The sequence below is a fragment of the Streptomyces sp. NPDC016459 genome (genome assembly GCF_040632845.1).
Lineage (GTDB): Bacteria > Actinomycetota > Actinomycetes > Streptomycetales > Streptomycetaceae > Streptomyces.
In genome coordinates, this window is record NZ_JBEYCR010000012.1 from 1 (window position 1) to 55,588 (window position 55,588).

The window sequence follows — 55,588 nt, forward strand, 5'->3', positions numbered from 1 at the left end:
GGAAGCTAAGCCTTTCAGCGCCGATGGTACTGCAGGGGGGACCCTGTGGGAGAGTAGGACGCCGCCGAACAATTTTTAGCCTCAACCCCCGGACTTTGTCCGGGGGTTGAGGCATTTTTGCGTTCTAAGCTGGGCGGCATGCGCTATGACCTGGTCATCTTCGACAACGACGGGGTGCTCGTGGACAGCGAGCCGATTTCCAACACCCTGCTGGCCGGCTATCTGACGGAGCTCGGGCATCCCACCTCGTACGAGGAATCAGTGCGGGACTACATGGGATCCGCCATGCATCGGATTCATGAGCTCGTCGAGGAGCGGAGTGGACAGCGGTTGCCGGTGGAGTTCGACGCGACGTTCCACACGCGTGTGTTCGCTGCCTTCCAGGCCGAGTTGCAAGCCGTGGTTGGGGTTCGGGAGGTGCTGAGGCTGCTTGCCGAGGGTGGGGTTCCGTACTGTGTGGCCTCCTCGGGAAGTCACGAGCGGATCCGGGTGGGGCATCGGAAGACGGGACTCGACGCCTGGTTCCGGGACGAGATGGTGTTCAGTGCCGACGACGTGGGGCGGGGGAAGCCGGCGCCTGATCTGTTTCTGTACGCCGCCGCGCGGATGGGGGTGGCCCCCGAGCGGTGCCTGGTCATCGAGGACAGTCGGCTCGGGGTGCAGGCGGCCCTGGCGGCCGGGATGGACGTCTACGGGTTCACCGCGATGACGCCCGAGGAGAAGCTCGCCGGTGCCGTGGGGTTCTTCCGCGGGATGGAGGAGCTGCCGGCGATATTGGGCCTGTGATCCACCTACCCCGCAGTAGGTTCCGGCCGTACGCTGTGCCGCCATGACGGATGCGCGGTTGCGGCGTGGGCGGGGATCCCTGGCGGTCAGCTTCTTCGTGCAGGGGGTCACGTTCGCTCTGCTCGTGACCCGGATACCGGCGATCCAGGAGCGGTACGGGATCTCGGACGGGTTGCTGCCGGCGTTCCTGGCCGCCGTGCCGATCCTGGCCGGTGTGGCGAGCGTGGCGACCGGGAGGCTCGTCGCCACGGTGGGGCCGGCGGTGGTGTTGCGGTGGTCCCAGCCGCTCGTCCTCCTGTCCTTGCTCGCCGTGGGGGTGGGGAGCGAGGTGTGGCAGGCGGCGGTCGCCCTGGGGCTCTTCGGGCTCGCGGTCGGCGCGCTGGACGCCTCCATGAACATGCTGGGGGTCAGCCTCCAGCGGGCGTACGGGCGGAGCATCATGCTCGGGTTCCACGCCTCGTACAGCCTCGGGGGGATCGTGGGTGCCTCGCTGGCGTGGGTGGGGGCGCGCGGGGACCTGTCGCTGTTCGTGTCGTATCTGCCGGTGGTCCTGGTGCTGTTGCCCGTCGCCCTCGTCGGTAGCCGGTGGTACGCGGCCGGCGGGGACGGGGTGGGGCAGGAAGCGGGGGAGAGTGCGGGAGGCGGGGTCGCCTTCGCGTTGCTGCTGCCGCTCTGCCTCGTCATGACCTTCGCGTACATCGGGGACTCGACCGTCTCCAACTGGAGTGCCAAGTACCTCCAGGACGTGCTGGGCAGCTCGGAGGAGATGGCGACGGTGCCGTACAACGCGTACATGGTGACGACGCTTCTCGGGCGGGGCGTGGGGGACTTCGCGGTGCGGCGGCTGGGGGCGGCGGCGGTCGTGCGGGGTGGGGCCGTGCTCGCCGCGGTGGGGTTCGCGGTGGTGGCGGTGGCGCCGGGGGCCTGGGTGGGGATCGCCGGGTTCACGGTGCTGGGTCTCGGGTTGAGCGTGATCGTGCCGCAGACCTTCGCGGCGGCCGGTCGGCTGGCCTTCACGAGTAACGGTCCCGGGGGGAGCGACGCGGCCGTGGCGCGGCTCAACGTCTTCAACTACGTCGGCTTTCTCATCGGATCGCCCTTGGTGGGGGCGCTCGGGGACGCGTGGAGTTACCGGGGGGCCATGCTGGTGCCGATGGTGCTGGTCCTGGTGACGGTGGCCTACGCCACGTCGTTCGGCTCGCGGGCGGCCCGATACGGTGGCGGGCATGAGCGGCCGCGCACTGTTGATGTGGGATGAAGCTGTCACGCAGTACGACTTCGGGTCCGAGCATCCGATGGATCCGGTACGGCTCGCGCTGACCATGTCGCTGGTGCGGGCGTACGGGCTCGACCGGGCGGTGGACGTCGTGGCGGCCAAGCCGGCCGGGGACTCGACGCTGCGGCTCGTGCACCGCGAGGACTACGTGGCGGCGGTGCGGGCCGCGTCGCTGGATCCGCGGGGAGCCGACCAGGCGTACGGGCTCGGTACGGTCGACGATCCGGCGTTCGCCGGGATGCACGAGGCGTCGGCGCTGATCGCGGGGCAGTCGGTGGGGGCCGCGGAGGCGGTGTGGCGCGGGGAGGCAGCGCACGCGGTGAACTTCGCGGGCGGGCTGCACCACGCGATGCCGGGGTCCGCCTCGGGTTTCTGCGTCTACAACGACGCCTCGCTGGCGATCGCCAGGCTGCTCGAGCTGGGCGCGGAGCGGGTCGCCTACGTGGATGTGGACGTGCACCACGGGGACGGGGTGCAGGCGGCGTTCTGGGAGGACCCCAGAGTGCTGACCGTGTCGCTGCACGAGCATCCTCGGACGCTGTTCCCGCAGACGGGGTGGCCGGAGGAGACGGGCGCGGCCGGTGCCGGTGAGGGCGGGGCGGTGAACGTGGCGCTCCCGGCGGGGACGGGTGACGCGGGGTGGCTGCGGGCCTTCCACGCCGTCGTGCCGGAGCTGATCGCGGACTTCCGGCCGCAGGTCCTCGTCACCCAGCACGGGGCGGACACGCACTTCGAGGATCCGCTCGCGCACCTGGCGGTGTCGCTGGACGCGCAGCGGGCCGTGCAGGAGGCCTGTCACGAGCTGGCGCACGCGTACGCGGACGGGCGCTGGGTGGCCCTGGGCGGTGGCGGGTACGCGGTGGTGGACGTCGTACCGCGGTCGTGGACGCATCTGGTGGGGATCGCGGCGCACGCTCCGGTGGATCCGGAGTCGGTGATCCCGTCGTCGTGGCGGGACGAGGTGTACGCGCGGACCAGGCAGTCGGGGCCGGCGCGGATGACGGACGGGCGGTGGCCGGTGGGCTTCCGGGACTGGGCCGAGGGGTACGACCCGGCGGACCGGCTCGACCAGGCGGTGCTCGCGACCCGTAAGGCCGCTTTTCCGTTGCGGGGGCTGCTCGCCTAGAACGTTCGGGTGGGCGTTACGCCGACGGTGGGGTGTCCGGGGGGTTCGGGCTCCGTCGTGGGGGTGTTCCGGCAGCATCGGGGGGGTGTTGAGTACCGGGGCGCTGCGGGCGCATCTGTTGGCGGCGGGGTTGGCGGGAACGGTGGCGACGTCGCGGGAGGAGAGCCTGCGGAGCTATCGGCTCTTCGCCGCGCGCGATCCGCGGGTGCTGCTGGGGCTCGACCCGGCGTGGGGGTGGGGCGAGGCCGATCTGTTGCGGCTGATGGCCGACAAGTGCGGGGTGTCGGGGGATCCGGCGCATCGGACGGGGCCCGACGTGATCGATCCCGAGCGTACGTTGCGGGGGCTCGACGCCTTCGCGGCGCGGTTGGGCGCGGCGGCCGCGCGGCGGGTCCCGGTGCTCATCGGGACGGGGCATCCGCATCGGCTGCTCGGTTTCTACGTCGCTCTCGCAGACGCTTTGTCGGCGGCGGGATGTCTTGTCCTCACCCCGGCGCAGGGGCGATGTGTCGACATAACGACGCGGTTCGGCGTACGTACGTACCTCATCGACTACGTACGGGGGGTCGCTCTGGTGCGAGAGCCGGGGCCGCCCGGGGGTGGGCGCGAGCGGGGGGCGCACTCCCACTCGCCGCTGCCGGTCAGGGCCGTTCTGGAGAGCGCGGCCGAGTGCGGCGGGCCGCTCCCGGAGCTCGTCGTGGGGGACCACGGATGGGTCTGCGGGGCAGGTCAGCTGGGTATCGAGGCCATCGGTCTCGCCGACACGGACGATCCGGCGCTGTTCGTGGGTGAGGCGGAGGGGCAGGTGTCGGTGGTCGTTCCGCTTGATGACGGCGTGCGCTCCGTCTTCTACCGCCCCCTTACTCGCTATGTACTCAATCGAGCGTGTCTGTCACGGTAAACGGCCGGTGGTAGCTCCTCTTCCCCACTCGTACCACCCGCCCCTAGGCTGGAGCGTGAGCGCTCGGCGACGGAGAGTCATCGGAGGGGAAGCCGGTGGGCGTCGCGGCGGAAGGTACAGGTGGGTCATGGCTGCTGGCGAACGACCTCTCAACGAGGTCAAGTTTCTGACCGTGGCGGAAGTCGCCTCGGTGATGCGCGTGTCCAAGATGACCGTGTACCGCTTGGTGCACAGCGGTCATCTGCCGGCGATCCGGGTGGGCAGGTCCTTCCGGGTGCCGGAACAGGCGGTTCACGAGTACCTGCGGGAGTCCTTCGTGGGGGTGGGGACCGCGTAGCGCGAGCGCGGCGACAACGCCGGGAAAGCTCCGTATGTCCCTCGGATTACAAGCGCGGTGCTCGGGACGGTAGGCTAGGCCGACGTAGGTCGTGTGGGCCCAGACGCCCCGCACCGATTCCCGCCGGGAGGCGGGAATGTTCCGAGAAGTGAGCGAGGGTAGTCGTGGGCTCTGTTATCAAGAAGCGGCGTAAGCGGATGGCCAAGAAGAAGCACCGCAAGCTGCTGAAGCGCACGCGCGTTCAGCGTCGCAACAAGAAGTAGGCGACAGCTGCATCGCAGCGTTTCGTGCGTCAGGCGTGGCCCTTCACCGTTCGCGGTGGAGGGCCACGTCTTATGTGCGCGGAAATCCTGAGGCGCTACGGTGGCGACCAACGGAAGACCGACGGAAGGCGCTGATCTTGGGCAAGGTCGTGCTCGTCACCGGTGCCGCCCGGCATCTCGGGGGCCGCTTCGTGCGGCGGATCCAGCGGGACCCGGAGGTGGAGCGGGTGATCGCGGTGGACGCGGTCGACCCCGCGCACCGGCTCGGCGCCGCCGAGTTCGTACGGACCGACATCCGCAGGCCGGAGATCGCCAAGATTCTGGCCGAGCACGACGTCGACACGGTGGTCCATCTGGACGTCACCGGCACGGCGCTCGGCGGTGGGGGCCGTACGTCGGTCAAGGAGACCAACGTCATCGGCACCATGCAGCTGCTCGGCGCCTGCCAGAAGTCGCCGCGGATCAGCCGGCTCGTGGTCAAGTCCAGTACCAGCGTCTACGGCTCCGCGCCCCGCGACCCCGCCGTCTTCACCGAGACGACGGTCGCGAAGGCGCTGCCCAGCGGGGGCTTCGCCAAGGACGCGGTCGAGGTCGAGGGGTACGTACGGGGCTTCGCCCGGCGCCGCCCGGACGTGGCCGTGTGCGTGCTGCGGTTCGCGAACATCCTGGGGCCCCGGATCGACTCCCCGCTGTCCGAGTACCTGGCGCTGCCCATCCTGCCGACCGTCCTCGGCTACGACCCGAGACTGCAGTTCGTCCACGAGGACGACGTGATCGACGTGCTGCGCCTGGGGGCGCACGAGCCTCGCAGGGCCACGCAGAACAGCGGCACCTTCAACGTGGCCGGGGACGGGGTGCTGTTGCTCTCCCAGTGCGCACGGCGCCTGGGGCGGCCCACGGTGCCGGTGCTGCTGCCCGCGGTCACCTGGGTGGGGACGGCGCTGCGTACGGTCGGGATCACCGACTTCGCGCCCGAGCAGATCCGGCTGCTCACCCACGGCAGGGTCGTCTCGACCGTCCAGACGCGTGAGGTGCTCGGGTTCTCGCCGCGCTACTCCACGGCGGAGACCTTCGCCGACTTCGCGCGCGGCCGGGGGCCCGGACTGCTGCCGCCGGAGAGGCTCGCGGGGGCGGTGGACCGGCTGGCCGGGCGCCTGGCTCCGCCCGCCGTACCTGTTTCACCTGTTCCCCCCGTTCACGACGGCGCCTGAGGAGGCCGGACAGCGATGGCGGACGCCAAGGTCATTCCGTTCGACGACGACCGGTCGCGGGCCCGGCGACGGCCCGGCCGCCCCGACGGCGAGGCGGCGGCCGTACGGGCCCTGCCGGGGCCTCAGAAGGGCCCTGAGGAGCCCGGGGAGGCCCGGGAGGATGTGTTGCTCGGTGACGGTGGCCCTGAGGGCGGTGCCGGCGTGAGCCCCCTCGGTGGGGCCGAGGGGGTCGCCGGGACGAGTGGCTGGGAGCGGCGGCTCGCGGGCGGGCTCGCGTTCCTTCGGCGGCGGATCACCGGCGACTACGAGGTCGACGAGTTCGGCTACGACGAGGAACTCACCGACCAGGTCCTGATGTCGCTGCTGCGCCCGCTGTACGAGAAGTACTTCCGGGTGGAGGTGAAGGGCGTCGAGAACATCCCGGCCGAGGGCGGGGCCCTGATCGTCGCCAACCACTCGGGGACCCTGCCGCTGGACGGGCTGATGATGCAGGTCGCCGTCCACGACCGCCATCCGGCCGGGCGGCACCTGCGGCTGCTCGCGGCCGACCTGGTCTTCGTGCTGCCGGTCGTCAACGAGCTGGCCCGGAAGGCGGGGCACACCCTGGCCTGTGCGGAGGACGCGGAGCGGCTGCTGCGCGCCGGCGAGATCGTCGGGGTGATGCCCGAGGGCTTCAAGGGCATCGGGAAGCCCTTCGGGGAGCGGTACAAGCTCCAGCGGTTCGGGCGGGGCGGCTTCGTCTCGACGGCGCTGCGGGCCGGGGTGCCGATCGTGCCGTGCTCGATCGTCGGGGCGGAGGAGATATACCCGATGATCGGGAACGCGAAGACGCTGGCGCGGGTGCTCGGCGTCCCGTACTTCCCGCTCACCCCGACCTTCCCGTGGCTGGGTCCGCTCGGGGCGCTGCCGCTCCCGACGAAGTGGACGATCCAGTTCGGCGAGCCGATCCCGACGGATTCCTACGCGCCGGAGGCGGCGGAGGACCCGATGCTGATGTTCAACCTGACGGATCAGGTACGGGAGCAGATCCAGCACACGCTGTACAAGCTGCTGGTGCAGCGGCGGTCGGTGTTCTTCTGAGGCAGGGGCTGCCGTGGGGGCCGCCCGACGGACGGAGTCCGGCGCAGTCTTCCGAAGCCCGTGAGGCCCCCGGGCCGAGCGGTGCGAGGGAGACAGGGACGAGGGGCCAAGCTGCTGGTGCAGCGGCGGTCGGTGTTCTTCTGAGGCGGTGTTCTGCCGAGGCGAGTGGTTGTCCGGGCAAGAAGAAGGGGCGCCCCCCGTCCGTGGGGGCGCCCCTTCTTCCTTGCTAGCGAGCGTCTTCGCTGTCGATGCCGAGGCCCGGGAGCAGGCCCGGCAGGATGGGTGGGATGGTCACGTCCGGCATGTCCGGCGGGGCCTGGTCGCCCGTGGGGGGTGTCGGCGTGCCGGTCGGGGAGGGCTTGAGCAGTCCGCCGGTGCTGCCGCCGAGGAGGCCGTCGTCCTGGGGTGAATTGGTGACGCCGTCCGAGCTCGGGCTGCTGCCCGTGCTGGGGCCGGTCGGGCGGGGTGGTGCCGAGTGGCTGCCCGAGGGAGTGGCCTGGTCGGGGGAGGACGGACGCTGGGAGTCCGGCTCCTGGGGGGCCTTCGGGGTGCTGGGAGTGCCGCTGGGGCTCTCCGAGCCGATCCTGCTCTTCTCCGGGGTGCGGGGAAGCACCGACTGGAGCGGCTCGACCTCCTCGTCCATGGCGTCGAAGACGTGGGTCACCTCGCTGCCGACGTCCGCCAGTTGCACGGGGAGCCGGTCGCGCAGGCCGTTCCAGGTGTCCCGGTGGGCCTGGGCGAAGGAGTTGAGCCGGGCCATCGGGGCGATCTCGCCGTCCCGCTCGTACGCCTGGCGGAGCAGGCGGTGGCCTTCGCTCGCGTCGTGCTTCACCCCGCCCAGGACGCGGCGGATCTCGCTGAGCGACTCGTGGTCGAGGTCGCCGGAGCGGCCACGTTCCATGAGCCTGCGGGCCTCGCTGAGGCGGGTGGACGCCTGGTCGAGGTAGATGCCGCCGCGATCCGCGTCGTCGTCCGCCATGCCCAGCTTGATGTCCTCCATGCCTCGCTTGAGCCCGTAGAGCGAGTCGCCGGGAAGCGCGTCGGAGCTGGCCGCGGCCACTCCGCCGAAGGCGCCCGCCGCCACACCGACGGTGAGGCCGCCGGCGGCGAGGCCCTTGGTCCAGCGGGAACGGGGCCGCAGCTTGCGCAGCGGGGACGCCCGGTGGGCTCCCTTGCCGCTTGCGGTGCGCTGCTCCGGCACCGTGGGTGCCGCGGCCGCGCTGCCCTCCATGAGCATCGCTTCCATGGCGGCGACGAGCTGGGCTCGTTGCACCACCTTGACCTCGGGGTCCAACTGTGGCTTCGGCAACTCGCCGAGACCGTTCGCCAAGGCCAACAGCCGTCCCTGCTCGGCCGGTTCGGCCGAGGCATCGGACTGCTCGGCCGCCGCGCCCTCGGACGCCCGGTCCTCCAGGGTCTGGGCGAAGGCGTTCGCCCGCCGGTGGGCCGATACGTTCGCGATCACTGGCGGCACCTCCTCTCGTCATGACGGTCGACTCCCCGGGGGGTCCGGAAGGTTGCACACCTTGAGCGCATCCACACGAAAGAGTGAGTGGATGCGGACATGGAGTGTCCACAGGGAGCCTGCATCCCGCACAACGAGCGGCGCGGCACTTGGGTTACGCGCGAAAGATGATCGGACCAGTGCGTCATCGGGGCGTCACCGACTGTGAGTTGGACGGGGGTCGTGGGGACGTGGGGGGAGGGGTGGGAGGGGGCTCGCGGACCGGGGCGTGGGGGCGCGTGTGGGGGGCGCGGACCGGTCAGCGGGCGTCGTCCGGGAGAAGGCGGGCCAGGGTGCGGACGGCCCGGTACTGAAGGGTCTTGATGGCACCCTCGTTCTTGCCCATGACCCGGGCGGTCTCGGCGACCGACAGGCCCTGGAGGAAGCGCAGGGTCACGCACTCCTGCTGCTGGGGGTTGAGGCGGCGGACCGCGTCGAGGAGTGCGGCGTTGGAGAGGGACTCCAGGACGGAGTCCTCGGGGCTGCGCTCGACCTCGTTGGCGTCGAGCATCTCGCCGGTGGTGACTTCCAGGCGGAAGCGGCTGGACTTGAAGTGGTCGGCGACCAGGTTCCTGGCGATGGTGACGAGCCAGGCGCCGAAGTCGCGGCCCTGCCAGGTGAAGGTGGAGATCCTGCGCAGGGCGCGCAGGAACGTCTCACTGGTGAGGTCCTCCGCCGTCGCCTTTCCGCCGACGCGGTAGTAGATGTAGCGATAGACCGTGTCGCTGTACTGGTCGTACAGGCGGCCGAAGGCTTCGGCCTCGCCCGCCTGGGCGCGCTCGACCAGGTCCATCATGCGGGCGCTGTCGCTGTCGGCGGTGGGGCGGCGGACGGGGGTCGAGCTTCCCGAGCGGGCGCCTCGTCTGCCCACGGCGGCGCTGCCGTCGGCCAGGGCATAGCAAGGGCCGGCGGGTGCCGGGGCGGCGAAGGCGAATGCGGGGACAGGGCCGGCGTACGCGGTGGGGACGAAGCCGCGCAAGAGGTCGAGGACCGTTGCGCGCAGCGTAGCCAGGCCCGAGGTGTCAACCCCGACGTGTGGGTACACGGGACTCCCAGAGGCAGAGCTTCCATCACGTGCAGTGCGGGACCGTTCACTCGTCGTGGCGACGTGAGGGGTCCTTTGTGCGTCTGAGGAGAATAACGCTTCGTACAGGCAGCGCTACACCCAGTTGCTCAAATCACCGGTTACGACGGTTCTGTTACTGCTTGTAGTCGAAACTGCTCGCTATTAGTGATCGATTCTTGATCGGTTTGCTTTCGGGTGTGACTGCGTCGGCGTTGCGTTGTGCTCAAGTGCGGGGCGCGTGAGTCATCGGGCCCGCTGCGGGGTAAGGGGGCCGGAATGCCGGGGAGTCGACCTGTGCGGTGGTGTTCGACCACGGACGGGTGAGGGTGTCTGGTCCGGGGTTGTCGCAGATGATCGCAGCCGAAACGTATCGGCAGGGGAGAGCCGTGTCAGTGACGGCGGCGGTGCAGCGCGACCGCGGCGGCCGTGCCTCCGGCCAGGGCGCCGAGGCCCGCCGCGGCGGGGATCCCGACCTTGGCGGCCTTGCGTCCGGTCCGGTAGTCGCGCAGTCGCCAGTCCCTGGCCTTGGCGTGCCTGCGGAGCTTGGCGTCCGGGTTGATCGCGTACGGGTGCCCGACCAGCGAGAGCATCGGGATGTCGTTGTGCGAGTCGCTGTAGGCGGCGCAGCGGCCCAGGTCGAGTCCCTCGGCGGCGGCGAGCGCCCGTACCGCCTCGGCCTTGGCGGGTCCGTGCAGCGGCTCGCCGACCAGCTTGCCGGTGTAGACGCCGTCGACGGACTCGGCGACCGTGCCGAGCGCGCCCGTCAGACCGAGCCGCCGGGCGATGATCGTGGCCGTCTCCACCGGGGCGGCGGTGACCAGCCAGACCTTCTGGCCGGCGTCCAGGTGCGCCTGGGCCAGGCCGCGGGTGCCGGGCCAGATGCGGTCGGCCATGTACTCGTCGTAGATCTCCTCGCCCATCGACATCAGCTCGGAGACACGGTGACCCTTGACGATGGACAGGGCGCTCTCGCGGGCGTCCTGCATATGCTCGGGATCCTCGACGCCGGCGAGCCGGAACCAGGCCTGCTGCCAGGCGAAGCGGGCGAGTTCGCGGCGCTGGAAGAACTTCCGCTTGTAGAGGCCGCGGCCGAAGTGGAAGATCGCGGCGCCCTGCATCACGGTGTTGTCGAGGTCGAAGAACGCGGCCGCCCGTACGTCGCCGACGACCGGGAACGCGGGCTCGACCGGCGCCTGGGGCGGCGCGGCCGCCGCGGCCGCTTCCCGCTCCCGTTCCAGCTGGAGCGAGGACTTGCGCGCTGCCTCGGCAGCGGCCTCGCCTGCGAGGACGCTGCGCGCGGTGGCGGAGCGCCTACGGGGGGTGAGCCATCCCAGAGCGGCCATGCGGTGAGCATAGCCAGTCTGTTCGGAACTTCCCGAGATGTGACGGTGCCGCGGCGTGAACACTGCGGGGCTCTCCTGTTAATCGGGACAGAATGGGCGTCATGTTCGGACGGACGAAGAAGAAGGACGCCGGGGCGCGCACCGTGACGCTGATCGGCAAGCCGGGGTGCCATCTGTGCGACGACGCGCGCGCGGTGATCGAGGCCGTGTGCGCGGAGACGGGGGCGCGCTGGGAGGAGAAGGACATCACCCGGGACGAGGAGCTCCACCGGGCGTACTGGGAGCAGATTCCCGTGGTCCTGGTCGACGGCGAGCAGCACACCTTCTGGCGCGTCGACGCGGGGCGGCTCCGTCGCGAACTGGGTGCGTGACCGGAACGCGGCTACCATCGTGGACGTTTTGTTGGCTTTCGGGGGCAGCGCCGTGAGGAGAGTGTGCGGTTATGCCCCCTTCGGGCTCTCAACGCGTTGAGGCGCCCCGCGGTTCCGTGACGATGCGAACCAGCCGCGTGACCCCGGTCACTTTGGCCGGACAAAACGGACATCATCTTTGTGCACGCGTTCACAAAGACATAGCCTGCATTCGACGGGGCGGTCCTGGGACATATGGCCGCCTGCAGCCCCGCTCATCCCGCAGGAGCACCGTGGCAACTGGCCGAACTCACCGACCGGCGACCCGTAGCCGAGGAATTCCCGAGGCCACCGTCGCCCGGCTTCCGCTGTATCTGCGCGCCCTCACGGCGCTCTCGGAGCGCTCCGTACCCACGGTCTCCTCCGAAGAGCTCGCGGCCGCGGCGGGGGTCAATTCCGCGAAGCTCCGCAAGGACTTCAGCTACCTCGGCTCCTACGGCACCCGCGGGGTCGGCTACGACGTCGAGTACCTCGTCTACCAGATCTCCCGTGAGCTGGGGCTCACCCAGGACTGGCCGGTCGTCATCGTCGGCATCGGCAACCTCGGTGCCGCCCTCGCCGGCTACGGCGGGTTCGCCTCCCGTGGCTTCCGCGTCGCCGCGCTGATCGACGCCGACCCCGCCATGACCGGCAGGCCGGTCGCCGGGATCCCCGTCCAGCACAGCGACGACCTCGAGAGGATCATCGACGAGGACGGCGTCTCCATCGGCGTCATCGCGACCCCGGCCGGCGTCGCCCAGCAGGTCTGCGACCGGCTCGTGGCCGCCGGAGTCACCTCCATCCTGAACTTCGCCCCCACCGTGCTCTCCGTGCCCGACGGCGTGGACGTCCGCAAGGTCGACCTCTCCATCGAGCTGCAGATCCTCGCCTTCCACGAGCAGCGCAAGGCCGGCGAGGAGTCGAACGCCGAGTCCGGCACGGACACGGGCGCCGACGCGGAGGCCGCCGTGGCCGCCGTACCGCCGGCCCCCCGTGGTGCCACGGGCGCCGGCCGCAAGGGACCCGACGGGGACGTCCCCGCCGTGATGCCGGCATGAGCCTCCTCGTGGTCGGCCTCAGCCACCGCAGCGCCCCGGTCTCCATCCTGGAGCGGGCCGCGCTGTCGGCGGACACCCAGGCCAAGCTCCTCCAGGACACCCTCGCCGCCGAACCGGCCACCGAGGGCACCGTCCTCGCCACCTGCAACCGCATCGAGCTCTACGCCGACGTGGACAAGTTCCACGCGGGCGTCGCCGAGCTGTCCACCCTCCTCGCGCAGCACAGCGGGGTCGGCCTGGACGAGCTCACTCCTTATCTCTACGTGCACTACGAGGACCGGGCCGTCCACCACCTCTTCTCGGTGGCGTGCGGACTCGACTCCATGGTCGTCGGCGAGGGCCAGATCCTCGGCCAGATCAAGGACGCCCTCGCCCTCGGCCAGGAACTCCACACCGCGGGCCGCCTCCTCAACGACCTGTTCCAGCAGGCCCTGCGGGTCGGCAAGCGCGCCCACAGCGAGACCGGGATCGACCGGGCCGGGCAGTCGCTCGTCACCTTCGGGCTCGAGCAGATCGCCGACGGGGCCGACGTCGACACCTGGGCCAAGGGCAAGAAGGCACTCGTCATCGGCGCGGGATCGATGTCCTCGCTCGCCGCCGCCACGCTCGCGCGTGCCGGCGTCTCCGAGATCGTCATCGCCAACCGCACCCTGACCCGCGCCGAGCGGCTCGCGCAGATCCTGAGCGAGCCCGGTGGCACCGGAGTGGCCGCCCACGCGGTCGAAATGGTTGCCGTCGGCGACGAACTGACACGAGCCGACGTCGTCGTCTCCTGCACCGGCGCCACCGGACTCGTCCTCACCGGCGACGGGGTCGAGACCGCCGTACAGGGCCGGCGCACCCCGCTCGCCCTGCTCGACCTCGCCATGCCCCGCGACATCGACGCCGCCGCGCACCGCGTCCCCGGCGTCCGGCTCGTCGACATCGAGTCGCTCGCCGAGGCCTCCGCCGACGCCCCCATGGCCGCCGACGTCGACCTGGTGCGCGGCATCGTCTCCGACGAGGTCGCCGCCTTCGGCGCCGCCCAGCGCGCCGCCCACATCACCCCCACCGTCGTCGCCCTGCGCACCATGGCCGCCGACGTGGTGGCCAACGAGGTCGCCCGGCTCGAGGGCCGGCTGCCCGGCCTCGACGACAGGCAGCGCGCCGAGATCACCCAGACCGTGCGCCGCGTCGTCGACAAGCTCCTGCACGCGCCGACCGTGCGGGTCAAGCAGCTGGCCAGCGAGCCCGGCGGCGCCGGGTACGCGGACGCGCTGCGGACACTCTTCGACCTCGACCCGGAGACGGTGGCTGCCGTCAGCCGGGCCGACCTGAATGACGCCGACGTCAAGAACCGAGGGCGAGTATGACCGAGAGGGCACTGAGGCTCGGGACCAGGCGCAGCAAGCTCGCCATGGCCCAGTCCGGGCACGTGGCCGACGCCGTCCGGCGGCTGACCGGCCGGCCCGTCGAGCTCGTGGAGATCACGACGTACGGGGACACCTCCCGGGAGCACCTCGCGCAGATCGGCGGCACCGGCGTCTTCGTCGCCGCCCTGCGTGACGCACTGCTCGCCGACGAGGTGGACTTCGCCGTCCACTCCCTGAAGGACCTGCCGACCACCCAGCACCCCGACCTGGTGCTGGCCGCGATCCCGACGCGCGAGGACCCGCGCGACGTACTGATCGCCCGCGACGGGCTCACGCTGGACCGGCTGCCCCAGGGCGCCCGGATCGGCACCGGTTCGCCGCGGCGCACGGCTCAGCTCCACGCGTACGCGCGCGGCCACGGCCTGGAGATCAGCTGCGTCCCGATCCGGGGGAACATCGACACCCGGATCGGCTACGTACGCAACGGGGAACTGGACGCGGTGGTCCTCGCCGCGGCCGGCCTCAACCGCATCGGCGGTACGGAGGAGCTCACCGGCTCCCTGTCGCTCGACCACCTGTCGGTCGACTCCGTCCTGCCCGCCCCCGGCCAGGGGGCCCTGGCGATCGAGTGCCCGGCGTCCGACGCCGACCTCGTCGCCGCGCTCGGCGCGCTCGACGACCCGCTCACGCGGGCCGCCGTGACCGCCGAACGATCCCTGCTCGCCGCCCTGGAGGCCGGCTGCTCCGCACCCGTGGGTGCGCTGGCCGACCTGCTGGCCGACGACCCCGGTCACGGGCAGGTTGTCACCGAGATGCGCCTGCGTGGCGTCGTCGGCACCACCGACGGCTCGACGCTGGTGCAGCTGTCCACCACCGGACCCGTACCCACCTCGCACGACGAGGCCATGGCGCTCGGACGCGAACTCGCGGACGAGATGCTCGCCAAGGGTGCGGCCGGTCTTATGGGGGAGCGAGCACTTTGAACCCCACCCGCCCGACCACCAGCCCGCTGTCCCCGGCCTTCGCGGGCCATGGACACGTCACATTCCTCGGCGCAGGCCCCGGTGACCCCGGACTCCTGACCCTCAGGGCCGTGGAGGCCCTCGCCGGAGCGGATGTCCTGATCGCCGAGCCGGAGGTGCTCGAGGTCGTTCGCGGCCACGCGCGCGCGGGGGTGAGCACGCCGGAGCTGACGATTGTTGACGAGGCGTCAACAACCGCCGGTGTCCCCGTGTTGAGGGACGCGGCCAATCTTGTCATGGAGGCCGCGAGGGGCGGCAGGCGGGTCGTCCGTGCGGTGACCGGCGACCCCGGCCTCGACGGGAACGCCGGAGCCGAGATGCTCGCCTGCGCAGCCGAGGGCATCCCCTTCGAGGTCGTGCCCGGCGTCGCCACGGCCGTCGGCGTACCCGCGTACGCCGGTGTGCCGCTCCGCGACGCCCAGGGCACCGACGTGCGCTTCGTCGACGCCCGCACCGCCGACGAGCGGTGCTGGACCGAGGTCGGCGCCTCCGACGGCACCGTCGTCGTCTCCACCTCGCTCGACTCGGTGGCCGCGGCCGCCGGTGAACTGGTGGCGGCGGGCCGTAAGCCGGACACCCCGCTCACCGTCACCATCGCGGGCACCACCACCCGGCAGCGGACCTGGAACGCCACGCTCGGCACCATCGCCCAGGTCTTCAAGCAGGGCAAGATCCTCCCCTCGCCCGAGGGCCACCGGCCCGTCATAGCCGTGGTCGGCGAGCGCAGCGCCCCGGCGCAGCGGGACCAGCTGTCGTGGTTCGAGTCGAAGCCGCTCTTCGGGTGGCGGGTGCTCGTGCCGCGCACCAAGGAGCAGGCCGCGTCGCTCTCCGACCAGCTGCGTTCGTACGGCGCGGTGCCGCATGAGGTACCGACCATCGCCGTCGAGCCGCCGCGCACCCCGCAGCAGATGGAGCGGGCGGTCAAGGGGCTCGTCACCGGACGGTACGAGTGGATCGCCTTCACGTCGGTCAACGCGGTGAAGGCCGTACGGGAGAAGTTCGAGGAGTACGGGCTCGACGCACGTGCCTTCGCCGGGATCAAGGTCGCGGCGGTGGGCGAGCAGACGGCCGCGGCGCTCGTCGACTTCGGTGTGAAGCCCGATCTGGTGCCGAGCGGCGAGCAGAGCGCCGCCGGGCTCCTCGAGGACTGGCCGCCGTACGACCCCGTCTTCGATCCGATCGACCGGGTGTTCCTGCCGCGGGCCGACATCGCGACCGAGACGCTGGTCGCCGGCCTCATCGAGCTCGGGTGGGAGGTCGACGACGTCACCGCGTACCGGACCGTACGGGCCTCGCCGCCGCCGGCGGACACGCGTGAGGCGATCAAGGGCGGTGGCTTCGACGCGGTGCTGTTCACGTCGTCGTCGACCGTACGGAACCTGGTCGGCATCGCCGGGAAGCCGCACAACGTGACCGTGATCGCCTGCATCGGGCCCGCCACGGCCAAGACGGCCGAGGAGCACGGGCTGCGGGTCGACGTCCTGTCGCCCGAGCCGTCCGTGCACAAGCTGGCGGAGGCGCTGGCGGACTTCGGGCTGCGGCGGAGGGCGTCCGCGCTCGAGGCGGGGGACCCGGTGACGCGGCCTTCCGAGCGGCGGCCGGGTGCCAGGCGGCGCCGTACGACGTAGTCGGTTTCTCGGGTGCGGGTCCCTTGGCGGGGCCCGCACCCTTTGCGTTCCGCGGGCACCGGTGGTGCGGGTCGGGGCGCGGAAGCCTGGGCCCGGCGAGGGCGCCGTCCCGTGTGCCCACCCGTCCCGCCCTGCGGGACGACTGCCCACACGGGGGTGGGGGCGGGGTGGACGTGCGGGGCGCACGGGGGTGGGGCGGGGTGGACGTGCGGGGCGCACGGGGGTGCGGCGGGGTGGACGTACGGGCGCACGGGGGTGCGGCGGGTGGACGTAGGGCCCCACGGGGTGGGGTCGGACGTATGCCCACACCGGGTCGGTAAGTGCATCGTTTCCGCGGGCGTAGCCTCGGGATTATGAACTCGTACGGATCCTTTCCCGGGGCGCGGCCGCGGCGGCTGCGGACGACCCCTGCCATGCGGCGGATGGTGGCCGAGACGCGGCTGCACCCCGCCGATCTGATCCTCCCCGCGTTCGTACGCGAGGGGATCACCGAGCCCGTTCCGATCCAGGCCATGCCCGGAGTCGTCCAGCACACCCGGGACACCCTGCGGAAGGCCGCGGCCGAGGCGCTGGAGGCCGGCGTCTCCGGGATCATGCTCTTCGGCGTGCCCGAGGACGCTAAGAAGGACGCCGCGGGCACGGCGGGGACGGATCCGGACGGGATCCTGCAGGTCGCCGTCCGGGACGTGAAGGCCGAGGTCGGCGACGACCTGGTCATCATGTCGGACCTGTGCCTCGACGAGTACACCGACCACGGCCACTGCGGAGTCCTGGACGCCGACGGCCGCGTCGACAACGACGCCACGCTGGAACGTTACGCCGAGATGGCCCAGGTCCAGGCCGACGCCGGCGTCCACGTCGTGGGGCCCTCCGGAATGATGGACGGCCAGGTCGGGGTCGTCCGGGACGCCCTGGACACCATCGGCAAGGAGGACGTGTCGATCCTCGCGTACACCGCGAAGTACTCCTCCGCCTTCTACGGGCCCTTCCGCGAGGCCGTCGGCTCCTCGCTCCGCGGTGACCGCAAGACCTACCAGCAGGACCCCGCCAACCTCCGGGAGTCGATGCGCGAGCTCGCCCTCGACCTGGAGGAGGGCGCCGACATGGTGATGGTGAAGCCCGCCGGGCCGTACCTCGACGTGCTCGCGAAGGTCGCCGAGTCGGTGGACGTGCCCGTCGCCGCGTACCAGATCAGTGGGGAGTACGCGATGGTCGAGGCGGCCGCGGAGAAGGGCTGGATCGACCGGGACAGGGCGATCATGGAGACCCTCACCGGCATCCGGCGGGCCGGCGCGCAGATGATCCTGACCTACTGGGCCACCGAGGCGGCGCAGACACTGGGGTCGGCTCGCCGGTGACGGCCGTCCGGCGCACCCTGGAGAGGTAGCCGACAGGTCCTCGCTGGAGGTGGTCCTCATGATGCACACGCTTGTCGGATGGCATGTGGAGATGGAGTTCCAGGAGGAGGGCGACCGCACGCGGGCCGCGGCCATGGTCCGGCTCGGCGACGGCACCGAGTTCCGGGCCCACGGAACCGCGAACCGTCACCCCTCCGATCCGGACCAGCTGAGGGTGGGCGAGGAGATCGCCGGGGCGCGTGCCCTGATGGACCTCGCCTCGCAGCTGCTGCAGAAGGCGCATACGGAAATCGACGAGGTGTCGGGTCGGACCTCGCATTCCCTTCGCTGACGTCCGTCGACGACTGAGCCCCCGGCACGGTGATCCGTGCCGGGGGCTCAGTCGCTCGTCATTCGTCAGAGGCGCTCGGGCGTCCTGATGCCCAGCAGCGCCATGCCCTGGTGGAGCGTGCGGGCCGTGAGGTCGCAGAGGAAGAGGCGGTTCTCCGCGACGTCCTGCGCCGGCTCCGGCTTGATGACCGGGCACTGGTCGTAGAACGTCGTGTACAGCGACGCCAGCTGGTACAGGTACGCGGTGAGCTTGTGCGGGGCGTACTCGGTGGCCGCCTCGGCGATCACCTCGCCGAACTGGTCCAGGTGCAGGCCGAGCGCGCGCTCCGCCGGGGCCAGCTCCAGCTCCGGGTGGGCCAGCGGCGTGCGGTCGCCCGCCTTCCCGAAGATCGACCTGATCCGCGCGTACGCGTACTGGAGGTACACCGAGGTGTCGCCGTTCAGCGAGACCATCTGGTCCAGGTCGAACTTGTAGTCGCGCGCTGCGGACGTCGACAGGTCGGCGTACTTCACCGCGCCGATGCCCACGTACTGGCCGTTCTCGACGATCTCCGACTCGGTCAGGAGCGACTTCCCGGTCTTCTCGCGGAAGTCCTGCTCCTTCTCGCGCACGACCGTCGTCGCCCGGTCCACCGCCTCGTCGAGCAGGTCCACAAGCCGGACCGTCTCGCCCTCGCGGGTCTTGAACGGCTTCCCGTCCTTGCCGAGGACCGTGCCGAAGGCCAGCTGGACGGCCTTCACGTCGTCGTTCAGCCAGCCGGCCCGGCGGGCCGTCTCGAAGACCATCTTGAAGTGCAGCGACTGCCGGGCGTCCACCACGTACAGCAGGGTCGTCGCCTTCAGGTTCCGCACCCGGTCCCGGATCGCGGACAGGTCCGTCGCCGCGTACCCGAAACCGCCGTCGGACTTCTGGACGATCAGCGGGGTCGGGTTGCCGTCCGGGCCCTTCACGTCGTCGAAGAAGACGCACAGCGCACCCTCGGAGCGGACGGCGACGCCCGACTCCTCCAGGATGGCGCAGGTCTCCACCAGCATGTCGTTGTACCCGGACTCGCCGACGATGTCGGCGTCCCGGATGTCCATGTCGAGCTTGTCGAAGACCGAGTAGAAGTAGATCTTCGACTCGTCGACGAAGCGCTGCCAGAGCGCGAGCGTCTCCTCGTCACCGGCCTGGAGGTCCACCACGCGCGCGCGGGCCCGCGTCTTGAACTCCTCGTCGGAGTCGAAGAGGGCACGCGAGGCCTTGTAGAGCCGGTTCAGGTTCGACATGGCCTCCTCGCCGGAGACCTCGCCGCCGTCCTCGGCCCTGTGGTCCAGCTCGTGCGGGTGCTCGATCAGGAACTGGATGAGCATGCCGAACTGGGTGCCCCAGTCGCCGATGTGGTGACGGCGGACCACGCTCTCGCCGGTGAACTCCAGGATCTCGACCATCGCGGCGCCGATCACAGCGGACCGCAGGTGCCCGACGTGCATCTCCTTCGCCACGTTCGGCTGGGCGTAGTCGATGACCGTCGTGCCCGCCGACTCGTTGAACGGCACGCCCAGCCGGGCGTCGGCGGCGCGGGCCGCGAGCGTGCGGACGATCGCCGCGTCCGTCACCGTGATGTTCAGGAAGCCGGGGCCCGACACCTCGATCTCCGCCAGGACGTCGTTCTCCGGGATCGCGGCGACGACCCGGGTCGCCAGCTCACGGGGGTTCCCCTTGAGCTGCTTGGCCAGCGCCAGGATGCCGTTGGCCTGGAAGTCGGCCCGGTCGCTTCGTCGCAGCAGCGGGTCGGCGGACGCCGCCTCCGGCAGGGCTGCCGAGAGGCCGTCCGCGAGGCGCTGCTGCACGGTCGAAGCGAGGGAAGGGACCGAGGCCATGAGCTTCCGTTCCTGTTGGGTTCGTCAGGTCTGATTCGCCTGTCAAGTGTCCCATGGCGGCACAACGTGATTTCCCCGCCTGTGGACAACTCGGGGACGCCGCGCGATCTCTTCCTGTGGACAACCTCGGAGCGCGCTGTTCCGTCTGGGAGAATGGCTCACGTAGAGCTGTCAGGCAGAACCCCTCAGGAAGAAGGACGTACCGACCGTGGCTCAGAGCAGCACCGAGACCGACTGGGTCTCCCGTTTCGCGGACGAGGTCATCGCCGAGTCGGAGCGACGTGCGCCTGGCAAACCGGTCGTCGTCGCCTCCGGCCTCTCCCCCTCCGGCCCGATCCACCTCGGCAACCTCCGCGAGGTCATGACCCCGCACCTGGTCGCCGACGAGATCCGCCGCCGCGGCCACCAGGTCAGGCACCTCATCTCCTGGGACGACTACGACCGCTACCGCAAGGTGCCGAACGGCATCGAGGGCATCGACGCGTCCTGGGCCGAGCACATCGGCAAGCCGCTGACCTCCGTCCCGGCCCCCGCCGGCTCACCCCACCCCAACTGGGCCGAGCACTTCAAGGCCGCCATGGTCGAGTCGCTGGCCGAGCTGGGCGTCGAGTACGACCCCATCAGCCAGACCGAGCAGTACACCGCCGGCGCCTACCGCGAGCAGATCCTGCACGCCATGAAGTACCGCGGCGACATCGACGCCATCCTCGACCAGTACCGGACGAAGAAGACGCCGAAGAAGCAGTCGCAGAAGCCCCTCGACGAGGCCGAGCTGGAGGCCGAGGAAGGCTCCGGCGCCGCGAGCGAGGACGACGGCTCCGGCGGCGCCTCCGGCTACTTCCCGTACAAGCCCTACTGCGGGCGGTGCGAGAAGGACCTCACCACCGTCACCTCGTACGACGACGAGACCACCGAGCTGGCCTACACCTGCACGGAGTGCGGCTTCGCCGAGACCGTGAAGCTCAGCGAGTTCAACCGCGGCAAGCTGGTCTGGAAGGTCGACTGGCCCATGCGCTGGGCCTACGAGGGCGTCATCTTCGAGCCCTCCGGCGTCGACCACTCCTCGCCCGGCTCGTCCTTCGTCGTCGGCGGCCAGATCGTCCGCGATATCTTCGACGGCGTCCAGCCCATCGGACCCATGTACGCCTTCGTCGGCATCAGCGGCATGGCCAAGATGTCCTCCTCGCGCGGTGGCGTACCGACCGCCGCCGACGCGCTGAAGATCATGGAAGCGCCGCTGCTGCGCTGGCTGTACGCACGCCGCAGGCCCAACCAGTCCTTCAAGATCGCCTTCGACCAGGAGATCCAGCGGCTCTACGACGAGTGGGACAAGCTGGAGACGAAGGTCGCCGACGGCACGGTGCTGCCCGCCGACGCCGCCGCCCACTCCCGCGCCGCCCGCACCGCCGCCGGAGAGCTGCCGCGCACCCCGCGGCCGCTGCCCTACCGGACGCTCGCCTCCGTCATGGACATCACCGCAGGCCACGACCAGCAGACCCTGCGGATCCTCACCGAGCTCGACCCGGAGAACCCCGTCACCTCCCTCGACGAGGTCCGGCCGCGCCTCGACCGCGCCGAGAACTGGATCACCAGCCAGGTCCCGGCCGACCAGCGCACCATCGTCCGCGAGGAGCCCGACACCGAGCTCCTCGGCTCCCTCGACGACGAGGGCCGCGAGTCGCTCCGCCTGCTCCTGGAGGGCCTCGACACCCACTGGTCGCTCGACGGACTCACCACCCTCGTCTACGGCGTCCCGAAGGTGATGGCCGGACTCGACCCCGAGGCCAAGCCGACGCCCGAGCTGAAGCTCGCACAGCGCGCGTTCTTCGCCCTGCTGTACAAGCTGCTCGTCAGCCGGGAGACCGGACCGCGGCTGCCGACGCTGCTGCTCGCGGTGGGCGCGGACCGGGTGAGGAAGCTGCTCGGAGCCTGACCCCGACCAGGTGAAAGGGCCGCCACCCGGAGACGGGTGGCGGCCCTTTCGCTGTGCCCGTGCGGACTCAGGCCGGACGGTAGTCCTGCATGTCCCGCCGGATCTGCTCCTGCACCCCCGGGATCACCTGCTGCAGCAGAGCGGGGTTGCGCGGCTGCCGGCCGCCGTAGTGCTCGGCGACCATGGCCTCGAGCTCCGGATCAGCCGGGAAGCGGTCGTGCTCCAGGGCGTACGCCCAGGTCAGCTTGTAGACGACCTCACGGAACTCGTCGACCTGCGCCTCCGGCTCCTCCACGTACTCCGGGTACGGCTCGAACGCCTCGGGGCCCTGCTCATGGCGCGGGTCCGGGACCGGGACGTCCTCCGGGCCGAGCGGTACGGGGACCGGGGTCGGCGCCAGACCGTCGACGTACTGCGGGTCGAACGCCGTCTCATGAGCCTCGGACGGGAGCTGAGGCGCCTGGAACCACGGACTGTCGTGGTTCGGGGCCTCCGCCTCGGGGAGCTGACCGCCCTGCACACCCGGCTGCGCCTGGGCCTGTCCCTGCGCCTGCGCCTGGGCCTGTCCCTGCGTCTGGGCCTGTCCCTGGGCTTGGGCCTGTGCCGGGCTCTGTGCCTGCGCCGGGCCCTGCTGGAGCTGCGGCTGGGGCTGTGGGGGCAGGAGAGGCTGAGCCGGCTGCTGGGGCTGGAGCTGGTGGTGGGACTGGAGCTGCGGCTGCTGCGGCTGCGGGGGCAGCAGGGCCGGCTCGATACCCGCCGCCGCGAGACCCGCCGCCGCCGTCTCCGCCAGCGGGACGCCGTACCGGGCGAGACGCAGCGGCATCAACGCCTCCACCGGTGCCTTCCGCCGCCAGCTACGGCCGTAACGGGCCTGCAGACGCGCCTGGTAGATCAACCGCTCCTGCTCCAGTTTGATCACCTGCTCGTAGGAGCGCAGCTCCCACAGCTTCATCCTGCGCCACAGTCGGAACGTCGGCACCGGAGACAGCAGCCAGCGGGTCAGCCGGACGCCCTCCATGTGCTTGTCCGCCGTGATGTCCGCGATCCGCCCCACGGCGTGACGCGCGGCCTCGACGGCCACCACGAACAGCACCGGGATCACCGCGTGCATCCCGACGCCCAGGGGGTCCGGCCAGGCGGCCGCGCCGTTGAACGCGATCGTCGCCGCGGTCAGCACCCACGCCGTCTGCCGCAACAGCGGGAACGGGATCCGCAACCACGTCAGCAGCAGATCGAGGGCGAGCAGCACACAGATGCCCGCGTCGATGCCGATCGGGAAGAAGTACGAGAAGGTGCCGAAGCCCTTGTCCAGAGCGAGCTCGCGCACGGCGGCGTACGAACCCGCGAAACCGATCCCCGCGATGATCAGCGCACCGGCTATGACGAGGCCGATGAGTATTCGGTGTGTGCGTGTCAGCTGCATCGCGGCCACCCGCGAACCCTCCCGTCATTGACATCCCGCGCGCACAGAGTGGCACACGCGAGCGAAGCCCGGCCCTCGGGGGAGGGACGGGCTCCACGCGGACGCGCCACTGTGCGCAGGTATGTGACTACTTGTCGGGCCTGCCCGTCAGGCATATCCGCCCGGCTGCCCGCCCGACTACTTGTTCGCGGCGGCGACCGCGGCCACGGCCTCCTTCGCCGCCTTCACCGCGCCGTCCACGATGGTCTTCTCCGTCGGCGTCGCCGCGCCCGCGTACCCGGCGCCGTTGTACGAGAGCAGCACCAGGATGTTGCCCGTACGCGCCACCACGGAGCCGTACACGAAGTCCTCGTCCGTCTTGCGCAGCTGGTACGCGACGGTCTTCGCCTCCTCGCCGATGCCCGTGGCCGTGGTGGTGCGGAGCTTCTTGGCGCCCGGGGTCTCCTCGACCTTGGCGAGCTCCTTCGCGAAGTTCTCCCGCGCGCGCTCCTGGCCACTGCCGAGCGTGGCGTCCGACTCGTACCGGTAGAACGACACGTCGAGCCAGCGGTACTGCGAGCCCTTCACGCCCTTGTCGGCGAGACCGTTCCACGAGCAGCCACCACGGCTCGCCACGTCGCTGGAGGGCGCGGGCGTACCGTTCTTCGTCTTCGCCTTGGGCACCAGCGCGGCCGTCGTCTTGGCGGAGATCGCCTTGCAGGCCTGCGGCAGCTTCGCGAACCTCGCCGGCTCGACCGTCTTCGTGGTCTGCGAGGGCGAGGGGGTGGCGGACGCCGACACGCCGCCCTTGTCCTTCGAACCCGTCGAGCCGGAGCCGCCGTCGCCGGAGTCCGAGGAGCAGCCGGCGACGACGAGCATCACCGGGACGGCGGCGCAGGCGAGTATGCGGGTGAGTCGCGGGGCTGATCGCTGCATGGTTCCTTCAGTCGCTTGTCGTGCGGTCCGGCCGGAGCTCCCGGCGGCCACAGCACGGGTGCGGATGGGCCACGGGTACGGCGACACGTTACGTGGTCGCCGCGCCCTCACGGAGCGGAGCCGGACCGCTACTCCTCCAGGCGCTCGGCGAGCAGCCGGGCCAGGTTCCGGGCCTTTTCCTGCAGCTCCCCGCTGTCCGGGGCCTCGGCCGCGGCGGTCGTCCGCTCCCGGTAGGAGACGGTCACGATGACGTTGGATGTGCGGAACACCACGCTGACCACACGCTCACGGCCGTTCGCGCCCACCGTCTTCAGGACGTCGTCCAGATACGCGACGTTCCCGAGGCCCACGAGGACGCGGGGCTCCAGACCGGTGGGGGCGGGGCCGGACGGGGTGGGGTCGGACGGGCCGGTGCCGGTGGGGGAGCCCGTGCTGCCGGGCGCGGTGCCCTTCGGGGGCGCGGGCGTAGCGGTGGTGCCCGGCGCGGTCCTGCCCGCACTCTGGGCCGGCCGGGTGCTCGCGCCGGCGGGTGCCGCGGCCCCTGTCGCTGTCGGCGTGGCAGTCGCTGTGGCTGTGGGGGTCGGGGGGGCCGTCGGGGCCAGCGGGATGCGGGCCGCGAGCTGCTTGCGGACGAACACCTCCTGCGCCCGGTCGTCGTCGCTGACGGCGGGGTCGTACGACACGACCCGCTCGACGTCGAGCGCCAGACGGTGCGAGACGTCCGGACTGTCGGCCCTCCATGTGCACCCGACACGCCGGTCGGTGTCGTAGGTGACGGCGGCCGAGCCCCGGTACGCCTGCTCGCGCTCGGGGTCCGCCAGGGCGGCGGCGCCCGGGAGCAGGTCCTTGAGCGTGCCCGGCGGGACGGCGCCGCAGGGCTCGAAGAGCGTGCGGTAGCGGCCGGGGGGTGCGACGGCCGCGGCGGGGCCTGCCTTGGCGTCGACGGCGACGTCGTCGGTCGGGGTGCCGGAGGAGCATCCGGTGAGGCCGATCCCGAGGCCGAGGCCAAGTGCGAGGACGACGGCGGTGCGCGCCGCGGGCCCGGTTCGGCCGGGGGCGTACCTCTTTCGCTGCACGGTCCCAGGCTCCCTTCTCCCGAAGTCTTTCCCGAAAACTGTTTGCCGCGCGAACCCGGCCGGTGGTCACAATGTCTATCGCACACGCAGCCGTTGATGCTGGTCCGTTGTCACCTGTACGGGCTTTGGCTCCGGTTTTTGCGTTATCAGGCTTTTCGGGGGAATCGAGGAAGTATGTCGTACGTAGAGGTACCTGGGGCGAAGGTCCCCATCCGGATGTGGGCCGACCCCTCCACGGTGGAGGGCGGTGCCATGCAGCAGCTGCAGAACGTGGCGACCCTGCCGTGGATCAAGGGCCTGGCCGTGATGCCGGACGTCCACTACGGCAAGGGCGCGACGGTCGGCTCGGTGATCGCGATGCAGGGTGCGGTCTGTCCGGCGGCGGTCGGTGTGGACATCGGCTGCGGGATGTCGGCGGTCAAGACCTCGCTGACGGCGAACGACCTGCCGGGGGATCTGTCGAGGCTGCGGTCGAAGATCGAGCAGGCGATTCCGGTGGGGCGCGGGATGCACCGCTCGGAGGTGGACCCGGGGCGGCTCTACCAGTTCCCGACAGCGGGCTGGGGCGACTTCTGGTCCCGGTTCGACGGTATTGCGGATGCGGTCAAGTTCCGGCGGGAACGGGCTGCGCTGCAGATGGGAACACTGGGAGCCGGCAACCATTTTGTAGAGTTTTGTGTCGATACGTCCGATTCGGTGTGGCTCATGTTGCACTCGGGCTCGCGGAACATCGGCAAGGAACTCGCGGAGTTCCACATCGGTGAAGCCCAGAAGCTGCCGCACAACCAGGGTCTCGTGGACCGAGACCTGGCGGTGTTCGTCGCGGACACCCCCCAGATGGCGGCCTACCGGAACGACCTCTTCTGGGCGCAGGAGTACGCGAAGTACAACCGCGCGATCATGATGGCGCTGTTCCAGGAGGTCGTCCGCCGGGAGTTCCGCAAGGCGCGGGTGACCTTCGACCAGGTGATCTCCTGCCACCACAACTATGTGGCGGAGGAGCAGTACGAGGGCATGGACCTGCTGGTCACGCGGAAGGGCGCGATCAGGGCCGGCTCCGGCGAGTTCGGGATCATCCCGGGTTCGATGGGCACCGGCTCGTACATCGTGAAGGGGCTCGGCAACGCGGCGTCGTTCAATTCGGCCTCCCACGGTGCAGGTCGGAAGATGAGCCGGAGCGCGGCGAAGAGGCGCTTCTCGACGAAGGACCTGGAGGAGCAGACGCGGGGTGTGGAGTGCCGTAAGGACTCCGGCGTCGTCGACGAGATCCCGGGGGCGTACAAGCCGATCGAGAAGGTGATCGACCAGCAGCGGGACCTGGTGGAGGTCGTCGCCAAGCTGAAGCAGCTCATCTGCGTGAAGGGCTGAGGCGTCCCGCAGGGGACGGGGGAGAAGGGGCCGGCGCGGTGCACCGGCCCCTTCCGCTGCCCTACAGCTCGCGGTGGACCTTGGTGTTCGAGGCCTGGGCTCGCGGGCGGACGACCAGGAGGTCGATGTTGACGTGCGGGGGGCGGGTGCAGGCCCACGTGATGGTGTCGGCGACGTCGTCGGCGGTGAGGGGGGCGGCCACGCCGGCGTAGACCTTGGCCGCCTTGTCGGTGTCGCCGCGGAAGCGGGTGGTGGCGAACTCGTCCGTCTTGACCATGCCGGGGGCGATCTCGATGACGCGGACCGGGGTGCCGACGATCTCCAGGCGGAGGGTCTCGGCGAGGACGCGGGCGCCGTTCTTGGCGGCGACGTAGCCGGCGCCGCCCTCGTAGGTGGAGTGGCCGGCGGTGGACGAGAGGACGACGACCGTGCCGTCGCCGCTCGCCGTCAGGGCCGGGAGCAGGGCCTGGGTCACGTTCAGGGTGCCGATGACGTTGACCTCGTACATCTGGCGCCAGTCGGCGGGGTCGCCGGTGGCGACGGGGTCGGCGCCGAGGGCGCCGCCGGCGTTGTTGACGAGGACGGCGAGGGAGCGGAACGCGGTGGCGAACTCGTCGACGGCGGCGCGGTCGGTGACGTCGAGGGCGTAGGCGGTGGCCTGGTGGCCGGCGTCGTTGATCTCGGCGGCCAGGGCCTCGATGCGGTCCTTGCGCCGGGCCGTGAGGACCACGCGGTAGCCGGCGGCGGCCAGCTGCCTGGCCGTGGCGGCGCCGATTCCGCTGCTCGCTCCGGTGATGACGGCGATGGGGGTACCGGGGGCAGTCATGGCGGGGGCTCCTCGCACAGGGGTCGATGACGTCGATCGCCCGGTCAGGATAGGTGGGGGCGCCGTTCAGCGGCCTCGTGGGGCGTACATGATCAAGGCCATGCCGGCGAGGCAGACGAGTGCGCCGATGACGTCCCAGCGGTCGGGTCGGTAGCCGTCGGCGACCATGCCCCAGGCGAGGGATCCCGCCACGAACACGCCGCCGTAGGCGGCGAGGACGCGGCCGAACTCGGCGTCGGGCTGGAGGGTGGCGACGAAGCCGTAGACGCCGAGGGCGAGGACGCCGGAGCCGATCCAGATCCAGCCGCGGTGCTCGCGGACGCCTTGCCAGACGAGCCAGGCGCCGCCGATCTCGAAGAGGGCGGCGAGGGCGAAGAGGGTGAGGGAGCGGACGGTGAGCATGGGGGCAGCGTGCCATGGGACACGCTGACTGATGGGTTGTCAGAATATGGGATGATCAGTGGGTATTTTGGGCTTATGCGTGGAATGCGGAAGGGTGTGCTCGGGGTCGCTCTCGCGGCCGCGGTGGTGATGGGTACGGGGGCGGGCGCCGGTGCGAGTACCGGTGCTGTGGGCCCGGTGTTCGGGCCTGAGGCGGATCTCGCCCATCACGGTCATGTCTCCCTCTGGGACGGCCGGATCGGGGTCTGGCTGGTCAGTGAGAACCACGGTCCCTCCGACCTCTCCCAGGCGACGGTCCGGCTCGCCTTCTCCGAGCCGATGGCGGGGGGCCAGGTGCTGCCGGAGGCCTGTCTGTGGAGCAGTGACCGGGTGGTGTCCTGTCGCACGGGCGAGCTGCGGGCGGTGGGCGGCGCGGGTCGGCTGGTGCTCGATCTGCGGGCTTCCGGTCTCCCGGACGAGCTGACCGTGGACATCACCACGGTGTGGCGGGACGGGGTGACCGACCGGAACCCCGGTAACGACCGGCACCGTGTCCTGGTGTTCGCCACGGGGGACCCGTACGTCTTCTGAGCGCCGGTCGTCCTCCGCTCCGGTCGGGTGCTCGTACGCGATCGTGGCCTGTCCTGGCGTTCTGGCGTCCTGGCCGGTCAGCCCGCCGCCGCGCCGCCGAACTCGCGTACCGCCTCGGAGACGATCTCCTCCAGGCGGGAGTGGTGGGCGCCGCGCCAGTAGACCCGGCCGCATTCCACGCACTCGGCGAACACGTCGTACGTCTTCTCCGTGCCCCGCTCCAGGCGCTCGCGGACCGCGTCCTTGTCGGCGTCGCTCAACTCCCCGTTGCAGGCGGTGCACCGCGTCCAGGGCGCGAGGGGCGGCGCGAACCGTTCCAGGACGTCGCGGAGCTGCTCGTCCGGTCGGTCGCTGTAGACGTAGGCGCCCGCCCACAGCTCGCGGCGGCGCAGCAGGCCGCGGTCCCGCGAGAGCATGACGCGCCGCTCCCGCGCGGAGAGCGCGGCGAGCGCCGGGTCGCCGATGTCCTCGCTCTCGTACGCCGCGTCCACCCCGAGCAGTCTCAACCGCCGGGCCAGCGTGCCGAGGTGCACGTCGAGCAGGAACCGGAGCGGTGCGCCCGGCACCGGCTGCGGGCGGGTGACGACCTCCACCTCGACGGTCTCGCCCGCGACCGGGACGTGCGAGGTGTCGACGATCCGTCCGTCGACCCGGAGCCTCCCGGCCTCGGTGAGCGGCACGCCGAGCGACTCCACGACGTGGCCGAGCGAGGAGGCGCCGTCGGTGGTCACGCGCGTGCGGCCCGACCGCCGCTCGGGCGAGACGAAGAGCCCCAGGCCGGGGGCGAAACTGATCTGGATCTCCGGTCCGTTCACGGGGACAGGATGGCACCGGGGCGCGACGGGCTGCCAGGGAATTCGTCGGCGGCGTAAGGCGGGAGGGGGGAGGCGGAGGGGAAGACGGAGGGTTCTCCGGGCGGCCGGGTCCGGGGCGTCCCTCCCGGGAAGACGCTGAGGTACGGTCCCGCCATGAAGATCATCGACCTGGAGCCCGGCGACCCCCGGCTGGAGACCGACCTCCTGCCGGTCCTCTCCGAACTCCGCCCCCACCTCACCCCGGCCCTCTTCCGCGAGGTGTACGCGGCCGGTCACGCGCAAGGGCTCCGGTTCAGCGCCGCCTACGCGGACGACGGGCGCTGCGTCGGCGCGGCCGGCTGGCGGATCGTCATCAACACCAGCTCACTGCGCAAGCTCTACGTCGACGATCTGGTGACAGCCGCCACCACCCGCTCCACCGGGGTCGGCCACGCGCTCGTCGCCCATCTGGAGGCCCACGCCCGCGCCGCCGGCTGCCACGAGCTCAATCTGGACTCCGGCACCCACCGCACCGGGGCCCACCGCTTCTACCTGCGCGAGCGGTTCGACATCGTGGCCTTCCACTTCACCAGGCCGCTCACCGCACCGCCGTCGGACGTCCCCTAGGACCCTGGCCCGCTAGGACCGCTCCAGATCGAGGCGCCAGTCGTTGCAGCACATCGGGCGGCCCGGCGGGTACTCGAAGTCCCGCTCGCCGCGCAGTTCGAACCCCGCCTTGCGGCACACCGCGTTCGAAGCGGCGTTGTCCGCCGAGGGGAACGCGTGCAGATGGCGGTGGCGGCCCGCGGACCTTGCCTCCGCGACCACCGCGCGCGTGGCGGACGTCGCGAGACCCCGGCCCTGGAAGCCGGGCAGCACGGCCCACCCGGTCTCGTACACCGGCTCGCCGTCCCAGGTCTGCGGCCAGTAGCCGATGCTGCCCACCACGACCTCCTCCGGCAGCAGCACGATCCGGAACATCCGCCCCGCGCCCGCGTCGCCCGCGCTCAGGTCCACGTACCGCCGGTGGCGCCCGACCAGCTGTTCCTCGGTCTCAGGACCGCCCAGGTGCTCCGTCAACGCGGGCGCGTTCAGGGCGCGCAGCAGACCGGCGTCGTCCTCGGACCAGGCTTCGAGCCGTACGGGGGCGGTCCGGGCGGGGGCGGCGTCGGTGTCCATGTCCGTACGGTAGGTCAGGGCACTGACAGTCCGCGGGCGTACGCGGTGGGCGGCACCCCGATCGTCGCCGTGAAGTCCCTGACGAGATGGGCCTGGTCGCTGTAGCCCAGCTCCGCCGCGAGCGCCGCCCAGTCCGGGGCGCCCGCCTCCCCGGCGGCCTCGGCGCGCTCCAGGGCCTCGTGGAGGCGGTAGCGGAGGATCACCCACTTCGGGCCGACGCCGACACGGGTCGCGAAGAGACGCTGGAGCGAGCGCGCCGACAGGCCCGCCGCCGCGGCCAGTCGGGACACCCTGCGGATCATGCGATCCGTGCGGACCAGGTCCACCAGCTCCATCGCCTGGTCGGCGGCCGGGTCGGGGGCGGGTCCGTGGGCCAGGAGGAAGGCGTCGAGCGCCGCCACGCGCGCGTGGTCGGTGTCGGGGGCGAGGACGGCGGACGGCAGGTCGGCGCCCGCGTCCGGGAACACCTCGGTGAGGGGGACCCGGCGGCCCGTCCAGGCCGACACCGGCCACGCGGGCGCGAAGGGACGGAAACCGCCGGGACGGAACTGGACCCCGCAGACCCGGCCCGTCTCCGCCAGCTTCTGCGTGAAGAGGCCGAGTCCGATCCCGGAGACCTCGGCGGACGCGTCCGCCTCCGCCACCGGGGCGCCGAGCGCTCCGTACCGCTGGAAGACCACGTTCACGGACGGATGCGGGACGACATGGGTCGCGTACGGCTCAGGAAGCTCCCAGTCGATCAGCCAGTAGTGCTCCAGGTAGGGCCGCAGCTCCGGCGCCGGGGTGTGCCGGCGGAAACGGACACGGGAGAGCAGCTCGGCGGGGTCGACGATGCCCCGGGTGTCCCGACGGGGAGCGGAGGACGGCATCCTCCGATGCTAGGACGCGTTCGGCCGGTTCGGATCGGTCAGGCGCGGCGTGATCGGCGGGACGACCCCGAGGTCTCACCGACGACCGTCCTGGCGGGTTTCTTCAAGACCGGAGTGGACGTGCTCGCCTACCGTCGCCCCCATGACGAACGAGGCCCCGCCCCGCATCGGTGACCTGCTCCGTAGCGCCGCCACCCGCGCCACGCCCCTCATCAGGGACACCGCCGACACCTCACTCGGCGCGCCCACGCCGTGCGCCGAGTACGACGTGCGTGCCCTGCTGAACCATCTGTTCGACGTCGTGGTGAACTTCCAGGCCCTCGCCGCCAAGGGGGCCGCCGACTTCTCCCGCACCCCGGACCGGCTCGCCGAGACCGACTGGCGCGATCACTTCGAGGCCGAGATCGGGAAGCTCGTCGAGGCCTGGTCGGCGCCGGACGCCGAGGAGGGCACCTCGGGCGCCATGGGGCTGCCCGCGCGGACCGTCGGGTTCATGGTCCTGCTCGACCTGACGGTGCACGTCTGGGACCTGGCCCGTGCCACCGGGCGGAGCTTCGCCCCCGACCCGGCCGTCGTCGCCGAACTCGTCGACGAGGTGGAGCGGATGGCGCCCACGGCCCGGAGGATGAACCTTTTCGCGGAGGCCGTCGACCTGCCCGCCGACGCCACCGCGTTCGAGCGCCTGCTCGCGACCACCGGCCGCGACCCCCGCGCACGGGAGGCCTGAGACCGGTCCCGCGGGTGGGTGCCTCTGGGACGTGTCAGCGCAGGCGGCCCGGCCTGCCCGGGGACAGCCGGGACACGACCTGGCCGAAGGCGTGCTCCTCCGCGGGCGTCAGCGCCGTCGTCGACTCCTGCGGGTGCCATATGCGCTCCAGCGGGGCGCGGGCCCGGTCGCGACGTGCGCGGGCCCGCGGGCCGAGCGACAGCCACACCGCCGTCGAGACGGCGAGCAGGCCGAGGAGCGTGACCACACGGGGGTCGGAGAACGGGCCGGGCAAGGACATGACGCACTCCAGGGCGTGAGAGCCGGCCGTACGCGGCGCGCCCCGGCAGGTGGCGCGCGGGCACGACGGTACCGACGATTCCTACTGCTTCCTCCCGATCTGTTCAGTTAACACCACCCTGGGGGACTTTCGGCAGGGGGGACCGGGACGGAGGTCCCGGCCCTCGGCGCCCCGGCGCCGACCGGGGCCGGGAGGCCCTCTTGTGCGTGCCGGGGAACCGCTCCAAGGTGGCGGAAGAGGCACATTCCGGCCGGGGAGGGAGCAGCCGTATGTCCGGGGCGCACGCATGGGGATTCACGGACGACAGGGGTACGGAGCTGGGGGCGGCGCGCGTGCCGAGGCGGGTGATCGCGTACGTACGGGCCGGGGCGGCCCTCTGCGACCTGGGCGTGACGCCGGTCGCCGTCTACGGTTCCGGGCACGACGGCGAGGTCCTCGACCCGGCCAAGGAGGGCGGGCTGCGGGCGGCGGGGGTGACGTACCTCGGGCCGGGCCGGGGCCTGGACGAGGGGCGCGTGCGGGAGCTGCGGCCGGATGTGATCGTCGACGTGACCTATGACGGGAAGAGCCCGTACGCGCTCGACGAGGCCGTCGCCGACCGGATCGGGGTGCCGCTCGTCGCGCTCTCCGTCGGCAACGAGCTCACCCTGCCGGCGATCCTCGACCGCTTCGGCACGCTGGCCGCCAGCCTGGGGGCGGGACCGGCCACGGTGGACACGGCCGCGCACTCCGCGACGGCGGCGGGGGGCTCCGGTACGGCGGTCGACTCGGGCAGGGCGAGGGCGGCGGCGGTCACGGCCGCGAGCTCGGCGGCGGCCGGCGTTCCCGCGCACTCCGCGGCGGCGGCGGTCACGGCCGCGAGCTCGGCGGCGGCCGGCGCTCCCGCGCGCTCCGCGACGGCCGCGGTCGGCGTCTCAGGTGGGCTTCGGGGCGCCGAGGGCCTGGTTCGGGAGGCCGCGGCGGCCAGTGGTCTCGCCGTGCTCGCTCTCTCCGGGGCGGGCCCCGACCAGGTGCATCTCGCCCGCCCGCACGCCTGGCCCGAACTGGCGCGGCTCGCCGAGCTGGGCGTCCGGCTCGTCGATCCCGGGCCCGGGCCCGGCGCCAACTGGCTCACCGCCGACTGGGGTCGCGCCGTCGAACTCCGCCCCGACCTGGTCCTCTTCGACAACCGCGCCCACGCCGCGGCGCCCGGCGAGGCCCTGGCCGGTGTCCGGTCCATGCCGTGGAACCCCGAGACGCCGCCCAGCCCGGCCGCCTACGCGCGCTTCTTCCGCGACCTCGCCGCGGCACTCACGCCCTGACCGACCGGCCGGCCGACCGGACGCCCGCCCCGCGACGGGAGGGTCAGACCGGCGCCGCCGCCGAGCGGGTGCGGCGGAGGGAGTCGGCGAACTCCTCCGCACGGGCGAGTTGGGCCCGCAGTTCCGCGACCCGTTCCGCGGCGGCCTGTTCGTAGCGGCGGACGCGGGCCAGAAGCGCGGCCCGCTCGTCCGGGCCGAGTTCGGTGTCCGTGCCCGCGCGTTCGGCGGTCAGCCGGTCCACGGCCAGGAGGAGTTCGCGGGTCTCGTCGAGGGTGAAGCCGAGCGGCTTCATCCGGCGGACCACCATCAGCCGGGACACGTCCGCGTCCGTGTAGAGCGGGAAGCCGCCCGGTGAGGCGGCGGACGGGACGACCAGGCCGCTGTCCTCGTACTGCCGGATCGTGCGCAGGGACAGTTCGGTCCGTGCGGCGACCTCGCCGATCTGCATGGGTTCGCCGGCCATGCGTACTCCTCGCGCTTCTCGTGCTCCTCGGGTTTCTCGTACTCCGCTCACGCGTCGTGTCCTTCCTCGTACGGGGCTCCCGCCGGGCGCGGCTTCCGTGTATGACGTACCATTCGTCCTAACTTCATCACTTATGAGAGCTGGAAGTGCGGCGAAACGCCTGCTCGTAGGTCGTCCGTTGGACAGCGGCCGGCTCGGGGAGACCCTGCTGCCGAAGCGCGTCGCCCTGCCGATCTTCTGCAGCGACCCGCTCTCCTCGGTCGCCTACGCCACCGAGGAGATCCTGCTGATCCTCGCTCTCGGCGGCCTGGCCGTGCTCCATCTGGCCTGGTACGCGGCGGTCGGCATCGTGATCCTGCTCGTGGTCGTCGTGGCCTCGTACCGGCAGACCTGCTACGCCTATCCGGGCGGCGGCGGGGCCTATGTCGTCGCCGCCGAGAACCTCGGCCGGACCGCCGCGCTCACCGCCGCGTCCGCGCTGCTCATCGACTACGTGATGACCGTCGCCGTCTCCGTCGTCTCGGGGGTCGCCGCCATCACCTCCGCCGTCCCCGCGCTCGACGGGCACGCCGTGGCCATGTCGGTGTTCTTCGTCGCCGTGCTGGCCTGGATGAACCTGCGCGGGGTGCGCGAGTCGGGCCGCTGGTTCGCCGTCCCCACGTACGCGTTCATCCTCGTCGTCCACGTGATGTTCGCGGTGGCGGCGGTACGGATGGCGACCGGTGCGACGATCCGCGCCGAGTCCGCGGCCCTGCCCGTGAACGAGGTCTCCACCTACACGGGCCTCGCGCTCGTGCTGCTGGCCCTGCGCGCCTTCGCCTCCGGCTGCACCGCGCTGACCGGCGTCGAGGCCGTCAGCAACGGCGTCCCGGCGTTCGCGAAGCCCAAGAGCCGCAACGCGGCCATGACGCTCGCGATCATGGGCGGTCTCTCCGTGACCATGTTCCTCGGGATCACCGTGCTCGCCATGGTGTACGAGGTCCACGTCGCGGAGGACCCCACGGAACTCGGGCTCGCCCCCGGCACCCCGATGTCCACCGCGCTCGCCCAGATCGGCCGCGCTACCTTCGGCGACTGGCACATCCTCTTCTACGTGCTCCAGGCCGTCACCGCGGGCGTCCTGATCCTGGCGGCCAACACCGCCTTCAACGGCTTCCCGATGCTCGCCTCCGTCCTCGGCCGCGACCGCTACGCGCCCCGTCAGCTCTTCCACCGCGGCGACCGGCTCGTCTACTCCAACGGCATCGTCCTCCTCGCGCTCGCCGCGATCGCCCTCGTCGTCGCCTTCGACGCGCAGCTGACCCGCCTCATCCAGCTGTACATCCTCGGCGTCTTCGTCTCCTTCACCCTTTCCCAGGCCGGGATGGTCAAGCACTGGCGGCGAGAACTCGCCACGCCCGCCGGGGCCGGCAAGCGCCACGCCATCCACCGCCGCCTCGCGATCAACGCCTTCGGGGCCTGTCTGACGGCGGTCGTCCTCGTCATCGTCCTCATCACCAAGTTCACCCACGGCGCCTGGCTCGTCGTCCTCGCGATGCCGGTGCTCTTCGCCGGGATGAAGGGGGTACGGCGGCACTACGACGCCGTCGCCGCCGAGGTCGCCGTCGGCCCGCACGACCGGCCCCGCGCCCTCGCCGAGAACCACGTCCTGGTCCTGATCGCCACGGTCAACGCGCCGAGCCTCCGGGCCCTGTCGTACGCGAAGACCCTGCGCCCCGCCTCCCTCACGGCCGTCACCGTCGCCGAGGACCCCGCGGAGGCGGAGGTGCTCCGCGCGACCTGGGAGGCCCGGGGGATCGACGTACCGCTGCGGGTGCTCAACTCCCCCTACCGCTCGATCGTCCAGCCGGTGCTGCGGCACGTCCGGGAGGCGCCCGAGCGGACGGGGGACGCGGTGATCTCGGTGGTCATCCCCGAGTACGTGGTGGGGCACTGGTGGGAACAGCCGCTGCACAACCAGAGCGCGCTGCGCCTCAAGGCGCGGCTGCTGTTCATGAAGAACGTCGTCGTCATCGACGTGCCGTACCGGCTCGCCTCGGCCCGCGAGCTCGCCGCCGAGCGCGCCAGGGCGGCGGCGGACCGGAAGTGACTCCCGGGCCACCGCCGGACCAGCGGCTCTCACGCGGCGCCCCCGGCTCACGCGCGGCGCCCCCGGCTCACCCGAGGCACCCGGCCGCCGGGCTCCGTCAGTGGCTCACGGCCACACCAGGCAGTACGGCTGGTGGCCCGCGTCGTGGAGGCGGACCGAGAAGTCCTGCCACTCGTGGAGCAGCTGGTAGACGTCGAAGGCGTCGCGCGGGCCCCCGCGGTCCGGGACCGTGGACCAGATGAAGGCCGCGGCGCCGACCGACTCCTCGCCGATCGCGCGCAGCGGGTCGACCACGGTCATCGGCAGCTTCACCACCGCGTAGTCCGGGTGCAGCACCACCAGCTCCAGCGGGGGCACCTTGTGCAGGGGCATGCCCTGGATGCCGGTCAGGACCATGGCCGCTATGGTCTCCGGCTTGATCTTGGTGAACATGCCGCCCATGCCGAGCTCGTCGCCGCCGAGCTCCTCCGGGCGCATCGAGATCGGGACCTGCGCCGCCGTCGCGCTGTTGGGCGCTCCGAAGTACTTGTACGTCACCCCCAAGCTCCGGCCCCCGGTCGCAGGGGGTGGTTCCGCCGCCGGATCGGGACCCGCCCGGCGCTCCGGCGCGGTCTGGTCCTCGGCCCGCCGGCGCCGGTGCCTCCCCCGCCGGGCAGACTCCGGGCCCAGGTCGTCCGTCCCCTCGCCCGGTCCGCCACCGCGATGCATATCTCCACCCGACTGCTTTTTCTCGGCAACACGACCCCGCCGCGCGACCCGATCATCGTGTCAGTGACCTCCCCCGCGTTCGTACGGTGAAACACCTGTCCGCAAGAACGCCGTGGCCTCTGACACCATGGATTCCGTGAGTCATCCCTATGTCGCCACAGTTTCGCAGACGCGGAGGGCGTACGCCCCGGCGTAGTACCCAGGATGTTCACGTCGTCCCTCCGTTCCCGATGTCGTGCCCGAAGTCGTTCTCGCAGGTCAGGATCACAGTGCCGTATTCATACGAAGCCCCAGTCTCACAGACGCTTTTCGACCGCGCTTCCCTCGTGACGCCCGGCGGCGTGAACTCACCGGTGCGTGCCTTCCGGGCCGTGGGCGGAACGCCCCGGTTCATGGTGTCCGGTTCCGGTCCCTACCTCACCGACGCGGACGGGCGTGAGTACGTCGATCTGGTGTGCTCGTGGGGCCCCATGATCCTCGGCCACGCGCACCCCGAGGTGACCGCCGCCGTGCAGGCCGCCGTGGCCCGCGGCACCTCCTTCGGTACGCCCGGCGAGGGCGAGGTCGCGCTCGCCGAGGAGATCGTCGCGCGGATCGAGCCGGTCGAGCAGGTCCGGCTCGTCTCCTCCGGTACCGAGGCCACGATGTCCGCGATCCGGCTGGCCCGCGGGTTCACCGGGCGCGCCAAGGTCGTCAAGTTCGCGGGCTGCTACCACGGCCACGTGGACGCGCTGCTCGCCGCGGCGGGTTCCGGTGTCGCCACCCTCGGGCTGCCCGACACGCCCGGGGTGACCGGCGCGCAGGCCGGGGACACGATCGTGCTGCCGTACAACGACCTGGCGGCGGTGCGGGCCGCGTTCGCCGCGCACCCGGGCGAGATCGCCTGTGTCATCACGGAGGCCTCGCCCGGCAACATGGGCGTGGTCCCGCCGGTGGAGGGCTTCAACCAGGGCCTGGCGGACGTGTGCCGGGAGAACGGCGCGCTGTACATCTCCGACGAGGTGATGACCGGTTTCCGTACGTCGAAGGCCGGCTGGTACGGCGTCGACGGGGTGAAGGCCGACCTGCTGACCTTCGGCAAGGTCATGGGCGGCGGCTTCCCGGCCGCCGCGTTCGGTGGCCGTGCCGATGTCATGGGGCACCTGGCCCCGGCCGGGCCGGTCTACCAGGCGGGCACCCTCTCCGGTAACCCGGTCGCGACCGCCGCCGGGCTCGCGCAGCTGCGGCTGCTCGACGACGCGGCGTACGAGAAGGTGAACGCGGTCTCGAAGGAGATCCAGGGCCTGGTCACGGGCGCGCTCGCCAAGGAGGGCGTGGCCCACCGGCTGCAGACCGCCTCCAACATGTTCTCGGTCTTCTTCACGGCCGACGAGGTGCGGAACTACGACGAGGCGAAGCGGCAGGAGGCCTTCCGCTTCAACGCCTTCTTCCACTCGATGCTGGCCGACGGCGTCTACCTGCCGCCGTCCGCATTCGAGTCCTGGTTCGTGTCGGCCGCGCACGACGAGCGGGCGGTCGAGCGGATCGCCGCCGCGCTGCCCGCCGCCGCCCGTGCCGCCGCGGAGGCCACCGCGTGAGCGCCGTGAGCAGCGACGACATCACCGTCGTCCATCTGGTGCGGCACGGCGAGGTCCACAACCCGGACGGGGTGCTGTACGGGCGCCGCTCCGGCTACCACCTGTCCGAGCTCGGCCGTCGGATGGCGGACCGGGTCGCCGAGCACCTGGCCGACCGGGACATCGCGTATGTCGTCGCCTCCCCGCTGGAGCGGGCGCAGGAGACGGCGATGCCGGTCGCCAAGGGGCACGGTCTCGACCTCGCGAGCGATCCGCGTCTCATCGAGGCCGCGAACGTCTTCGAGGGCAAGACCTTCGGTGTGGGCGACGGGGCGCTGCGCAAGCCGGGGAACTGGAAGCACCTGACGAACCCGTTCCAGCCGTCGTGGGGCGAGCCGTACGTCGAGCAGGTCGTCCGCATGATGGGCGCGCTCGACGCGGCGAAGGACGCGGCTCGGGGGCACGAGGCGGTCTGCGTCAGCCATCAGCTGCCGATCTGGATCGTGCGCAGCTTCGTCGAGAAGCGGCGGCTGTGGCACGACCCGCGGCGGCGGCAGTGCACCCTGGCCTCGCTGACCTCGTTCACGTACCAGGGGGACCGGATCGTCTCGGTCGGCTACAGCGAGCCGGCGCTCGACCTCGTCCCGGTGCACCTGCGGGCCGGTGCGAAGCCGGTCAAGGGGAAGTCGAAGGCTTTCGGGGCGTAGCTCTTCGGGTGGATCCCGTGGAGGGGTCGGGGCCTCACTGGACAGCGCGGTGGGGCCCGGTCCACAGTTCAGGGCGGTCGATGGTGTTCATGCCAATCGACCGCCCTGAAATTTTTATACTATCCACCGGAACCTAGGGGTTCCTCCTGGCATCTCACTCATTGTCGGTTTGGATGACGTTCAGGTGATACGTCGGCGCGAATGGGGATGTCATGCGCGGGATCAGTGGAATCAGTCGAAGGGGGCTGCTCGGGGCGGGAGTCGGTGCCGCGGCCGCGATGGGTGTTGCCGCGTGCAGCGGTAACAATGCGGACAAGTCCGGACGTTCCGGACCCGGTAAGGGAGGTGACGTCTCGGCGGACCCGGGCACGGCCACCCCGACCAAGGACACCGTCCGACTCATCGGCGACGGTTCCACCGCCGACACGGGAAAGCAGCCGCACCAGCCCGACACCCCCGTCCCGCTCGAACCCGGCCAGACCCCGCCGCAGTTCGTGATCTTCTCCTGGGACGGAGCCGGCGAGGTCGGCAACGGACTCTTCCCGCGCTTCCTCGAACTCGCCAAGAACCACGACGCGGCGATGACCTTCTTCCTCTCCGGGATCTACGTCCTCCCCGAGTCGAAGAAGAACCTCTACCGCCCGCCGAACAACCGCGTCGGCGCCTCGGACATCGGCTACCTCACCGACGACCACATCAAGGACACGCTGAAGTACGTCCGGCAGGCCTGGCTCGAAGGCCACGAGATCGGCACCCACTTCAACGGGCACTTCTGCGGCGGCTCCGGCTCCGTCGGCAACTGGACCCCGGCCCAGTGGCAGAGCGAGATCGACCAGGCGATGAAGTTCGTCACCGAGTGGAAGACGAACAGCGGCTGGACCGACCTCGACCCGCTGCCCTTCGACTACTCCAAGGAGCTCGTCGGCGGCCGCACCCCCTGCCTCCTCGGCCAGGACAACCTGCTCCCCACCGCCAAGCGGCTCGGCTGGCGCTACGACGCCAGCTCCCCCGGAGGCCGCCAGACCTGGCCCACCAAGCGCCAGGGCATCTGGGACCTCCCGCTCCAGGCCGTGCCCTTCCCCGGGCACTCCTTCGAGGTCCTGTCCATGGACTACAACATGCTCGCCAACCAGTCGAAGAACACGACCAAGGGCATGCCCTCGCGCTACCCGGGCTGGCGCAAGCAGGCCACCGAGGCGCTGCTCGGCGGCTTCACGCGCGCGTACGAGTCGAACCGCGCGCCCTTCTACATCGGCAACCACTTCGAGCAGTGGAACGGCGGCATCTACATGGACGCCGTCGAGGCCGCGCTCAAGGGGATGGCCGGAAAGAAGGACGTCCGGCTCGTCTCCTTCAAGCAGTTCGTGGACTGGCTCGACGTCCAGGACCCGAAGATCCTCGCCAAGCTGCGCTCGCTGGAAGTGGGACAGAAGCCCCCCGGCGGCTGGAACTCCTTCCTCAAGCCGGCCGCGACCTCCTCGTCCACACCGGCCGCCTAGTCCCACTCGTCCGCTTAGGAGATCTTGACAAGGGGCTTTACGGGCACGTAGGGGGGTGCCCAAGATCCCCCAAACGCCCATGCGAAACTTTTCACATGAGCCTTGACCGTGCCCCTCGCCGCACCCTGCTCGCCGTCGGAGTGCTGACCGCCGCCCTCGCGCTCTCGGCCTGCGGCGGCGACAGCAACGGCAAGTCCGGCGGCGGCGGCAACACCAACTTCGTGACCGACACGGGCGGAATCAGCACCGTCGCCAAGGGCAAGCGCACGGCCACCGAGAAGATCGCGGGCAAGACCCTCGAAGGCGAACAGCTCGACATCGCCGACCTCAAGGGCAAGGTCGTCGTCCTCAACGTCTGGGGCTCCTGGTGCGGCCCCTGCCGCGCCGAGGCCCCCCACTTCGTGAAGGTCGCCGCCGACCTCAAGGACCGGGGCGTCGAGTTCGTCGGCCTCAACACCCGCGACTTCAACAAGCAGCAGGCGCTCACCTTCGAAGAGGACTACGGAGTCCCGTACCCGAGCCTCTACGACCCCAACGGCAAGCTGATCCTCTTCGGCTTCCCCAAGGGCACGCTCAACCCGCAGGCCATCCCCTCCACCGTCGTCCTCGACAAGGAGGGCAGGATCGCCGCCCGTGCCCTCATGGCACTCGACGAGAAGAAGCTCCGGTCGATGATCGAGCCGCTGCTCGCGGAGAAGTGACGTGAACGAGACGGTCTTCAGCGGAGCCCTGCTGCTCGCCCTGCCCATCGCCGTACTCGGCGGCCTGGTCTCCTTCTTCTCCCCCTGCGTCCTGCCGCTCGTCCCCGGTTACCTGAGCTACGTGACGGGCGTCACCGGCACCGACCTGGCCGAGGCCCGACGCGGCCGCATGGCCGCCGGCGCCTCCCTCTTCGTCCTCGGCTTCTCCGCCGTGTTCGTCTCCGGAGGCGCGCTCTTCGGCTACTTCGGCTGGACGCTCCAGGAACACCGGGACGTCCTCGGCAAGATCCTCGGCGTGCTGATGATCCTCATGGGCCTGTTCTTCATGGGGCTCGTGCCCGGAGTCACCCAGCGCGAGTTCCGCATCCACCGCAAGCCCGTCGCCGGCCTGGTCGGCGCGCCGCTGCTCGGCGCCCTCTTCGGCATCGGCTGGGCGCCGTGCATCGGACCCACCCTCGCCGCCGTCAACGCGCTCGCCACCGAGCAGGCCAGCGCCGGCCGGGGAGCGCTGCTCACCTTCGCGTACTGCGTCGGGCTCGGACTGCCCTTCATCATCGCCGCGGTGGCCTTCCGCAAGGCGCTCGGCGCCTTCGGATGGGTCAAGAAGCACTATGTGTGGGTCATGCGCATCGGCGGCGGCATGATGATCCTGACCGGACTGCTCATGCTCACAGGAGTGTGGGACACCATGGTGTCCACGATGCAGGGCTGGTCCAACGGCTTCACGGTGGGGATCTGAGTTCCATGAGCAAGACCGACACGACGTCGGAGCAGGACAACCTCGGTGAAGCCGGGGCCCAGCTCTCGACCGCCCCCGTCGAGGACCGGAGCGAGAGCGTCCTCGGCGGCCCCACGCTCGGGGTCGTCGGCTGGATCCGCTGGTTCTGGCGGCAGCTGACCTCCATGCGGGTCGCCCTGATCCTGCTCTTCCTGCTCTCCCTCGGCGCCGTCCCCGGCTCCCTCATCCCGCAGACCAGCGCGGACGAGCTCAAGGTGCAGGCCTTCAAGGACGCCCACACCACCCTCAGCCCGGTCTACGACAGGCTCCAGCTCTTCGACGTCTACAGCTCGGTGTGGTTCTCCGCGATCTACATCCTGCTGTTCGTCTCCCTCATCGGCTGCATCGTGCCGCGCACCTGGCAGTTCGTCGGCCAGCTCCGCAGCCGTCCGCCGGGCGCCCCCCGGCGCCTCGACCGGCTCCCCGCGTACACGACCTGGCGCACGGACGCCGAGCCCGAGCAGGTCCGCGAGGCCGCCCTCGGCCTCCTCGAGGAGCGCCGCTTCCGCGCCCACACCGCCGGGGACGCCGTCGCCGCCGAGAAGGGCTACCTCCGCGAGGCCGGGAACCTGGCCTTCCACATCGCCCTGATCGTGATGCTCGTCGCCTTCGCCTGGGGCCAGCTCTTCAAGTCCGAGGGCGGCAAGCTGATCGTCGAGGGCGACGGCTTCTCCAACACGCTCACCCAGTACGACGACTTCAAGTCCGGCTCCCAGTTCGGCACCGACGAACTGGAGCCGTTCAGCTTCGTCCTCGACTCCTTCAACGGCACGTACGAGAAGGACGGCCCCCAGCGCGGCACCCCGCGCACCTTCGAGGCGGCCGTCACCTACTCGCAGGGCGACGCGGACAAGAAGGCGGTCATCCGGGTCAACGAACCCCTGGAGGTCGGCGACTCCAAGGTCTATCTGATCGCCCACGGCTACGCGCCCGTCGTCACCGTCAAGGACGGCCGCGGCAAGACCGTCTTCCACGGCGCCGTGCCGCTGCTCCCCATCGACAACAACATCACGTCCACCGGCGCCATCAAGGTCATGGACGGCTACCGCGACAAGAACGGCAAGAAGGAGCAGCTGGGTTTCCAGGCCTTCTTCGTGCCGACCTTCGCCGGCGCGGGCAAGGGGACGATGTTCTCCCAGTTCCCCGCCCTCGACTTCCCCGTCATGGCGCTCACCGGCTTCCACGGCGACCTGCGCGTCGACTCCGGGCTGCCGCAGAACGTGTACCAGCTCGACAAGTCCAAGATGACCCAGTTCACGGACGCGTCCGGCAACAAGTTCGCCCAGCGGATGCTGCCCGGCGAGACCATGACGCTGCCCGGCGGCGCCGGCTCGATCACCTTCGAGAAGGACGTCAAGGAGTGGGCGAGCTTCCAGATCTCGCAGCAGCCCGGCAACGGCCTCGCCCTCGCGGGCGCGATCGCCGCCATCGCCGGTCTGACCGGTTCGCTCTTCATCCAGCGGCGCCGGGTCTGGGTCCGGGCCGCCCGGGGCGAGGACGGCGTGACCGTCGTCGAGATGGCCGGGCTCGGCCGGAGCGAGTCCGCCAAGCTGCCGGAGGAGCTGGGCGACCTCGCCCTCACCCTCACCGGACAGGCCCCGCCCGCCGCCGCACCGGAACCCGCGGAAGAAACCGCAGCAGACCCTGCCCCTTCTGGAGAGGCCGACAAGTGATCCTCGCCGCCACGACCGACGAGAGCCTGGCGCGGATGAGCGACCTGCTCATCTACTCCTCGATGGCCGTCTACACCCTGGCCTTCTTCGCCCACATCGCCGAGTGGGTGTTCGGCAGCCGCAGCAAGGTCGGCCGCACCTCCGCCGCCCTCACCTCGCGTGCCACCGCGGCCACCGCCGCCGTGACGGTGCAGGTCAAGCAGGCCGGGGGCACCGCCGTCCTGGACAAGCCGAAGGTCGTCACCCGTGCGGCGGCCGGCAGCCGTGACGTGCCGGACGGCCCCGGCGCCGCCGGCGGCACGGTGAAGGGCGACCTGTACGGCCGTATCGCCGTCTCGCTCACCGCCCTCGCCTTCCTGGTCGAGGCCTCGGGCGTGGTCACCCGGGCGCTCGCCGTGCAGCGGGCCCCCTGGGGCAACATGTACGAGTTCTCCACCACCTTCTCGACGGTGGCGGTCGGCGCGTACCTCGCCTTCCTCGTCGCCGGGAAGAACGTCCGCTGGATCGGTCTTCCCCTGGTGACCACGGTCCTGCTCGACCTGGGCATGGCCACCACCTGGCTGAAGACGCCCAGCGACCAGCTCGTCCCCGCCCTCGACTCGTACTGGCTGTGGATCCACGTCTCCACCGCGATCTTCTGCGGCGCGGTCTTCTACCTCGGTGCGGTCGCCACCCTGCTGTACCTCTTCCGCGACTCGTACGAGAACAAGCTCGCGACCGGCGGCAACCCGGGCGCCTTCGCCCGCTCGGTCATGGAGCGGCTGCCCTCCGCGGCCTCGCTCGACAAGTTCTCGTACCGGATCAACGCGGCCGTCTTCCCGCTCTGGACCTTCACGATCATCGCGGGCGCGATCTGGGCCGGCGACGCCTGGGGCCGCTACTGGGGCTGGGACGCCAAGGAGGTCTGGTCCTTCATCACGTGGGTCGGTTACGCCGCGTACCTCCACGCGCGCGCGACGGCCGGCTGGAAGGGGCGGAAGGCCGCGTACATCGCGCTCATCGCCTTCGCCTGCTTCCTCTTCAACTACTACGGCGTCAACATCTTCGTGAGCAGCAAGCACTCGTACGCCGGCGTCTGAGCTGGCAGCGGGTCCGCCCCGGGGTGACGCTGGAGGCATGAGCGAGATACCCCGGGGCCGGAGCGAGACCCACGACGGGGACACGCACCTGCTGCGGTTCGTCGTCGAGCTGCCCCACCCCGTGCCGGCGGTGTGGGCGGCCGTCGCGTCCCCCGATGGCCTGGCCGACTGGCTGTGCGCGGTGGACCCGCTGGAACCACGGCTCGGCGGCCGGATCACCCTCCACCGGCTGACCAGCGGCGACACCGAGGACGCGGGGCGGGTGACCGCCTGGGACCCCGAGCGGGTCGCCGAGTACACCGTCGACCCGACGCACGGCCGGATCCGGTTCCGCCTGGAACCCGGACCCGGCGGCGACGGGTCGACCGTGCTGCGCTTCACCAACGAATTCCGGGGGCCGCCGGAACACCGGCTCGACCGCCTCGCGGCCTGGCACGACCACTTCGAATGGCTCGCCCGCGCCCTGGACGGCCACCCCGCCGACTGGCGGGAGCGGACGTCCGAGCGATGGGGGCACCTGCGGGAGCTGTACGAGCGGGAGGCCGCCACCTGGCCGAAGTGGGAGCCCTGAGGCGCGTACGGCGTCCAAGCCCCCGGGGGCGTCCTACTTCGCCACCGACAGCGGTTCCGCGATGTCCTCCAGCGAGCGCCGCTCCGCGTCCACCGCCAGGAACGCGGCCACGAGCCCGGCGGCGACCATCAGGCCGGCGCCGATCTGGAACGCCAGGACCGTGTCGCCGACGATGCCCGACTCGGTGAGCTCGGCGAAGACGAGCGGGCCGCTGATGCCGCCGGCCGCGGTGCCGAGCGCGTAGAAGAAGGCGATGGCCATCGCCCTGGTCTCCATGGGGAAGATCTCGGAGACCGTCAGGTACGCGCTGGAGGCGCCGGTCGAAGCGAAGAAGAGCACCACGCACCAGCACGCCGTCAGGGTCGTCGCCGTCAGCGAGCCCCGGTCGAAGAGCCACGCCGTCACGAACAGGAGCAGGCCCGACAGCACGTACGTGGAGGAGATCATGATCCGGCGTCCGACGGTGTCGAAGAGCTTGCCGAGCAGCAGCGGGCCGACGAAGTTGCCCGCCGCGATGACGGCGAAGTAGTAGCCGGTGTTCCCGGTCGGCACGTCGAAGAACGTGGTGAGGATGGCGCCGAAGCCGAAGGTGATGGCGTTGTAGAGGAACGCCTGCCCGATGAACAGCGACAGGCTGAGGACCGCGCGGCGCGGATAGCGGGCGAAGACCGTCCTGGCGATCATCCCGAAGCCGATGCTCTTGCGCTGGTGGATCGTGATCTCACCGGCCGGCGGCGGCAGCTTCTGGCCCTTCTCCTGCTCGATCTCGCGCTCGACCGACGACACCAGTTCCTCGGCGGCCTCTCCCCGGCCGTGGATGAACTGCCAGCGTGGACTCTCCGGAACGTGCCGGCGGACGAGCAGGATGACGAGGCCGAGGACGACGCCGAGGGCGAAGCTGAGCCGCCAGCCGAGGTCCTTCGGGAAGATGTCGGTGTCCAGCATGACGATGGACAGCAGGGCGCCGCCGATGGCGCCCAGCCAGTAGCTGCCGTTGATGATGAGGTCGACCCGGCCCCGGTAGAGGGACGGGATCAGCTCGTCGATCGCCGAGTTGATGGCCGCGTACTCGCCGCCGATGCCGAAGCCGGTGAGGAAGCGGAAGAGGAAGAACCACCAGGACTCGAAGGACAGGGCCGTCATCGCCGTCGCGCCCAGGTAGACGGCCAGGGTGATCATGAAGAGTTTCCTGCGCCCGAAGCGGTCGGTGAGCCAGCCGAAGAACAGTGCTCCGAGGCAGGCTCCCGCCACGTACAGGGCGGCGGCGATGCCGGTGACCTGCGCGGAGGTGATGGCGAGGCCGCTGCCCTCCTCCGCGATGCGGCCGGCGACGTTGCCGACGATGGTGACCTCGAGTCCGTCGAGGATCCAGACGGTGCCGAGGCCGATCACGATCATCCAGTGCCACCTGGACCACGGCAGGCGGTCGAGGCGGGCAGGGACCGCCGTCGTGACCGTGCCGCCGCCCGTGTCCGCCGGCACAGGCGCCGGTGCCGAGTCGACTCCCATGAATCGCGCTCCCTTCGTCCCGTCATGCGGCTGCCCTCGTACCCCCGGGGCGTGGGGGTATGCCGCACGGGCCGCTGTCCCAGCTTCCGGGGAGCCGCGGGCGGCGACAACAACTGCCCGGGTCGGCTGGGCCGTTCGGACGCGGGGCGCGGGCTGGGGGCCTCCGAGGGTCAGCTTCCGGGCGCGGGGGCTCAGTTCCGCTTCGGCGGGAGGCAGGAGAGGGTCGGCGGGCGGCCCTCCGGCCAGGCGATCTGGACGAAGCGCTGGGTGCCGTCCTGGGCCAGCTCCACGATGGGGACGGCCTTGTTGTACGGGTTTCCGTAGTTGTCCAGGCAGATCCAGCCGCTCGCGCCCTGCACCCGCAGCGAGCCCTTGACCTGCGGCCACTGGGTCACCACGTCCGCGAGCTCCGGGAAGGGGGCGCCCTGCGGGGTGGCCTGGCGGATCGCGTGGACCGCCGTCGCCATCGCGTCGTACGCGATGATCGCCTGCCCGTCCGTGAGCGCCACCGGCTTCTTCGAGGCGCGGGCGATGTCCGTGAGGAACGTCGAGTACGCCACCACCGAACCGCCCGTCGACGGGATCTGCCGCCCCGGCGCCGGCTTCCAGGCGTCCGGGTGGGCGAGCGCCGCGTACCGCACGGTGAGCTTCGCCTTCAGGGCGTTCCGGTCGAGCTTCTCGTCCGCCCCCAGGTACGAGCCCTCGTCGCCGGTCAGGACCGTGAAGGCGCGGTCGACGCAGCCCCGCGCGCCGAGGGCGTTGATGAACTGGCGCAGTTGGGTGTGGCGGCCCGCGAAGAAGACCGTCTCGGCGCGGGTGTCGCAGATCAGATGGGTGATCTGACGGAAGGTGTTCGCGGTGGTGCCCTCCTCGGTCGGGTCGGGGGGTGAGGTGAAGAGCGCGGGCTCGTGCGGGGCCCCCTTGAGGTTGGCGGCGAACGCGGCCTTGAGGGTGTCTGTGTAGTGGTCGCCGGTGCGGGTGTCCTGGACCAGGAAGGCCTTGGTGGCGTCGACCTTGCCGAAGTGGGCGAGGGCCTTGGCCTCGTCGCCGTTGGTGGGGGAGACGCGGGCGAGGCCGGGGTAGCGGTTGCCCGCGCCGGGGCCGTTGGCGATGTCGTCGGCGGTGATCGTGGTGCCGACGACGGCGATCCCGGCGCCGGTGAGCGCGGTCAGCGCCTGGCGTATCTCGGTGGAGGAGGTGGCGAGGCCGGAGACGGCCCGCAGCCGGTGGGGCGCGCCCGTCATGGTGATGAGCCGGTCGACGGTGGGACGCCAGTGGGCGTTGCCCTGGCCGGTGTTGGCGAGGACGAGCCGGATCTTCGGGGTCTCGCTGTTGGACTCGTGGTTGGCGCGGTACTGGTAGGCGTAGGCGCCCTGGAGTTCGTGCAGCACCTTGACGCGCATGCCGCTGTCGACGGAGGTCAGCGGCAGGAGGACGGCGACGGTCACGTACTCGTCGGCCTTGAGGGTGGCGTTCTCGGCGCTGATGGCGGCGGCGATGTCGCGGAGTTCGCCGATACGGAAGTCGTGGCCGTCGCCGCTGACGCCGACGCATTCGGCGCTGCCGGCCGGGCGGTCGACGCCGGGCGCGCAGGAGCGGTCCTCCGGGGTGGTGAGCCGGCTGATCCCGTAACCGCCCAGGCCGATGACGACGGCGGCGGTGACGACGGCGGCGACGAGCTTCTGACGGGGCGTGCGGACGCGGCGCCGCAGCCGGTCGAGCGGTCGGTCGGGCATGCGTCGGACTCCGTCCTCAGGGGGCTACTTGGGGGTCGGGTCGGGTGGAATCGGGTCGGGTGGCGTGGGTCCCTGTCGTCCGGGCCGTGCGGGTCAGGTCGGGTCGGGGGGCGCCTCGTGGCCCGGCGGCAGTGACAGCTCCCGCCAGGCGCGGATGTCGCGGGGCCAGTGGGTGGCCGCGTCCCAGAGCGAACCGCTGCCCGTCAGATGGCGGCCGGAGAGCCGGCGCAGCTCGTGCGCGAGGCGGTCGGCCACCTCGTCGTCGGGCAGTGCGAGCGGATCGGTGAGCAGCCAGACCGCGTGCAGCAACCGGCTCACGGACAGGTGGAGTTCGACGGTGTCGGCGTCGAGGCCCGGTGGCAGGTCGCCCGGCGGCCCCTGGCCGAGGGCGACCGCCCGGCGCGGGTCGGGACCCGTCCGGTTCCGCTCCCGGGGGCAGGGGGCGGAGCCGATGAACCGCAGCCGTCCCAGCCAGCCGACGACGTCCTGCTCGGGGAAGGTCTCCCGCAGATGGGCGACGGCCTCCTCGGTGCGGCCGAGCGCGAGGTCGTGATGGAGCCGGTACGGTCCGCGCTCGGGCCCGTAGTGCCGGCGCAGGGTCTCGTGGACGGCGTGCCAGGCGGCGTACCGGGGATGGTCGCCGTCCTCGAAGCGGAGCCGGTGCAGGAGCAGTGCGCGGAGCAGCGGGTCGGCGACGAAGTGCCCCGGACCTTCCGGCCAGTCCTCGGAACGCAGGTGGTCGCGGACGCGCAGTGCCACGTCCCCGTCCAGGGACTCGCCCTGGAGCCGGGCGTGGGCGAGCATCCGGGCGGACTCCTCGTCGTGGGCGGCGGCCAGCACCGCGTACGGGCCGGGCCGCCGCACCGGAAGCAGCTCGGCGAGCAGGGTCGGGGCGACGGGCACCGGCGGGGAGTCCTCGCGCAGTTCCACGGTCAGGTCGAGCAGCCCGCCCGGGGTGAGCCCGGCCCGCAGGTGCTGCGGGGCCTCGCCGGCGGCCCGGCCGAGGAGTGCCACGCCGAGGGGGCGGCCGCCGGTCAGCCGGTGGACGGCGCGGGCGAGTTCGGCGGGCGTCCGGCCGGCCGGGTCGTGCCGGTCGAAGGCGGAACGGGTCTGCGCGGGGGAGAGCGGTGTCAGCTCGACGGCGAGGATGCCGGAGCCGACGCTCGTCCCGCGCGGGCAGGGCGCCCGGTGCGCGGTCTCCGGCAGCCGGGTCCTGGTGGCGTGCCGCAGCCCCTCGTGCTCGCGGATCCGGGAGGCGGCGAGGACGACGATCCGGTCGCGGCGGCCCTCGGCACGGGCGCGCAGAATCGGTTCGACGAGCTGTCGGCCGAGCGGCTCGTGGGCGTTGTCGAGGAGGACGAGCGGGCGGCCGATGCGGCTGCCGCGCCGCAGCCCGGTGTAGGCGTGGAGCAGGTCCTCGGTCAGGGCGCTGACGAGGAAGTCCTCGGCCTCGCGGCGGCGCCGGCCGCCCTGCTCGAAGTCGATGGCCAGTTGCTGGAGCCCGGCCTTGCCGCGCCCGCCGGCGTTGCGGTAGCTGCCGTACCAGCTCTCCGAAGCGCGCTGGATGCGCCCGAACACCTCCTCCAGGACGGTCTCCACGGTCGCCTCGGCGACCAGCCCGGCGAGCGGGACGGTGGCCTCGGCGAACCGCGCGGCGAGCTTGGCGAGGACCTTGCCGACCCAGTTGGCGGCGGCGCCCCTGGTCGCGTCGACGGTGGCGAGCAGCGGCCCGAGCCGCAGCAGGTCGCGCCGGGCGCGCTCGTCGTCCTCCTGGGACCAGCCGAGCGAGGCGACGGCCACCAGACCGAGCGAGAGCCGGGGGAACCGCACGGGCCGGGCGCCGAGCACCTTCGGCGACAGTTGCACGGCGAGCTCGGCGAGCGCGCCGGTGACCGGGGTCCAGCCGGGGCCGTGGTCGGCGGGCGGCTCGATGTGGGCGCAGTCGAGCAGGGCGAGCGGGGTGTACCCCTTGTAGCGGTTGCGGACCTCCTTGAGCAGGGCGGTCTTCCCCGTACCGCGCCCGCCGGTGAACACGGTGACCGGCGGATCGTCACCGTGCTCGAACGGCACCCGGGCGGCGCCGTGCCGGGTGAGGCCGCTGAGACGCGCGACCAACCCGGCCTCGTGCAGGACCGCCTCGCGGCCGTACAGCTCCCTGTCCACGCCCCGTCACCCCCGTCACAGTCAACTCAAGACTATCGACGCTGTGTTGGGAAAGCGGTCGGCTTTTCGACTCTGTTGTCCACGTGTGCTGTTCGGGAGACCCGCCTCACTCCTCACCGATGTCCTCGTTCCACAGAGCCGGCTGCTCGGCGATGAACTCCCGCATGAGCGCGACGCACTCGGGATCGTCGAGCACCACGACCTCCACGCCGTGCTCGGCCAGCCAGTCGTGCCCGCCGTGGAAGGTCTCCGCTTCCCCGACGACCACCCGCGAGATCCCGAACTGCCGGACGAGCCCGGAGCAGTACCAGCAGGGCGAGAGGGTGGTGACCATGGTCGTCCCCCGGTACGAGCGCTGCCGCCCGGCCGCCCGGAAGGCGGCCGTCTCCCCGTGCGCGGACGGGTCCCCGTCCTGCACCCGCCGGTTGCGCCCCCGCCCGAGCAGAGTCCCGTCGGATCCGTAGAGCGCGGCCCCGATGGGGACCCCGCCCTCGTCCCGCCCCGCCCGGGCCTCGGCGACGGCGGTCGCGAGCCAGCGGCGGGCTTGTTCCTTGTCCATGCGGGGACTCTTCCCCGGTGGGGCGTGGACCTCACCCCAGCACGGCCATGTGTGCGGCGACGGTCGGCGCGGGCCGTGCCACGGCTGGATACGCTGGCCGGGGCACCCCTTGGAAGACATGGTGACGACACAGCCTGAGCACACCGGAGAACTCATCCCGCGCCCCGAGCAGACGCCCTCCGCTCTACGAGCGGCCCTCGCGGTCGTCGCTCCCGAGCGGCTCCCCGAGATGGACGCCAGCCAACGCGCCGCTGTGACGGAGGCCATCGAGCAGAGCGGCATCACCCCTCTGCGCATGTTCCTGGTCCAGTGGGCGGCCGTCATCGAGATCGAACGCTTCCCCGACACCGCCCGAGAACTGCGCCGCGCCGAATACCTGGCCCAGATCGCGGAGGACCCGGAGGAGAGCCGGCGGTATGTCCGGGCGGCCGGGGGCATCATCCGTGCCGCGCACGAGGCGGTGGGCTTCTCATCCCGCGATGCGTGCGCGGCTGCGCCCATCAGATGACCTGCCTCAGAGGCAGGGCGGGCCTCACCCTCCGGCGGGGGTGACGTAGGAACCCTTGCCGGGCACGGTGATGATCAGCCCTCGTTCGCGGAGTTCACGCATGGCCCGGCGGGCAGTCAGTACGGCGATGCCGTACTCCTCGGCGAGGCGGGCCGGTGTGGGGATCATCCGGTCGGGGGCGTACTCGCCGGTTTCGATCTTCGCTGCGATCACTTCGGCCAGCTGCATGTACAGCGGGCGGGCCGACTGTGGGTCAAGGCTCATGTACTCACGCTAGATAGTCACACAAGTACACGTTCGGATGGGTCTAGATGCACCGTGATGCATCACAGTGCATCACGCACTACGGTGTGGGGCACGAAGCGGAGGACCCCGGCGACCGCTGGAACCGGTCCCGGGGCATGGCCACCAACTAGCAAGGAGTTGATGACGCGCGGAACCCTATCGCGCGCGTTCTGGGCAGGGCGCTGATCCCCGTACTGATCGGGCTGCTGATGCTGACCCTGCCACCCACCGGCCGGCACCGACCCCGCCCGGTCACCCACCCCCGCCCGGCATCCCCGCCCCCGGCGCAACGCCACCGCGCCCCCGCCCGGCGCTCCCCCTACGCCCGGGAGCAGGCCCTGCTCCTCGACGGCTCCCGGGCGCCTCTCGCGCGTCCCTACCTGACGGCCATGTCGGCGCGGGCGGTGCAGCGGAGGCGTCGGCGGGCGCTGTGGCTGGCCACGGTCGGGGTGGATGTCGACCAGCGCAACATCCATGCCGGGACCGCCCGATGAGCCGCTGCGGGGCGCGGCGCTCCGTGTTCGCCGTCGCGGAGGTGGTGCGACCGTTGTGGGGTGGCTCCGTCTGCGTGCTCGCCATGGGGCACGGCGGGCCGCACCGCGACCGCGCGGGGGACGGTTGGTGGGTGACGCCGGAGATCGCGGACGCGGTGACCGTGTCCCTGCTGGCCGACGCCTTGACGGCTGGGCCCGTCGAGCCGGAGTACATGTCACCGTGCTGCGTCATGGGCCGCCACAATCGCTGCCGGGACCACGTTCCCCGCGACAGCGGCGTACAAGGAGTCCGTTATCTCGTGTGCGGGTGCCTCTGTCATCCGGCGCCCCCTACCCGGCTCTGATGCCCCGGACGAGCAGAGTCCGAGGGCGCCGCACGGGCCGGCGCGACCCCCGGATCGAGTCGTCGCCACTCTCCCGGTCACACGCCGACGCCCACCCCCTCCTCATGAGGGAACCGCGCGAGCGGCGTCTCGCTCTCGAAGAAGGTCTTCGCTCGGCGCATGGCGGCCTCGTCCGCGCGGACTCGGCCCGGACGGGAGCCCGTGCCCGTGAGGAGGCCGCCGAAGTGCATCCGCAGGTAGGCCGCCGAGTGGTTCAGGGTCGTCGCCAGGCCGTCCGCGACCGCGTGGTCGTCGTCGGCCATGACCGTCACTCCCCACAGCGTCCGGCCCGCCATCCGCTGCTTGAAGTCCGAGCCGGGGACGTTCAGCCAGCCCGACCAGTAGTCGAGGTAGCGCTTGGTCTGGGCCGAGAGGGTGTACCAGTACAGCGGCGAGGCGATGACGATGTCGGTGGCCTCCAGCGTCGCCTGCCGCAGCAGTTCCTCGTTCTCGGCGGCCGGCCAGCCCTCGGTCTCGTGCCGGCCGTCCTGGAAGTCGGGGAGCGGCAGCCGGTTCAGGTCCACCCAGCGCTGCGGGATTCCGGCGGGCAGCTGCGCGGCGGCCGTGCGGGCGAGGATCTCGGTGTTGCCGTCGGAGCGCGAGCTGCCGAGGACGAAGAGGAACGAGCGGGACGGGCGGTCCGGGTGGGACGAGCCGCCTGCGGTGTCGAGGGTCATGTCGTCTGCTCCGGTGTCGAGGGCGCCTCCTGCTTCGGGGCCAACTCCCGTTTCCCCGAACGTATTCCGGCCCCCATCGGCCCCGCCGATCGCCCCCATCGGAAGGACGCCCCACTGGCCCGTGGACCGCCTCCCGGGCCGTCCGTAGCGTCGGTCCCATGAGAAACGAGACCAGGGGAACCGTCGAACTCACCCTCGCCATGGTGCTCTCCGGCACCCTCGGCGTCTTCGTCGTCGAGTCCGGGGCGTCGCCGTTCGAGGTGGTGTTCTTCCGGTGCCTCTTCGGGGCCGCCGCCCTCGGCGCGTACAGCCTCGTCCGGGGGTTCTTCGCCGGGCACGGGTTCACCGCCGGGAAGCTGGGGCTGGCCGCGCTCGGCGGGGTGTTCATCGTCTTCAACTGGGTGTTCCTCTTCGAGGCGTACGAAGCCACCTCGATCTCGCTGGCCACCGTCGTCTACCACACCCAGCCCTTCTTCCTGGTGCTGCTCGGGGCGGTGTTCCTGCGGGAGCGGATATCCGCAAGGAAGCTGGGGTGGCTCGCGGTCGCCTTCGTCGGGCTCGTGCTCGTCTCCGGGGTGCGGCCCGGGGAGACCGCGTCCCTCAAGGGGCTCGGGTTCGCGCTCGCCGCCGCCGTCCTCTACGCCCTCGCGACCTTCGTCACCAAGCGGATCACCGGCATACGACCCCATCTGATCGCCCTCGTACAGGTGGTCGTCGGGCTTCCGCTGCTGCTGCCCTTCACCGACTTCGGTGCCGTCGGTGGGCTCGGGGGCGGCTGGCTGTGGCTCGTGGGTCTCGGGCTCATCCACACGGGGCTGATGTACGTGCTCATGTACGCCGCCTACGCCAAGCTGCCCACGGCGAAGATCGCCGTCCTCGCCTTCACCTACCCGGCCGTCGCCATGGGCGTCGACTGGGCGGTGTACGGCCACCACATCGGGCTCGTCCAGGCCCTCGGCGTGCCCCTCATCGTGCTCGCCAGCCTCAAGGTCACCCTGTCGGGCTCGGGCTCCCGCCCGGGCTCTGCTCCCGCACGAGGCGTCGCGCCTGCTCCACGAACAGCCGGACATGCGCCGGAAGCTGCTTCCCCCGCCGCCACGCGAGCTGGGTGAAGAGCGTGAACGGGGCCTCCCAGGCAAGCTCCGCCAGCGCCCCGGACGCCAGTTCCTCCGCGACCGCCACCCGGGGCAGCAGCGCCACCCCGAGGCCCGCCGCCACCCCGCGCTTCGTCGCCTCGATCGTGCCGAACTCCATGAACGGCGGCGCCCACTCCCGCAGCTCCGCCTCGAACAGGTCGCGGTACGGGCAGCCGGGCTCCGTGCCCACCAGCCGGGCCCCGGCCACCTCCGCGCTCGTCAGCCCCGCGCGCCCCACCAGCGGATGGCCGGGGGCGGCCACCAGGGCCAGCGGTTCGGGCGCGAGGACCTCCGACTCCAGGCCCTCGTGCTCGGTGCCGGGCTCCATGAGGAAGCCGACGTCGTACGTGCCCTGCCGCAGCGCCTGCCGGGTCTCGTCCCCGAGCGTGGGCCGCAGGGTGAGCCGCACCGCCGGGTAGCGGTGGTGGAAGTACTCCAGGAGCGGCGGCAGCCGGTACGAGGTGAGGGACTCCATCGTGCCGACGGCGATCGTCCCCGAAGGGGCCCCCGCGCTCGCCACGGCCGTACGGGCCTCCTCCGCCAGCTCCGCCATCCGGCGCGCGTACGGCAGGAGCCGCTCCCCGGCGCCGGTGAGCCGGATGCGGCTGCCGAGCCGCTCGAAGAGCTCCACGCCGAGCGAGGACTCCAGGGACCGGATCTGGCCGGTGACGCTGGACTGCGCGTAGCCGAGGTCGGCGGCGGCCCGGGTGAAGGAGAGGACCGTCGCGACCTTCTCGAAGGTGACCAGGAGCCGCAGC

54 protein-coding genes and 1 pseudogene (1 of these 55 cut by a window edge) are annotated in these 55,588 nt (G+C 71.5%); 33 read left to right on the top strand and 22 right to left on the bottom strand.

The genetic code is table 11. The features are described 5' to 3' along the window. Positions 1–138: 138 nt before the first annotated feature. The 8 genes from ABZ567_RS24925 (at position 139) to ABZ567_RS24960 (ending at position 6,980) form a co-directional block, all read left to right on the top strand. On the top strand, positions 139–786 hold the full coding sequence (locus ABZ567_RS24925; protein ID WP_360793587.1) for an HAD family hydrolase: 648 nt from the start codon (positions 139–141) through the stop codon (positions 784–786). Between the two features lie 43 nt (positions 787–829). Further along, positions 830–2,044 (top strand): MFS transporter, encoded by a 1,215-nt coding sequence (locus tag ABZ567_RS24930; RefSeq protein ID WP_360793589.1) that lies wholly within the window; start codon positions 830–832, stop codon positions 2,042–2,044. Then, positions 2,013–3,188, top strand: coding sequence for an acetoin utilization protein AcuC (locus ABZ567_RS24935; RefSeq protein ID WP_360793591.1), 1,176 nt, complete (start codon positions 2,013–2,015; stop codon positions 3,186–3,188). The genes ABZ567_RS24930 and ABZ567_RS24935 overlap by 32 nt, the downstream gene beginning before the upstream one ends. Positions 3,189–3,273: 85 nt before the next feature. Continuing rightward, entirely contained in the window at positions 3,274–4,089 is an 816-nt protein-coding gene (locus ABZ567_RS24940; RefSeq protein ID WP_360793593.1) for a phosphatase, read from the top strand. 127 nt (positions 4,090–4,216) lie between these two features. Then, a complete protein-coding gene (locus ABZ567_RS24945) occupies positions 4,217–4,426 on the top strand; it encodes a helix-turn-helix domain-containing protein (protein ID WP_015034391.1) in 210 nt (69 codons plus the stop codon). A 164-nt stretch (positions 4,427–4,590) separates the two neighbouring features. Continuing rightward, positions 4,591–4,689, top strand: coding sequence for an AURKAIP1/COX24 domain-containing protein (locus ABZ567_RS24950; RefSeq protein ID WP_003948845.1), 99 nt, complete (start codon positions 4,591–4,593; stop codon positions 4,687–4,689). 137 nt (positions 4,690–4,826) lie between these two features. Next, on the top strand, positions 4,827–5,900 hold the full coding sequence (locus ABZ567_RS24955) for an NAD-dependent epimerase/dehydratase family protein (RefSeq protein ID WP_360793596.1): 1,074 nt from the start codon (positions 4,827–4,829) through the stop codon (positions 5,898–5,900). Between the two features lie 15 nt (positions 5,901–5,915). Further along, positions 5,916–6,980 carry a lysophospholipid acyltransferase family protein gene (locus tag ABZ567_RS24960; RefSeq protein WP_360793598.1) on the top strand — a complete coding sequence of 355 codons (1,065 nt, stop codon included), beginning with the start codon at positions 5,916–5,918 and terminating at the stop codon, positions 6,978–6,980. A gap of 226 nt (positions 6,981–7,206) precedes the next feature. Here ABZ567_RS24960 and ABZ567_RS24965 read toward each other — a convergent pair whose 3' ends face one another. From ABZ567_RS24965 to ABZ567_RS24975, 3 genes are all read right to left on the bottom strand, one after another. Continuing rightward, the gene (locus tag ABZ567_RS24965; RefSeq protein WP_360793600.1) at positions 7,207–8,445 is read right to left on the bottom strand and encodes a DUF5667 domain-containing protein; all 1,239 of its coding nucleotides are present in this window, start codon (positions 8,443–8,445) and stop codon (positions 7,207–7,209) included. A 298-nt stretch (positions 8,446–8,743) separates the two neighbouring features. Next, positions 8,744–9,529: an ECF subfamily RNA polymerase sigma factor, BldN family gene (locus tag ABZ567_RS24970; protein ID WP_360793602.1), complete on the bottom strand. Its 786-nt coding sequence runs from the start codon at positions 9,527–9,529 to the stop codon at positions 8,744–8,746. Between the two features lie 410 nt (positions 9,530–9,939). Continuing rightward, entirely contained in the window at positions 9,940–10,893 is a 954-nt protein-coding gene (locus ABZ567_RS24975) for an HAD-IB family hydrolase (RefSeq protein WP_360793604.1), read from the bottom strand. Positions 10,894–10,985: 92 nt separating this feature from the next. Here ABZ567_RS24975 and ABZ567_RS24980 point away from each other — a divergent pair, with 92 nt between their 5' ends. From ABZ567_RS24980 to ABZ567_RS25010, 7 genes are all read left to right on the top strand, one after another. Further along, the gene (locus ABZ567_RS24980) at positions 10,986–11,264 is read left to right on the top strand and encodes a glutaredoxin family protein (protein ID WP_360793606.1); all 279 of its coding nucleotides are present in this window, start codon (positions 10,986–10,988) and stop codon (positions 11,262–11,264) included. A 272-nt stretch (positions 11,265–11,536) separates the two neighbouring features. Then, a complete protein-coding gene (locus tag ABZ567_RS24985; protein WP_360793608.1) occupies positions 11,537–12,340 on the top strand; it encodes a redox-sensing transcriptional repressor Rex in 804 nt (267 codons plus the stop codon). Next, positions 12,337–13,692 carry a glutamyl-tRNA reductase gene (locus ABZ567_RS24990; protein WP_360793610.1) on the top strand — a complete coding sequence of 452 codons (1,356 nt, stop codon included), beginning with the start codon at positions 12,337–12,339 and terminating at the stop codon, positions 13,690–13,692. Before ABZ567_RS24985 ends, ABZ567_RS24990 begins: the two co-directional genes overlap by 4 nt. Then, complete coding sequence (gene hemC / locus ABZ567_RS24995) at positions 13,689–14,675, top strand: hydroxymethylbilane synthase (protein WP_360793612.1); 987 nt, start codon at positions 13,689–13,691, stop codon at positions 14,673–14,675. The genes ABZ567_RS24990 and hemC overlap by 4 nt, the downstream gene beginning before the upstream one ends. Further along, complete coding sequence (locus ABZ567_RS25000) at positions 14,672–16,342, top strand: uroporphyrinogen-III synthase (protein WP_360793614.1); 1,671 nt, start codon at positions 14,672–14,674, stop codon at positions 16,340–16,342. Before hemC ends, ABZ567_RS25000 begins: the two co-directional genes overlap by 4 nt. 353 nt (positions 16,343–16,695) lie before the next feature. Next, positions 16,696–17,700 carry a porphobilinogen synthase gene (hemB, locus tag ABZ567_RS25005; RefSeq protein ID WP_360793616.1) on the top strand — a complete coding sequence of 335 codons (1,005 nt, stop codon included), beginning with the start codon at positions 16,696–16,698 and terminating at the stop codon, positions 17,698–17,700. 61 nt (positions 17,701–17,761) lie between these two features. After that, positions 17,762–18,031: a DUF1876 domain-containing protein gene (locus ABZ567_RS25010; protein ID WP_360793845.1), complete on the top strand. Its 270-nt coding sequence runs from the start codon at positions 17,762–17,764 to the stop codon at positions 18,029–18,031. Between the two features lie 65 nt (positions 18,032–18,096). Here ABZ567_RS25010 and argS read toward each other — a convergent pair whose 3' ends face one another. Further along, positions 18,097–19,893 carry an arginine--tRNA ligase gene (argS, locus tag ABZ567_RS25015; protein ID WP_360793618.1) on the bottom strand — a complete coding sequence of 599 codons (1,797 nt, stop codon included), beginning with the start codon at positions 19,891–19,893 and terminating at the stop codon, positions 18,097–18,099. Positions 19,894–20,101: 208 nt separating this feature from the next. Between argS and lysS the strand changes: the two genes are divergently transcribed. Next, a complete protein-coding gene (lysS, locus tag ABZ567_RS25020) occupies positions 20,102–21,826 on the top strand; it encodes a lysine--tRNA ligase (protein WP_360793620.1) in 1,725 nt (574 codons plus the stop codon). Positions 21,827–21,893: 67 nt separating this feature from the next. Here the strand turns inward: lysS and ABZ567_RS25025 are convergent, their stop codons facing one another. The 3 genes from ABZ567_RS25025 to ABZ567_RS25035 all read right to left on the bottom strand — a co-directional run bounded on the left by ABZ567_RS25025 (position 21,894) and on the right by ABZ567_RS25035 (position 25,240). Further along, positions 21,894–23,258, bottom strand: a complete 1,365-nt coding sequence (locus tag ABZ567_RS25025) for a DUF2637 domain-containing protein (RefSeq protein ID WP_360793621.1) — start codon at positions 23,256–23,258, stop codon at positions 21,894–21,896. Positions 23,259–23,426: 168 nt separating this feature from the next. Then, on the bottom strand, positions 23,427–24,164 hold the full coding sequence (locus ABZ567_RS25030) for a DUF3558 domain-containing protein (RefSeq protein ID WP_360793623.1): 738 nt from the start codon (positions 24,162–24,164) through the stop codon (positions 23,427–23,429). Between the two features lie 128 nt (positions 24,165–24,292). Further along, on the bottom strand, positions 24,293–25,240 hold the full coding sequence (locus tag ABZ567_RS25035; protein ID WP_360793625.1) for a DUF3558 domain-containing protein: 948 nt from the start codon (positions 25,238–25,240) through the stop codon (positions 24,293–24,295). Between the two features lie 174 nt (positions 25,241–25,414). On the opposite strand from ABZ567_RS25035, the gene ABZ567_RS25040 reads away from it, so the two are divergent. Further along, entirely contained in the window at positions 25,415–26,608 is a 1,194-nt protein-coding gene (locus tag ABZ567_RS25040; RefSeq protein WP_360793627.1) for an RtcB family protein, read from the top strand. 61 nt (positions 26,609–26,669) lie between these two features. On the opposite strand, the gene ABZ567_RS25045 is transcribed toward ABZ567_RS25040, so the two are convergent. Continuing rightward, positions 26,670–27,434, bottom strand: coding sequence for an SDR family NAD(P)-dependent oxidoreductase (locus ABZ567_RS25045; RefSeq protein ID WP_360793629.1), 765 nt, complete (start codon positions 27,432–27,434; stop codon positions 26,670–26,672). A 66-nt stretch (positions 27,435–27,500) separates the two neighbouring features. Then, entirely contained in the window at positions 27,501–27,836 is a 336-nt protein-coding gene (locus ABZ567_RS25050) for a YnfA family protein (protein WP_360793631.1), read from the bottom strand. A 75-nt stretch (positions 27,837–27,911) separates the two neighbouring features. On the opposite strand from ABZ567_RS25050, the gene ABZ567_RS25055 reads away from it, so the two are divergent. After that, on the top strand, positions 27,912–28,406 hold the full coding sequence (locus ABZ567_RS25055; protein ID WP_360793633.1) for a hypothetical protein: 495 nt from the start codon (positions 27,912–27,914) through the stop codon (positions 28,404–28,406). A gap of 77 nt (positions 28,407–28,483) precedes the next feature. Here ABZ567_RS25055 and ABZ567_RS25060 read toward each other — a convergent pair whose 3' ends face one another. Next, complete coding sequence (locus ABZ567_RS25060) at positions 28,484–29,221, bottom strand: Mut7-C RNAse domain-containing protein (RefSeq protein ID WP_360793635.1); 738 nt, start codon at positions 29,219–29,221, stop codon at positions 28,484–28,486. Between the two features lie 153 nt (positions 29,222–29,374). Here ABZ567_RS25060 and ABZ567_RS25065 point away from each other — a divergent pair, with 153 nt between their 5' ends. Then, positions 29,375–29,827: a GNAT family N-acetyltransferase gene (locus ABZ567_RS25065; protein ID WP_360793637.1), complete on the top strand. Its 453-nt coding sequence runs from the start codon at positions 29,375–29,377 to the stop codon at positions 29,825–29,827. 12 nt (positions 29,828–29,839) lie between these two features. On the opposite strand, the gene ABZ567_RS25070 is transcribed toward ABZ567_RS25065, so the two are convergent. After that, positions 29,840–30,379, bottom strand: coding sequence for a GNAT family N-acetyltransferase (locus ABZ567_RS25070; protein WP_360793639.1), 540 nt, complete (start codon positions 30,377–30,379; stop codon positions 29,840–29,842). 14 nt (positions 30,380–30,393) lie between these two features. Further along, positions 30,394–31,248, bottom strand: a complete 855-nt coding sequence (locus ABZ567_RS25075; protein WP_360793641.1) for a helix-turn-helix domain-containing protein — start codon at positions 31,246–31,248, stop codon at positions 30,394–30,396. A 142-nt stretch (positions 31,249–31,390) separates the two neighbouring features. Here ABZ567_RS25075 and ABZ567_RS25080 point away from each other — a divergent pair, with 142 nt between their 5' ends. Beyond that, on the top strand, positions 31,391–31,975 hold the full coding sequence (locus ABZ567_RS25080; RefSeq protein WP_360793643.1) for a TIGR03086 family metal-binding protein: 585 nt from the start codon (positions 31,391–31,393) through the stop codon (positions 31,973–31,975). Between the two features lie 34 nt (positions 31,976–32,009). Here the strand turns inward: ABZ567_RS25080 and ABZ567_RS25085 are convergent, their stop codons facing one another. Beyond that, positions 32,010–32,255, bottom strand: a complete 246-nt coding sequence (locus tag ABZ567_RS25085) for a hypothetical protein (protein ID WP_360793645.1) — start codon at positions 32,253–32,255, stop codon at positions 32,010–32,012. Positions 32,256–32,524: 269 nt separating this feature from the next. On the opposite strand from ABZ567_RS25085, the gene ABZ567_RS25090 reads away from it, so the two are divergent. Beyond that, on the top strand, positions 32,525–33,556 hold the full coding sequence (locus ABZ567_RS25090; RefSeq protein WP_360793647.1) for an ABC transporter substrate-binding protein: 1,032 nt from the start codon (positions 32,525–32,527) through the stop codon (positions 33,554–33,556). 43 nt (positions 33,557–33,599) lie between these two features. On the opposite strand, the gene ABZ567_RS25095 is transcribed toward ABZ567_RS25090, so the two are convergent. Beyond that, entirely contained in the window at positions 33,600–34,019 is a 420-nt protein-coding gene (locus ABZ567_RS25095; protein WP_360793649.1) for a MerR family transcriptional regulator, read from the bottom strand. A gap of 133 nt (positions 34,020–34,152) precedes the next feature. On the opposite strand from ABZ567_RS25095, the gene ABZ567_RS25100 reads away from it, so the two are divergent. After that, positions 34,153–36,108, top strand: coding sequence for an APC family permease (locus ABZ567_RS25100; RefSeq protein ID WP_360793651.1), 1,956 nt, complete (start codon positions 34,153–34,155; stop codon positions 36,106–36,108). Positions 36,109–36,213: 105 nt separating this feature from the next. On the opposite strand, the gene ABZ567_RS25105 is transcribed toward ABZ567_RS25100, so the two are convergent. Then, a complete protein-coding gene (locus tag ABZ567_RS25105) occupies positions 36,214–36,816 on the bottom strand; it encodes a hypothetical protein (RefSeq protein ID WP_360793653.1) in 603 nt (200 codons plus the stop codon). 230 nt (positions 36,817–37,046) lie between these two features. On the opposite strand from ABZ567_RS25105, the gene hemL reads away from it, so the two are divergent. The 8 genes from hemL to ABZ567_RS25145 all read left to right on the top strand — a co-directional run bounded on the left by hemL (position 37,047) and on the right by ABZ567_RS25145 (position 45,380). Continuing rightward, complete coding sequence (hemL, locus tag ABZ567_RS25110; protein WP_360793655.1) at positions 37,047–38,393, top strand: glutamate-1-semialdehyde 2,1-aminomutase; 1,347 nt, start codon at positions 37,047–37,049, stop codon at positions 38,391–38,393. Continuing rightward, the gene (locus tag ABZ567_RS25115; RefSeq protein WP_360793657.1) at positions 38,390–39,079 is read left to right on the top strand and encodes a histidine phosphatase family protein; all 690 of its coding nucleotides are present in this window, start codon (positions 38,390–38,392) and stop codon (positions 39,077–39,079) included. The genes hemL and ABZ567_RS25115 overlap by 4 nt, the downstream gene beginning before the upstream one ends. 221 nt (positions 39,080–39,300) lie before the next feature. Then, positions 39,301–40,578: a hypothetical protein gene (locus tag ABZ567_RS25120; RefSeq protein ID WP_360793847.1), complete on the top strand. Its 1,278-nt coding sequence runs from the start codon at positions 39,301–39,303 to the stop codon at positions 40,576–40,578. Positions 40,579–40,673: 95 nt separating this feature from the next. After that, positions 40,674–41,279 (top strand): TlpA disulfide reductase family protein, encoded by a 606-nt coding sequence (locus ABZ567_RS25125; RefSeq protein ID WP_360793659.1) that lies wholly within the window; start codon positions 40,674–40,676, stop codon positions 41,277–41,279. Position 41,280: 1 nt separating this feature from the next. Then, positions 41,281–42,018, top strand: a complete 738-nt coding sequence (locus ABZ567_RS25130; protein ID WP_360793661.1) for a cytochrome c biogenesis protein CcdA — start codon at positions 41,281–41,283, stop codon at positions 42,016–42,018. A gap of 5 nt (positions 42,019–42,023) precedes the next feature. Further along, complete coding sequence (locus ABZ567_RS25135) at positions 42,024–43,730, top strand: cytochrome c biogenesis protein ResB (protein ID WP_360793663.1); 1,707 nt, start codon at positions 42,024–42,026, stop codon at positions 43,728–43,730. Further along, the gene (gene ccsB / locus ABZ567_RS25140; protein WP_360793665.1) at positions 43,727–44,809 is read left to right on the top strand and encodes a c-type cytochrome biogenesis protein CcsB; all 1,083 of its coding nucleotides are present in this window, start codon (positions 43,727–43,729) and stop codon (positions 44,807–44,809) included. The genes ABZ567_RS25135 and ccsB overlap by 4 nt, the downstream gene beginning before the upstream one ends. 37 nt (positions 44,810–44,846) lie before the next feature. Next, positions 44,847–45,380, top strand: coding sequence for an SRPBCC domain-containing protein (locus tag ABZ567_RS25145; protein ID WP_360793667.1), 534 nt, complete (start codon positions 44,847–44,849; stop codon positions 45,378–45,380). Between the two features lie 33 nt (positions 45,381–45,413). Here ABZ567_RS25145 and ABZ567_RS25150 read toward each other — a convergent pair whose 3' ends face one another. The 4 genes from ABZ567_RS25150 to ABZ567_RS25165 all read right to left on the bottom strand — a co-directional run bounded on the left by ABZ567_RS25150 (position 45,414) and on the right by ABZ567_RS25165 (position 51,347). Next, positions 45,414–46,889: an MFS transporter gene (locus ABZ567_RS25150; protein ID WP_360793669.1), complete on the bottom strand. Its 1,476-nt coding sequence runs from the start codon at positions 46,887–46,889 to the stop codon at positions 45,414–45,416. A 191-nt stretch (positions 46,890–47,080) separates the two neighbouring features. Further along, a complete protein-coding gene (locus ABZ567_RS25155) occupies positions 47,081–48,625 on the bottom strand; it encodes a hypothetical protein (protein WP_360793671.1) in 1,545 nt (514 codons plus the stop codon). 93 nt (positions 48,626–48,718) lie between these two features. Beyond that, complete coding sequence (locus ABZ567_RS25160) at positions 48,719–50,788, bottom strand: hypothetical protein (protein ID WP_360793673.1); 2,070 nt, start codon at positions 50,786–50,788, stop codon at positions 48,719–48,721. Positions 50,789–50,894: 106 nt separating this feature from the next. Then, complete coding sequence (locus ABZ567_RS25165; RefSeq protein WP_360793675.1) at positions 50,895–51,347, bottom strand: nucleoside deaminase; 453 nt, start codon at positions 51,345–51,347, stop codon at positions 50,895–50,897. Positions 51,348–51,468: 121 nt separating this feature from the next. On the opposite strand from ABZ567_RS25165, the gene ABZ567_RS25170 reads away from it, so the two are divergent. Beyond that, positions 51,469–51,855: a hypothetical protein gene (locus ABZ567_RS25170; protein ID WP_360793677.1), complete on the top strand. Its 387-nt coding sequence runs from the start codon at positions 51,469–51,471 to the stop codon at positions 51,853–51,855. Between the two features lie 24 nt (positions 51,856–51,879). Here ABZ567_RS25170 and ABZ567_RS25175 read toward each other — a convergent pair whose 3' ends face one another. After that, on the bottom strand, positions 51,880–52,119 hold the full coding sequence (locus ABZ567_RS25175; protein WP_360793679.1) for a winged helix-turn-helix domain-containing protein: 240 nt from the start codon (positions 52,117–52,119) through the stop codon (positions 51,880–51,882). A gap of 230 nt (positions 52,120–52,349) precedes the next feature. On the opposite strand from ABZ567_RS25175, the gene ABZ567_RS25180 reads away from it, so the two are divergent. Continuing rightward, positions 52,350–52,634: a hypothetical protein gene (locus ABZ567_RS25180; RefSeq protein WP_360793681.1), complete on the top strand. Its 285-nt coding sequence runs from the start codon at positions 52,350–52,352 to the stop codon at positions 52,632–52,634. Positions 52,635–53,055: 421 nt separating this feature from the next. Here the strand turns inward: ABZ567_RS25180 and ABZ567_RS25185 are convergent, their stop codons facing one another. After that, entirely contained in the window at positions 53,056–53,694 is a 639-nt protein-coding gene (locus ABZ567_RS25185) for an NAD(P)H-dependent oxidoreductase (protein ID WP_360793683.1), read from the bottom strand. A 158-nt stretch (positions 53,695–53,852) separates the two neighbouring features. Here ABZ567_RS25185 and ABZ567_RS25190 point away from each other — a divergent pair, with 158 nt between their 5' ends. Next, positions 53,853–54,806 (top strand): DMT family transporter, encoded by a 954-nt coding sequence (locus ABZ567_RS25190; protein WP_360793685.1) that lies wholly within the window; start codon positions 53,853–53,855, stop codon positions 54,804–54,806. Here the strand turns inward: ABZ567_RS25190 and ABZ567_RS25195 are convergent. Further along, positions 54,718–55,588, bottom strand: a pseudogene (locus tag ABZ567_RS25195) (LysR family transcriptional regulator) (its annotated part continues 5 nt past the right edge of the window); the annotation flags it as partial. The gene ABZ567_RS25190 and the pseudogene ABZ567_RS25195 sit on opposite strands and share 89 nt — an antisense overlap.

Excerpts from the sequence above, each read along its gene's own strand:
- ABZ567_RS24925 (WP_360793587.1), top strand. The coding sequence starts at position 139 with ATGCGCTATGACCTGGTCATCTTCGACAACGACGGGGTGCTCGTGGAC.
- ABZ567_RS24930 (WP_360793589.1), top strand. The coding sequence starts at position 830 with ATGACGGATGCGCGGTTGCGGCGTGGGCGGGGATCCCTGGCGGTCAGC.
- ABZ567_RS24935 (WP_360793591.1), top strand. The coding sequence starts at position 2,013 with ATGAGCGGCCGCGCACTGTTGATGTGGGATGAAGCTGTCACGCAGTAC.
- ABZ567_RS24945 (WP_015034391.1), top strand. The coding sequence starts at position 4,217 with ATGGCTGCTGGCGAACGACCTCTCAACGAGGTCAAGTTTCTGACCGTG.
- ABZ567_RS24960 (WP_360793598.1), top strand. The coding sequence starts at position 5,916 with ATGGCGGACGCCAAGGTCATTCCGTTCGACGACGACCGGTCGCGGGCC.
- ABZ567_RS24975 (WP_360793604.1), bottom strand. The coding sequence starts at position 10,893 with ATGGCCGCTCTGGGATGGCTCACCCCCCGTAGGCGCTCCGCCACCGCG.
- ABZ567_RS24980 (WP_360793606.1), top strand. The coding sequence starts at position 10,986 with ATGGGCGTCATGTTCGGACGGACGAAGAAGAAGGACGCCGGGGCGCGC.
- ABZ567_RS24990 (WP_360793610.1), top strand. The coding sequence starts at position 12,337 with ATGAGCCTCCTCGTGGTCGGCCTCAGCCACCGCAGCGCCCCGGTCTCC.
- hemC (WP_360793612.1), top strand. The coding sequence starts at position 13,689 with ATGACCGAGAGGGCACTGAGGCTCGGGACCAGGCGCAGCAAGCTCGCC.
- hemB (WP_360793616.1), top strand. The coding sequence starts at position 16,696 with ATGAACTCGTACGGATCCTTTCCCGGGGCGCGGCCGCGGCGGCTGCGG.
- ABZ567_RS25010 (WP_360793845.1), top strand. The coding sequence starts at position 17,762 with ATGCACACGCTTGTCGGATGGCATGTGGAGATGGAGTTCCAGGAGGAG.
- argS (WP_360793618.1), bottom strand. The coding sequence starts at position 19,893 with ATGGCCTCGGTCCCTTCCCTCGCTTCGACCGTGCAGCAGCGCCTCGCG.
- ABZ567_RS25030 (WP_360793623.1), bottom strand. The coding sequence starts at position 24,164 with ATGCAGCGATCAGCCCCGCGACTCACCCGCATACTCGCCTGCGCCGCC.
- ABZ567_RS25040 (WP_360793627.1), top strand. The coding sequence starts at position 25,415 with ATGTCGTACGTAGAGGTACCTGGGGCGAAGGTCCCCATCCGGATGTGG.
- ABZ567_RS25045 (WP_360793629.1), bottom strand. The coding sequence starts at position 27,434 with ATGACTGCCCCCGGTACCCCCATCGCCGTCATCACCGGAGCGAGCAGC.
- ABZ567_RS25050 (WP_360793631.1), bottom strand. The coding sequence starts at position 27,836 with ATGCTCACCGTCCGCTCCCTCACCCTCTTCGCCCTCGCCGCCCTCTTC.
- ABZ567_RS25055 (WP_360793633.1), top strand. The coding sequence starts at position 27,912 with ATGCGTGGAATGCGGAAGGGTGTGCTCGGGGTCGCTCTCGCGGCCGCG.
- ABZ567_RS25065 (WP_360793637.1), top strand. The coding sequence starts at position 29,375 with ATGAAGATCATCGACCTGGAGCCCGGCGACCCCCGGCTGGAGACCGAC.
- ABZ567_RS25070 (WP_360793639.1), bottom strand. The coding sequence starts at position 30,379 with ATGGACACCGACGCCGCCCCCGCCCGGACCGCCCCCGTACGGCTCGAA.
- ABZ567_RS25075 (WP_360793641.1), bottom strand. The coding sequence starts at position 31,248 with ATGCCGTCCTCCGCTCCCCGTCGGGACACCCGGGGCATCGTCGACCCC.
- ABZ567_RS25080 (WP_360793643.1), top strand. The coding sequence starts at position 31,391 with ATGACGAACGAGGCCCCGCCCCGCATCGGTGACCTGCTCCGTAGCGCC.
- ABZ567_RS25085 (WP_360793645.1), bottom strand. The coding sequence starts at position 32,255 with ATGTCCTTGCCCGGCCCGTTCTCCGACCCCCGTGTGGTCACGCTCCTC.
- ABZ567_RS25090 (WP_360793647.1), top strand. The coding sequence starts at position 32,525 with ATGTCCGGGGCGCACGCATGGGGATTCACGGACGACAGGGGTACGGAG.
- ABZ567_RS25095 (WP_360793649.1), bottom strand. The coding sequence starts at position 34,019 with ATGGCCGGCGAACCCATGCAGATCGGCGAGGTCGCCGCACGGACCGAA.
- ABZ567_RS25100 (WP_360793651.1), top strand. The coding sequence starts at position 34,153 with ATGAGAGCTGGAAGTGCGGCGAAACGCCTGCTCGTAGGTCGTCCGTTG.
- ABZ567_RS25105 (WP_360793653.1), bottom strand. The coding sequence starts at position 36,816 with ATGCATCGCGGTGGCGGACCGGGCGAGGGGACGGACGACCTGGGCCCG.
- hemL (WP_360793655.1), top strand. The coding sequence starts at position 37,047 with ATGTCGTGCCCGAAGTCGTTCTCGCAGGTCAGGATCACAGTGCCGTAT.
- ABZ567_RS25125 (WP_360793659.1), top strand. The coding sequence starts at position 40,674 with ATGAGCCTTGACCGTGCCCCTCGCCGCACCCTGCTCGCCGTCGGAGTG.
- ABZ567_RS25135 (WP_360793663.1), top strand. The coding sequence starts at position 42,024 with ATGAGCAAGACCGACACGACGTCGGAGCAGGACAACCTCGGTGAAGCC.
- ABZ567_RS25145 (WP_360793667.1), top strand. The coding sequence starts at position 44,847 with ATGAGCGAGATACCCCGGGGCCGGAGCGAGACCCACGACGGGGACACG.
- ABZ567_RS25150 (WP_360793669.1), bottom strand. The coding sequence starts at position 46,889 with ATGGGAGTCGACTCGGCACCGGCGCCTGTGCCGGCGGACACGGGCGGC.
- ABZ567_RS25155 (WP_360793671.1), bottom strand. The coding sequence starts at position 48,625 with ATGCCCGACCGACCGCTCGACCGGCTGCGGCGCCGCGTCCGCACGCCC.
- ABZ567_RS25165 (WP_360793675.1), bottom strand. The coding sequence starts at position 51,347 with ATGGACAAGGAACAAGCCCGCCGCTGGCTCGCGACCGCCGTCGCCGAG.
- ABZ567_RS25175 (WP_360793679.1), bottom strand. The coding sequence starts at position 52,119 with ATGAGCCTTGACCCACAGTCGGCCCGCCCGCTGTACATGCAGCTGGCC.
- ABZ567_RS25180 (WP_360793681.1), top strand. The coding sequence starts at position 52,350 with ATGCTGACCCTGCCACCCACCGGCCGGCACCGACCCCGCCCGGTCACC.
- ABZ567_RS25185 (WP_360793683.1), bottom strand. The coding sequence starts at position 53,694 with ATGACCCTCGACACCGCAGGCGGCTCGTCCCACCCGGACCGCCCGTCC.
- ABZ567_RS25190 (WP_360793685.1), top strand. The coding sequence starts at position 53,853 with ATGAGAAACGAGACCAGGGGAACCGTCGAACTCACCCTCGCCATGGTG.